General features: G+C 68.1%; 55 protein-coding genes (2 of these 55 cut by a window edge). 31 read left to right on the top strand and 24 right to left on the bottom strand.

Annotation, left to right across the window (positions count from 1 at the left end; all coding sequences use genetic code 11):
* On the top strand, positions 1-114 hold the 3' portion of the coding sequence (locus tag ON22_RS04865; RefSeq protein WP_033244386.1) for a Type 1 glutamine amidotransferase-like domain-containing protein. The gene continues 528 nt to the left of window position 1, outside the view; the window shows 114 of its 642 coding nt (coding positions 529-642); its start codon lies off the left edge, out of view; the stop codon is at positions 112-114.
* 92 nt (positions 115-206) lie between these two features.
* Here ON22_RS04865 and ON22_RS04860 read toward each other — a convergent pair whose 3' ends face one another.
* Positions 207-680, bottom strand: coding sequence for a GtrA family protein (locus ON22_RS04860; protein ID WP_033244385.1), 474 nt, complete (start codon positions 678-680; stop codon positions 207-209).
* A 160-nt stretch (positions 681-840) separates the two neighbouring features.
* Here ON22_RS04860 and ON22_RS04855 point away from each other — a divergent pair, with 160 nt between their 5' ends.
* The 3 genes from ON22_RS04855 to ON22_RS04845 all read left to right on the top strand — a co-directional run bounded on the left by ON22_RS04855 (position 841) and on the right by ON22_RS04845 (position 3,625).
* Entirely contained in the window at positions 841-1,824 is a 984-nt protein-coding gene (locus ON22_RS04855) for an NAD(P)/FAD-dependent oxidoreductase (RefSeq protein ID WP_081595347.1), read from the top strand.
* Between the two features lie 4 nt (positions 1,825-1,828).
* Complete coding sequence (locus tag ON22_RS04850) at positions 1,829-3,187, top strand: FAD-binding oxidoreductase (protein WP_033244384.1); 1,359 nt, start codon at positions 1,829-1,831, stop codon at positions 3,185-3,187.
* A 150-nt stretch (positions 3,188-3,337) separates the two neighbouring features.
* Entirely contained in the window at positions 3,338-3,625 is a 288-nt protein-coding gene (locus ON22_RS04845) for a GNAT family N-acetyltransferase (protein ID WP_033244383.1), read from the top strand.
* A gap of 50 nt (positions 3,626-3,675) precedes the next feature.
* Here the strand turns inward: ON22_RS04845 and cutA are convergent, their stop codons facing one another.
* The gene (cutA, locus tag ON22_RS04840) at positions 3,676-3,999 is read right to left on the bottom strand and encodes a divalent-cation tolerance protein CutA (RefSeq protein WP_033244668.1); all 324 of its coding nucleotides are present in this window, start codon (positions 3,997-3,999) and stop codon (positions 3,676-3,678) included.
* Between the two features lie 86 nt (positions 4,000-4,085).
* Complete coding sequence (locus ON22_RS04835) at positions 4,086-4,904, bottom strand: sigma factor-like helix-turn-helix DNA-binding protein (RefSeq protein ID WP_033244382.1); 819 nt, start codon at positions 4,902-4,904, stop codon at positions 4,086-4,088.
* Positions 4,905-5,346: 442 nt separating this feature from the next.
* Between ON22_RS04835 and ON22_RS04830 the strand changes: the two genes are divergently transcribed.
* Positions 5,347-5,814 (top strand): hypothetical protein, encoded by a 468-nt coding sequence (locus ON22_RS04830; RefSeq protein ID WP_156052305.1) that lies wholly within the window; start codon positions 5,347-5,349, stop codon positions 5,812-5,814.
* 103 nt (positions 5,815-5,917) lie between these two features.
* Here ON22_RS04830 and ON22_RS04825 read toward each other — a convergent pair whose 3' ends face one another.
* Complete coding sequence (locus ON22_RS04825; RefSeq protein WP_306306582.1) at positions 5,918-6,304, bottom strand: MerR family transcriptional regulator; 387 nt, start codon at positions 6,302-6,304, stop codon at positions 5,918-5,920.
* A gap of 86 nt (positions 6,305-6,390) precedes the next feature.
* Here ON22_RS04825 and ON22_RS04820 point away from each other — a divergent pair, with 86 nt between their 5' ends.
* A complete protein-coding gene (locus ON22_RS04820) occupies positions 6,391-7,464 on the top strand; it encodes an oxidoreductase (protein ID WP_033244380.1) in 1,074 nt (357 codons plus the stop codon).
* Positions 7,465-7,625: 161 nt separating this feature from the next.
* Here ON22_RS04820 and ON22_RS04815 read toward each other — a convergent pair whose 3' ends face one another.
* Complete coding sequence (locus tag ON22_RS04815) at positions 7,626-8,030, bottom strand: VOC family protein (RefSeq protein WP_033244379.1); 405 nt, start codon at positions 8,028-8,030, stop codon at positions 7,626-7,628.
* A gap of 90 nt (positions 8,031-8,120) precedes the next feature.
* Here ON22_RS04815 and ON22_RS04810 point away from each other — a divergent pair, with 90 nt between their 5' ends.
* Positions 8,121-8,711 carry a TetR/AcrR family transcriptional regulator gene (locus tag ON22_RS04810; protein WP_033244378.1) on the top strand — a complete coding sequence of 197 codons (591 nt, stop codon included), beginning with the start codon at positions 8,121-8,123 and terminating at the stop codon, positions 8,709-8,711.
* 115 nt (positions 8,712-8,826) lie between these two features.
* On the opposite strand, the gene ON22_RS04805 is transcribed toward ON22_RS04810, so the two are convergent.
* From ON22_RS04805 to ON22_RS04790, 4 genes are all read right to left on the bottom strand, one after another.
* Positions 8,827-9,987 carry an acyl-CoA dehydrogenase gene (locus tag ON22_RS04805; protein WP_033244377.1) on the bottom strand — a complete coding sequence of 387 codons (1,161 nt, stop codon included), beginning with the start codon at positions 9,985-9,987 and terminating at the stop codon, positions 8,827-8,829.
* Between the two features lie 114 nt (positions 9,988-10,101).
* Positions 10,102-10,806, bottom strand: a complete 705-nt coding sequence (locus ON22_RS04800; RefSeq protein ID WP_033244376.1) for a TetR family transcriptional regulator — start codon at positions 10,804-10,806, stop codon at positions 10,102-10,104.
* 58 nt (positions 10,807-10,864) lie between these two features.
* Positions 10,865-11,338, bottom strand: a complete 474-nt coding sequence (purE, locus tag ON22_RS04795; protein ID WP_033244666.1) for a 5-(carboxyamino)imidazole ribonucleotide mutase — start codon at positions 11,336-11,338, stop codon at positions 10,865-10,867.
* A 46-nt stretch (positions 11,339-11,384) separates the two neighbouring features.
* Positions 11,385-12,557, bottom strand: a complete 1,173-nt coding sequence (locus ON22_RS04790) for a 5-(carboxyamino)imidazole ribonucleotide synthase (RefSeq protein WP_081595329.1) — start codon at positions 12,555-12,557, stop codon at positions 11,385-11,387.
* 87 nt (positions 12,558-12,644) lie between these two features.
* On the opposite strand from ON22_RS04790, the gene ON22_RS04785 reads away from it, so the two are divergent.
* Complete coding sequence (locus tag ON22_RS04785) at positions 12,645-13,196, top strand: GtrA family protein (RefSeq protein WP_033244374.1); 552 nt, start codon at positions 12,645-12,647, stop codon at positions 13,194-13,196.
* An 18-nt stretch (positions 13,197-13,214) separates the two neighbouring features.
* Here ON22_RS04785 and ON22_RS04780 read toward each other — a convergent pair whose 3' ends face one another.
* The 4 genes from ON22_RS04780 to ON22_RS04765 all read right to left on the bottom strand — a co-directional run bounded on the left by ON22_RS04780 (position 13,215) and on the right by ON22_RS04765 (position 16,620).
* Entirely contained in the window at positions 13,215-14,525 is a 1,311-nt protein-coding gene (locus ON22_RS04780) for a sensor histidine kinase (RefSeq protein WP_033244373.1), read from the bottom strand.
* A gap of 1 nt (position 14,526) precedes the next feature.
* On the bottom strand, positions 14,527-15,204 hold the full coding sequence (locus tag ON22_RS04775; protein ID WP_033244372.1) for a response regulator transcription factor: 678 nt from the start codon (positions 15,202-15,204) through the stop codon (positions 14,527-14,529).
* Positions 15,205-15,244: 40 nt separating this feature from the next.
* Entirely contained in the window at positions 15,245-15,757 is a 513-nt protein-coding gene (locus ON22_RS04770; RefSeq protein ID WP_033244371.1) for a PH domain-containing protein, read from the bottom strand.
* 65 nt (positions 15,758-15,822) lie between these two features.
* Positions 15,823-16,620, bottom strand: coding sequence for a biotin--[acetyl-CoA-carboxylase] ligase (locus ON22_RS04765; protein WP_033244370.1), 798 nt, complete (start codon positions 16,618-16,620; stop codon positions 15,823-15,825).
* An 830-nt stretch (positions 16,621-17,450) separates the two neighbouring features.
* On the opposite strand from ON22_RS04765, the gene ON22_RS04755 reads away from it, so the two are divergent.
* The 3 genes from ON22_RS04755 to ON22_RS04745 all read left to right on the top strand — a co-directional run bounded on the left by ON22_RS04755 (position 17,451) and on the right by ON22_RS04745 (position 20,204).
* Positions 17,451-19,091 (top strand): acyl-CoA carboxylase subunit beta, encoded by a 1,641-nt coding sequence (locus ON22_RS04755; RefSeq protein WP_033244368.1) that lies wholly within the window; start codon positions 17,451-17,453, stop codon positions 19,089-19,091.
* 113 nt (positions 19,092-19,204) lie between these two features.
* Complete coding sequence (locus ON22_RS04750) at positions 19,205-19,531, top strand: acyl-CoA carboxylase subunit epsilon (protein WP_033244367.1); 327 nt, start codon at positions 19,205-19,207, stop codon at positions 19,529-19,531.
* Positions 19,532-19,556: 25 nt separating this feature from the next.
* On the top strand, positions 19,557-20,204 hold the full coding sequence (locus tag ON22_RS04745; protein WP_033244665.1) for a Maf family protein: 648 nt from the start codon (positions 19,557-19,559) through the stop codon (positions 20,202-20,204).
* Here ON22_RS04745 and ON22_RS38365 read toward each other — a convergent pair.
* Positions 20,130-21,098 (bottom strand): helix-turn-helix transcriptional regulator, encoded by a 969-nt coding sequence (locus ON22_RS38365; protein ID WP_231508580.1) that lies wholly within the window; start codon positions 21,096-21,098, stop codon positions 20,130-20,132. The two genes, ON22_RS04745 and ON22_RS38365, sit on opposite strands and share 75 nt — an antisense overlap.
* Positions 21,099-21,266: 168 nt before the next feature.
* Here ON22_RS38365 and ON22_RS04735 point away from each other — a divergent pair, with 168 nt between their 5' ends.
* The 3 genes from ON22_RS04735 to ON22_RS04725 all read left to right on the top strand — a co-directional run bounded on the left by ON22_RS04735 (position 21,267) and on the right by ON22_RS04725 (position 25,278).
* On the top strand, positions 21,267-22,127 hold the full coding sequence (locus ON22_RS04735; RefSeq protein ID WP_033244366.1) for a sulfurtransferase: 861 nt from the start codon (positions 21,267-21,269) through the stop codon (positions 22,125-22,127).
* Between the two features lie 274 nt (positions 22,128-22,401).
* The gene (locus ON22_RS04730) at positions 22,402-24,189 is read left to right on the top strand and encodes an acetyl/propionyl/methylcrotonyl-CoA carboxylase subunit alpha (RefSeq protein ID WP_033244365.1); all 1,788 of its coding nucleotides are present in this window, start codon (positions 22,402-22,404) and stop codon (positions 24,187-24,189) included.
* Positions 24,190-24,333: 144 nt separating this feature from the next.
* Positions 24,334-25,278 carry a patatin-like phospholipase family protein gene (locus ON22_RS04725; protein ID WP_033244663.1) on the top strand — a complete coding sequence of 315 codons (945 nt, stop codon included), beginning with the start codon at positions 24,334-24,336 and terminating at the stop codon, positions 25,276-25,278.
* A gap of 301 nt (positions 25,279-25,579) precedes the next feature.
* Here the strand turns inward: ON22_RS04725 and amaB are convergent, their stop codons facing one another.
* A complete protein-coding gene (amaB, locus tag ON22_RS04720; RefSeq protein WP_033244364.1) occupies positions 25,580-27,115 on the bottom strand; it encodes an L-piperidine-6-carboxylate dehydrogenase in 1,536 nt (511 codons plus the stop codon).
* A gap of 113 nt (positions 27,116-27,228) precedes the next feature.
* On the opposite strand from amaB, the gene ON22_RS04715 reads away from it, so the two are divergent.
* Positions 27,229-27,681 carry an Lrp/AsnC family transcriptional regulator gene (locus ON22_RS04715; protein WP_033244363.1) on the top strand — a complete coding sequence of 151 codons (453 nt, stop codon included), beginning with the start codon at positions 27,229-27,231 and terminating at the stop codon, positions 27,679-27,681.
* An 86-nt stretch (positions 27,682-27,767) separates the two neighbouring features.
* A complete protein-coding gene (lat, locus tag ON22_RS04710; RefSeq protein ID WP_033244362.1) occupies positions 27,768-29,120 on the top strand; it encodes an L-lysine 6-transaminase in 1,353 nt (450 codons plus the stop codon).
* Positions 29,121-29,170: 50 nt separating this feature from the next.
* Here lat and ON22_RS04705 read toward each other — a convergent pair whose 3' ends face one another.
* A complete protein-coding gene (locus ON22_RS04705; protein WP_231508579.1) occupies positions 29,171-29,575 on the bottom strand; it encodes a hypothetical protein in 405 nt (134 codons plus the stop codon).
* A gap of 368 nt (positions 29,576-29,943) precedes the next feature.
* Between ON22_RS04705 and ON22_RS34385 the strand changes: the two genes are divergently transcribed.
* The 4 genes from ON22_RS34385 (at position 29,944) to ON22_RS04685 (ending at position 37,946) form a co-directional block, all read left to right on the top strand.
* Complete coding sequence (locus tag ON22_RS34385) at positions 29,944-31,755, top strand: serine/threonine-protein kinase (RefSeq protein ID WP_051743118.1); 1,812 nt, start codon at positions 29,944-29,946, stop codon at positions 31,753-31,755.
* Between the two features lie 395 nt (positions 31,756-32,150).
* Complete coding sequence (gene vapB / locus ON22_RS04695; RefSeq protein WP_033244660.1) at positions 32,151-32,390, top strand: type II toxin-antitoxin system VapB family antitoxin; 240 nt, start codon at positions 32,151-32,153, stop codon at positions 32,388-32,390.
* Between the two features lie 51 nt (positions 32,391-32,441).
* Entirely contained in the window at positions 32,442-37,052 is a 4,611-nt protein-coding gene (locus tag ON22_RS04690) for an ATP-dependent helicase (protein WP_033244361.1), read from the top strand.
* A gap of 114 nt (positions 37,053-37,166) precedes the next feature.
* Positions 37,167-37,946: a DNA-formamidopyrimidine glycosylase family protein gene (locus ON22_RS04685; protein WP_033244360.1), complete on the top strand. Its 780-nt coding sequence runs from the start codon at positions 37,167-37,169 to the stop codon at positions 37,944-37,946.
* A gap of 629 nt (positions 37,947-38,575) precedes the next feature.
* Here the strand turns inward: ON22_RS04685 and ON22_RS04675 are convergent.
* Positions 38,576-40,309: a glycerol-3-phosphate dehydrogenase/oxidase gene (locus ON22_RS04675; protein WP_033244358.1), complete on the bottom strand. Its 1,734-nt coding sequence runs from the start codon at positions 40,307-40,309 to the stop codon at positions 38,576-38,578.
* 138 nt (positions 40,310-40,447) lie between these two features.
* Between ON22_RS04675 and glpK the strand changes: the two genes are divergently transcribed.
* A complete protein-coding gene (glpK, locus tag ON22_RS04670; RefSeq protein WP_033244357.1) occupies positions 40,448-41,944 on the top strand; it encodes a glycerol kinase GlpK in 1,497 nt (498 codons plus the stop codon).
* Here the strand turns inward: glpK and ON22_RS04665 are convergent.
* From ON22_RS04665 to ON22_RS04650, 4 genes are all read right to left on the bottom strand, one after another.
* Positions 41,926-43,137, bottom strand: a complete 1,212-nt coding sequence (locus ON22_RS04665) for an aminotransferase-like domain-containing protein (protein WP_033244356.1) — start codon at positions 43,135-43,137, stop codon at positions 41,926-41,928. The genes glpK and ON22_RS04665 overlap by 19 nt on opposite strands.
* Positions 43,138-43,219: 82 nt before the next feature.
* A complete protein-coding gene (locus tag ON22_RS04660) occupies positions 43,220-44,344 on the bottom strand; it encodes a DUF8176 domain-containing protein (RefSeq protein ID WP_033244355.1) in 1,125 nt (374 codons plus the stop codon).
* A 73-nt stretch (positions 44,345-44,417) separates the two neighbouring features.
* Positions 44,418-45,419: a hypothetical protein gene (locus ON22_RS04655; RefSeq protein ID WP_231508578.1), complete on the bottom strand. Its 1,002-nt coding sequence runs from the start codon at positions 45,417-45,419 to the stop codon at positions 44,418-44,420.
* 647 nt (positions 45,420-46,066) lie between these two features.
* The gene (locus tag ON22_RS04650; protein ID WP_033244353.1) at positions 46,067-47,470 is read right to left on the bottom strand and encodes an NAD(P)H-quinone dehydrogenase; all 1,404 of its coding nucleotides are present in this window, start codon (positions 47,468-47,470) and stop codon (positions 46,067-46,069) included.
* Positions 47,471-47,681: 211 nt separating this feature from the next.
* Here ON22_RS04650 and ON22_RS04645 point away from each other — a divergent pair, with 211 nt between their 5' ends.
* Positions 47,682-48,161, top strand: coding sequence for a gamma-glutamylcyclotransferase family protein (locus ON22_RS04645; RefSeq protein WP_033244352.1), 480 nt, complete (start codon positions 47,682-47,684; stop codon positions 48,159-48,161).
* A 12-nt stretch (positions 48,162-48,173) separates the two neighbouring features.
* Here ON22_RS04645 and ON22_RS04640 read toward each other — a convergent pair whose 3' ends face one another.
* Positions 48,174-49,352 carry a M20 family metallopeptidase gene (locus ON22_RS04640; protein WP_033244351.1) on the bottom strand — a complete coding sequence of 393 codons (1,179 nt, stop codon included), beginning with the start codon at positions 49,350-49,352 and terminating at the stop codon, positions 48,174-48,176.
* A 248-nt stretch (positions 49,353-49,600) separates the two neighbouring features.
* Positions 49,601-50,305, bottom strand: a complete 705-nt coding sequence (locus tag ON22_RS04635) for an enoyl-CoA hydratase-related protein (RefSeq protein WP_033244350.1) — start codon at positions 50,303-50,305, stop codon at positions 49,601-49,603.
* Between the two features lie 21 nt (positions 50,306-50,326).
* Here ON22_RS04635 and ON22_RS04630 point away from each other — a divergent pair, with 21 nt between their 5' ends.
* Both ON22_RS04630 and ON22_RS04625 read left to right on the top strand, forming a co-directional pair.
* A complete protein-coding gene (locus ON22_RS04630; protein ID WP_373280842.1) occupies positions 50,327-51,193 on the top strand; it encodes a purine-nucleoside phosphorylase in 867 nt (288 codons plus the stop codon).
* On the top strand, positions 51,193-52,692 hold the full coding sequence (locus tag ON22_RS04625; protein ID WP_033244348.1) for a phospho-sugar mutase: 1,500 nt from the start codon (positions 51,193-51,195) through the stop codon (positions 52,690-52,692). The genes ON22_RS04630 and ON22_RS04625 overlap by 1 nt, the downstream gene beginning before the upstream one ends.
* Positions 52,693-52,698: 6 nt before the next feature.
* On the opposite strand, the gene upp is transcribed toward ON22_RS04625, so the two are convergent.
* Positions 52,699-53,322: a uracil phosphoribosyltransferase gene (gene upp, locus ON22_RS04620; protein ID WP_033244347.1), complete on the bottom strand. Its 624-nt coding sequence runs from the start codon at positions 53,320-53,322 to the stop codon at positions 52,699-52,701.
* 152 nt (positions 53,323-53,474) lie between these two features.
* On the opposite strand from upp, the gene ON22_RS04615 reads away from it, so the two are divergent.
* From ON22_RS04615 to ON22_RS04585, 7 genes are all read left to right on the top strand, one after another.
* Entirely contained in the window at positions 53,475-53,789 is a 315-nt protein-coding gene (locus ON22_RS04615; protein ID WP_033244659.1) for a type VII secretion target, read from the top strand.
* A gap of 3 nt (positions 53,790-53,792) precedes the next feature.
* Positions 53,793-54,887, top strand: coding sequence for a C40 family peptidase (locus ON22_RS04610; protein ID WP_033244346.1), 1,095 nt, complete (start codon positions 53,793-53,795; stop codon positions 54,885-54,887).
* Between the two features lie 64 nt (positions 54,888-54,951).
* A complete protein-coding gene (locus ON22_RS04605; protein ID WP_051157155.1) occupies positions 54,952-55,302 on the top strand; it encodes a hypothetical protein in 351 nt (116 codons plus the stop codon).
* A gap of 70 nt (positions 55,303-55,372) precedes the next feature.
* A complete protein-coding gene (locus tag ON22_RS04600) occupies positions 55,373-55,720 on the top strand; it encodes a YbaB/EbfC family nucleoid-associated protein (RefSeq protein WP_033244345.1) in 348 nt (115 codons plus the stop codon).
* A 174-nt stretch (positions 55,721-55,894) separates the two neighbouring features.
* A complete protein-coding gene (locus tag ON22_RS04595; protein WP_033244344.1) occupies positions 55,895-57,145 on the top strand; it encodes a SatS C-terminal domain-containing protein in 1,251 nt (416 codons plus the stop codon).
* 200 nt (positions 57,146-57,345) lie between these two features.
* Positions 57,346-57,543, top strand: a complete 198-nt coding sequence (locus ON22_RS04590) for a type II toxin-antitoxin system VapB family antitoxin (RefSeq protein WP_033244343.1) — start codon at positions 57,346-57,348, stop codon at positions 57,541-57,543.
* 61 nt (positions 57,544-57,604) lie between these two features.
* Positions 57,605-57,671, top strand: the 5' portion of a protein-coding gene (locus ON22_RS04585) for a JAB domain-containing protein (protein ID WP_081595326.1). It continues 617 nt past the right edge of the window; the window shows 67 of its 684 coding nt (coding positions 1-67); the start codon lies at positions 57,605-57,607; its stop codon lies beyond the right edge, outside the window.

Here is a 57,671-nt window from a genome sequence, read left to right as displayed (position 1 = left end):
ACGGGGAATGCCCTCGCGGCCCGCCTGCGTGCCGACCGCACCCCACACTGGGCGCTCACCGATGCCGATGCCGTCGTCCGAGACGGAACCGAAATACGTCTCTACACAAGCTGATCCGATCGTTCACTCGCCGGCACGCGTAACGCGGCTCTACGGCAGCAGAAAACCGAACACGATCGACACGGGATGCGCGTGCGATGCCGGATTCAGTTGCGGCGGAATACGATCCAGCGCATGGCCGAGTACATGTACACGGCTTCGCACGCGCCCGCCAGTAGGCGCGCGACGTGGTACTGCACACCCAGCGCCGCGAGACCCGCTCCCACACCCAGGATGAACGCCAGGTAGTTGATCACCACCACGACGGTGTAGACGACCGCTTGCCGCCCGGCCGGTGCGTGGGACCGGAAGTTCAGGGTGCGATTGAGGTAGAACGCCAGCGCGAAAGCGCAGACATAGCCGACCGTCACCGACAACCAGCCCGGGAGGCCGAGCCCGCTGCGCATCCCCGTCAGGATCAGCAGGTCGACGCCGAAGGTGAAGCTGTTGATCAACGCGAAGCCGAGGAAGGTCGGCGGGACGATCCGGTCGAGCCCCCAGGGCAGTCGCGCGACCACCCCCGTACACCACCGGGCGAACCGGCTCGCCCACGTTTCCGCTTCCGTCGCCGCCTCCTGCACGCGGCCAGCGTCGCAGGGACAGGTGACGGAGAGGTGAGCACGCGGCAAACCACGAACTCCCGACCGTTCGAATGCACTCGACCCCAACATCGGCAGTTTGTCGTTTCGGCAAATTTCCTTGCCAGTATTGCCGAAGTTCTGGATAGTCGGCAGCAAGGAGGTGGTCGAGGTGACCGAACAACTGGCGAACGATTCGCTGGACAACGACTACGACGTGGTGGTGGCCGGTGGCGGAGCGGCCGGGCTGAACGGAGCACTGATGCTGGCGCGCTCGAGGCGCACAGTAGCAGTGATCGACGCGGGCGAACCCCGCAACGCGCCCGCCGACGGAGTGCACGGACTACTGGCCCGCGACGGCATGCCGCCCGCGGAACTGCTGGCGCGCGGCCGGGCGGAAGTACGCAGCTACGGCGGGCACGTGGTGTCCGGAGAAATCACCGGGGCCACCCGAACGGAACACGGATTCACGATCGGCCTGGCCGACGGGCGCAGCGTCCGGGCCCGGCGCCTGCTGGTCACCACGGGGTTGACCGACGAACTCCCGGATATCACCGGCCTCCGCGAACGCTGGGGTCGCGATGTCGTGCACTGCCCCTACTGCCACGGCTGGGAGGTCCGCGACCGCGCCATCGGCCTGCTGGCGACCGGCCCGATGGCAATGCACCAGGTGCAATTGTTCCGCCAGCTCAGCGACGATGTCGTGTTCTTCACCCACGACGGCCCCGAGCTCACCGCCGAGGACGCCGAACGGCTGGCGGCACGGGATATTCGCGTAGTGACCGGGAAAGTCACCGCCGTCGAGACGGGCGGCGACGGGATCACCGGGCTGCGTCTCGCCGATGGCACGATCGTCGCCCGCGATGTGGTCGCTATCGGAACACGGATGGTCGCGCGGGCGGGTTTCCTCGACGATCTGGGTTTGCCCGCGATCGATCACCCGACCGGCATGGGCCGCTACATTCCGGCCGACCCGACCGGCCGCACCGAGGTCCCCGGAGTATGGGCGGCAGGCAATGTCACCGATATCTCCGCACAGGTCGGCGCCGCCGCCGCAGCGGGCGCGATGGCCGGGGCACAGATAAATGCGGACCTGGTCGAAGAGGAGATCCGCACGGCAGTCGACGCCCGGGCGGCGCTACCGTGACATCGTGGACCTGCGCGCTTTGACCGACCGGCTGCCCGCCGGTGCCGTGATCACCGACCCCGATATCGTCGCCGGATACCGGCAGGACCGCGCCCTGGACCCCGGCGCCGGCACACCGGCCGCCGTGGTCCGCGCAACCGGGACCGCCGATGTGCGCGAAACCCTGCTCTGGGCCGATGAGCACCGGGTTGCGGTGGTTCCGCGCGGCGCCGGTTCAGGCCTCTCCGGCGGGGCGACCGCGCTCGACGGCGGGATCGTGCTGAGCACGGAGCGGATGCGCGATATCCGGATCGACCCGGTCACCCGGACCGCCGTGGTCCAGCCCGGGCTCCTCAACGCCGAGGTGAAGCGGGCGGTGGCGGAGCACGGGTTGTGGTATCCGCCGGACCCTTCCTCGTTCGAGATCTGTTCCATCGGCGGTAATGCCGCCACCAACGCGGGCGGACTGTGCTGTGTGAAATACGGCGTGACCACCGACTACATACTCGGGATGGAAGTCGTACTGGCCGACGGCAGCGTGGTGCGGCTGGGCGGACCACGGTTGAAGGATTCGGCCGGGCTGTCGCTGACGAAGATGTTCGTCGGCAGCGAGGGCACGCTCGGTGTGATCACCGAACTCACCCTGCGCCTACTGCCCGCCCAACCCGCGCAATGCACCGTCGTCGCCTCGTTCGCGACGCTCACCGCCGCCACCGAGGCCATTCTCGCCATCACCGGCGCACTACGGCCCGCCATGCTGGAATTCATGGACTCCGTCGCGATCAACGCGGTGGAGGACGAAATGCGGATGGGTCTCGATCGCGAGGCTGCGGCGCTGCTGGTCGCCCGGTCCGACGCCCCGGGCGAGCACGCCGCCCAGGAGGCCCGGGTGATGCTGGAGGCCTGCCGGGCCGCGGGCGCGACCGAGGTCTTCGAAACCGCCGACGCCGAGGAGGGCGAGGCGTTCACCGCGGCCCGCCGCTTCGCGATCCCGGCGGTCGAGCGGATCGGGCGGCTACTGCTCGAGGATGTCGGGGTGCCGCTCCCCCGGCTCGGTGATCTGGTCACCGGTGTCGCCGAGATCGCCCGGCGCAACGACGTCACGGTGTCGGTGATCGCGCATGCCGGCGACGGCAACACCCACCCGCTGATCGTCCACAACCCCGACGACCCCGACGAAACCGAACGTGCGCACCGCGCGTTCGGCGAGATCATGGACCTGGCCATCACGCTCGACGGCACCATCACCGGCGAGCACGGAGTCGGACGGTTGAAAAAAGACTGGCTGCCCGATCAACTCGGCCCCGACGTGATGGCGCTGACCCGCCGGATCAAGGATGCGCTCGACCCGCACGGCATCCTCAACCCCGGCGCCATCCTCTGACAGCGCGCCCGGTAACTCGTTCGAACTCCTCTTGGGTCGAGGGGGTGCACCTCTGCCGTCCGGACGTTCTGCGCACCGGGCACACCAGGCGCATCAGGCCCGGGTGCGGCGTCCGGAACAAACCGGGTGCAGGCGGCCGTTCCAACAGACGTGAGCACCGAACTCCGACACAATGCCGCCGATACCCGTTTCGAGATCTATCTCGACGGTTCCCTGGCCGGCTATGCCGACTACGCGGAAACCGAGAGCCCGAAGGTCCGCAACTTCCACCACACGATCACCTTCCCCGAGTTCCGGGGACACGGGGTGGCCGCGCAGGTGGTGAAGTACGCCCTCGACGAGAGCCGGGCGGCAGGCTTTTCGGTCACCGCCACCTGCTGGTACGTGGACGAATACATCGGCAAACATCCGGAGTACGCCGATCTCGTCCACCGCTGAGGCGGCACCGGCCGGTAGCTCCGCTCCGCACAGCCGGCGGCGACAGCTGATCAGCTGGTCTCGGCCAGTATCCATTCCCCATATGCCGGGTTCACACCGGTCACCGGCACCGCGACGACCTGCGGCACCTCGTCGGGATGCTCGGAATTGGCGCGCTCGATGATCGCGTCGACGTGCGATGCCCGGGTGTGCAGCACCACCACGGCTTCGGACGCGTCCTCCACCTCTCCTTCCCACCGGTAGATGGACCGGACCTCCGGGTGGATGTTCCCGCATGCCGCCAACCGGTCGGACACAAGCCGCCGGGTGAACTCCGCCAGCCATTCTTCGTCGGGTCCGCTGATGGTGACGTCCACAAGATCGCTATCGCTCACGGCGTACATGATCCACCAGCGCCGCGCGTCGCGCGCGGGAAGGATGCGGTGCGGCAGGACAGCGAACGTAACTCTCGAAGCGCCCGTCACTCTCTGGTGGTGTACGGCCCCGCGACCGCCCGGCTGTCGGTGACCCCCAGATCGGCATCGACATCGCTTTCGACGACCGCGCTCACCGATCGCGCCGCCGGCTCGTAGAGCTCGGACACATTGCCGTCCAGCCAATGCGCGACCCCGTGCGATCCGGCGCTCGTCACGCCCGCGATCTGGACGATAACGCGGCCGTCCTCCTCGCGGCGGCCGAGGAAACCGATATCTGCTCCCGGGTCCCCAGTTGCCGGGGCGGTGTACCGGCGGCCGGTGGCCTTGTCTACGAGACACCATTCGCCGTCGGCTTTTTCGAGGCTCAACGCCTCGTCGGCGGCGAGCAGTTCCTGCGCCACCGGAGCAGAGCCGGGGTCGCAGATCACCACCGTGTCACCGGCCGGTACGTCCGCCGCGTCGGGGTCGATTTCGAATCGTGACGAGGCGAGAGACAGGCGGGCCAAGACTTTTTCGACTAGTTGCCGGGCCGCTCGGTCGCTCGCGTCGACGGCAGTATCGTCCGCCTCTGCGTCACGCCGCGGAATCCCGATGGCCACCGGTCCGACACCGAAGAAGGCCCGTTCGGCCGGTGGTGCACCCGATTTGATCTGACTGATCCGGCCTTTGGTGATACCGAGCAGTTCCGCGATCTCGGTGTAGTTCAGGCCTTTTCGGTGGGCCTCTTCGATCGCCTCTTTGCGCAGGCGCGCCAGTTCGGCGGCTCGCTGCTGGTAGAGCGTGATCAGTTCGGTCGCCCGCCGCCCGCGCTGTATCGGATCGGGCTCGGAACGGACATGCTCGAACTCGCTTGTGCCACCCACGCCCTGAGTCTAGAGATTCCGGCTTGACCGCATCGGCGGGTCGACGTAACATCTCGGTTTATCCCCCCTAAATGTTCCGCGGCTCCACTTTGATCCACCGGTTTAGGAAGCATAAATCACGGCATGATCGCCCGCACACCGATTCGCGGTAGGCGGGCTCCGGCGAACCCATGAACATACGAGGTCCCCCGATGAACCATGATCGTCCCCGCTTGCCCTCGAGAACCCCTGCCCACCGCGCCACAGCGGAGACACTCCGACTGTGGCGGCTCGGCGAATGCACCGACGCGGCAATCCTGACCCGCGTCGCTGCCGAATTACGCGCACTACCCGGTCCACCTCTCGCAACTCCCGGCAACACGGTGTCACCGCACGAAACGGCAAGCAGCGCCACCTACTTGCCCACCCCATCCGAGCACCCACTGACCGCACAGGACAACCGATGACATACGTGGAAGAACCGGTGTGCCACTGCGGAAACGAACCCTGGATTCACCGCGGAATGCTGCGCCCGGCAGCCGGCCCCGGGCGTTTCCGGTGTCCGGAAACCCTTCATTGCCTGCACGGCACCACCATCGAAGACGGGCGGATAGCCGACCACTGGCGAAACGTACCCGGCGAATGCCCCTGGGCCGGAACGAAAGTCACCGAACACCCCCGCTGCGCCTGCGGGCGGGGCCCGTGGATCAAACTGCGCCACCTACGCCTGTTCACCCGCAAACACCTCACCGGCCCAGTGGTTTCCCTCGCCTGCCCAGGCCTGTGTCCCGGACCCCACGTCGCCGTCCACGATCACCACATCTGCGACCACCCCCGCGATAGCGACACCCGATGCCCGTGGTCGGGCACCCGGATCGCGCCCGTGGGCATCGCGCCACCGTTGTTCGTTTCCGATCCGCGGACGGGCTGAAGCCGAACGACTCACCGGAAGGACGACGAGCGAAGCGGGCTTCGCTCGTCACGTCCAGTCAGCGTGAGGCGGCGCAATGAGGCCGCAAAGATGTGTCACGGGTCTACAGGGTCGCGCGATGCGCCCTGTTCACGATCATGAGCTCATCGAGCGCATCCCGCGTCCGGATCAGCTCATCGATATGCGCCGACAGGCGGTCGCGTTCCTGCACCAGCCGCCCCAGCGCCGCATCGGAGGTCTCCTCGCTCGGCGATTCGACGCACGGCAGGACTTCGGCGACAGTGCGGCTGGACAGGCCCGCGGCGTACATGCGCTGGATGAATTCGACCCGCGCCACATGGTCGGGCGTGTAGTGCCGCTGCCCACTGGGGCTGCGTGCACTGACCAGCAGCCCCTGCTCTTCGTAGTAGCGCAGCGACCGGATACTGACCCCGGTTCGTGCCGCCAGCTCACCGATCCGCATCTCGACCTCCCGCGTGACTCGCACCACTCGTCTTGCCTCTCACATAGATGTGAGGTTTTACGGTAGCCCACGCGTCCTGGATGCGACGCGACAGACCACGAAGGAGCCCCGAAGTGACGACACTTTTCGACAGCTACCGGCTCGGCGACCTGCCCCTGCCCAATCGCGTGGTGATGGCCCCGATGTCCCGGGTCCGCGCCGCCGCGGGCGGTCTGGCAACAGCCGCGATGGCCACGTACTACGCCCAGCGCGCGACCGCCGGGTTGATCGTCACCGAAGGGGTGCAACCCAACCTGGTCGGCCAATCCAATCCGGGAACACCGGGCCTGTACACGGACGAACAGGTCGCTTCATGGCGTCCGGTCACCGCGGCCGTCCACACCAACGGCGGACGGATCTTCGCGCAGATCATGCACGGCGGACGCGTCTCCCACCCCGACACCACCGGTATGCAGCCGGTCGGCCCCTCGGCCGTACCGGCCGTCGGCGAGGTCTTCGCACCGTCCGGCCGGCTCCCCGCCCCGGTCCCCCGCGCCCTGGACACCGCCGAAATTCCGGAGCAGGCCGAATCGTATGCCGCAGCGGCCCGCCGCGCGGTCGAGGCCGGATTCGACGGTGTGGAATTGCACGGCGCGAACGGCTATCTGATCTCGCAATTCCTCTCGTCGAACGCCAACCTGCGTACCGATCGCTACGGCGGTTCGATCCTGAACCGCATCCGATTCGCCGTCGAATCGGCCGCCGCAACCGTTGCGGCCGTCGGCGGCGCACGAACCGGTATCCGCCTCTCTCCGGGCGGCGGGCTCTGGGGCGTCGAGGAAACCGATACGGCCGAGCTGTACCGCGCACTACTGAGCGAGCTGGCCCCGCTCGGCCTCGCCTACATCCATCTGGAGGCCACGATCGACGACGAAATACTGCTCGACCTCCGCCGGGCGTGGCCGGGCACGCTCATCATGAACCCGGTACACCCCTCGAACCCGAACCCCACAGGTCCAGCCGATGCCGACCGCTGGCTCCAAGCGGGCGCCGACCTGATCAGTTTCGGCCGCGCGTTCCTCGCCAACCCCGACCTCGTCGAGCGGCTGCGCAACGCGCTCCCCCTCGCCCCCGCCGACGAGGAAACCTACTTCCAGGGCGGCGACGCGGGCTACCTCACCTACCCCGCATACCGATACACAGCCTGACGGACAGTTCCGCGGACCGCGGGCACGAATCGACCCTGGATGTGCCGAACCCATCGAAATATCTGCAGAATCCGGAGCTGCCCGGCGACCGAAACGCAGGTGCCCCGAGCCACCGGCTCGGGGCACCGCGGCAACTCCGCCGGTCAGGTCTGCGGACCGAACTACTCGGCGTACTCACCGACAGGCGGTATTTCGGTGATGACATCCACCAGTACCCCATCGGGGGCGGCCAGGATGAAGTGCCGCTGACCGAAATCCTCCGAACGGATCTCGAGTTCGGGTGACAGTCCCCCCTGAACCACGAGTCGCTCCCACTCCGCATCGACATCGTCGACCTCGAAGTTCAGCAGCAGGCCCTGAACCGGCTTGCGGTACCCGGCGGGGAGGGTGGGGTGTTCCGGGTCGAGCAGCGCGAGTTCGTAGAAACGCTCACCTTCGGTGCGCCGCAGGCTGACGTACCAGTCCGCTTCGAAAACGACCTCGAATCCGAACCAGCGCGTGTAGAAATCGCGTGCCGCCGCGATCCGGGGCGTGGCCAGTACGGGATAGCAGCTGCTGAGTGTCATATTTCCTCCACGCCCAATCGTTTCACATACCGCTGGTATGCGAACTAAGCTAGATCGCATACCAGCGGTATGTCAACAAGAAGGGCAGGGATGGCCGGTTCAGTACGAGCCCAGCAACGCGAAGAGACACGCCGCACCCTGCTACGGGAGGGCAGGCGGCTCTTCGCCGACAACGGCTACGCCGCTGTGACCATCGCCGATATAGTCACTGCGGCCGGAGTCACCAAGGGGGCGCTCTACCACCAGTTCGCGGGCAAACCCGAGGTGTTCCGCGCAGTCCTCGCCGACGTTCAGTCCGAGGTCGCCGACCGGGTCGCCGCCGCGGCGGACGCCCGCCCCACCCCGTGGGATCAACTCGTCGCCGGATGCGAAGCATTCCTCACCACCTGCGCCACCCCCGAGATCCAGCGGATCATGTTGGTCGACGGCCCCGCCGTACTCGGCTGGCAGGAATGGCGCGCGATGGACGAGGCCACCTCCGCCCGACACCTCGCCGACGCATTGACGTCGCTGATCGACGAGGGCGTCATCGCGCCGCAACCCGTCCAGCCGCTCACCCACCTACTATCCGGGGCCATGAACGAGGCAGCTCTGTGGCTCGCCTCCGGCACCGGACCAGAAGCACTCGCCGACACCCTCACTGCGCTGCGCCGGCTCCTCGACGCACTCCCGGTCCGGTAACCGCCCCGGCCGGCCGCCCGACACCGCACCATCACCGGCGTCGAACTGCCGCAGAAACGCCACCGGCGGCCGGGGAGCAATTCCCGGCCGCCGGCCTTGCCAGAACTTTCTGGATCTATCCCTTGAGCAGGGCGCGGGACATGACGACCCGCTGGATCTGGTTGGTGCCCTCATAGATCTGGGTGATCTTCGCGTCGCGCATCATCCGCTCCACCGGGAAATCGGTGGTGTAGCCGGCGCCGCCGAACAGCTGGACCGCGTTGGTGGTGACCTCCATCGCCACATCCGAGGCGAAGCATTTGGCGGCCGCCGAGATGAAGCCCAGGTTCTTCTCGCCGCGTTCGGCGCGGGCGGCGGAGGTGTAGACCATCAAGCGTGCGGCTTCGATCTTCATGGCCATATCGGCGAGCATGAACTGCGTGTTCTGGAAGTCGGCGATCGCCGTGCCGAACTGCTTGCGGTCCTTGGTGTAGGCCAGGGCCGCGTCCAGGGCGCCCTGCGCCAGGCCGACGGCCTGCGCGCCGATGGTGGGACGGGTGTGGTCGAGGGTCTGCAGGGCGGTTTTGAAACCGGTGCCGGGTTCGCCGACGATGCGGTCGCCGGGGATCCGGCAGTTCTCGAAGTACAGTTCGGCGGTGGGGGAACCCTTGATGCCGAGTTTGTGCTCGAGCGGGCCGACCACGAAACCTTCGTCGTCCTTGTGCACCAGGAACGCCGAGATACCGTTGGCACCCTTGTCCGGGTCGGTCACGGCCATGACCGTGTACCAGGACGATTTGCCGCCGTTGGTGATCCAGCATTTGGATCCGTTGAGGATCCAGTCGTCACCCTCCTGCCGGGCGCGGGTGCGCATTCCGGCGGCGTCCGAACCGGCTTCCCGCTCGGAGAGGGCGTAGGAGGCCATCTCGCCGTTGACGATATCCGGCAGCACCTTCTGCTTGAGCTCCTCGGAACCGTTGAGGATCATGCCCATGGTGCCGAGCTTGTTCACGGCCGGGATCAGCGACGACGAACCGCAGACCCGGGCGACTTCCTCGATGACGATGCAGGTCGCCACGGAATCGGCGCCCTGGCCGCCGTAGGCCTCCGGGACGTGGACGGCGTTGAAGCCCGCGGCATTGAGTGCCGTCAGCGCCTCTTCGGGGAAGCGTGCGTGCCCGTCGACATCCTTGGCGTACGGAGCGATCTCCTTCTCACAGAGGGCGCGGATGGCAGACCGCAGCTCGTCGTGGAAATCCTCCAGCTTGAACAGATCGAAATCCGGGTTTCCCGCCATTGGGTTCACTCCTGTTTGCCGGTGCGGTGCCACTCGTCGGCACTCGGTGTCAGATCCTCCGCCACTATACCGCCTGCAAATCCCTACTTCCCGGGCGAGCTATGGCACTCAGTGTCAATCGCTCGCGGTTTCCGCCAAACCACCGAGCCGCTGATGCAGCAGATCGGCCACATGCCTGGCCGGCAGATCACGCCGGAACACCGCGAGCACGAGTTCGTCCTCGCCGGACGTGCGCCGGTCACCCCGCGGAATCGTACTGAGCTCGGCCCGCAGATCCGCGGGCCCGGCAGCCGACTCCCCGCGGACCATCCGGCGCAACAGATAGTTGTGGGTCGCGGTCACCGCGGCCGTGAACTGCACCCGCGCCAGATCCGGGGAATCGGGTAGGCGCTCCCGCAGATAATCGGTGAACAACCGCTCGTAGCGGAACACCGTCACGATCTCGCGGTCACGAAGCGCCGGTACCCGGCGCACCACGTGGTAGCGGCGCTCGGCGATATCGCGCCAGCGGGTGAATCGCTCGAAAACCTGCACCACCGCCTCACACACCGCCTCCCACGGGTCTCCTTGCGCCTGCTGCAGGAACTCCCGCGCCGCGGCCAGTTGAGCTTCGTGATCGGCGAAGATCACGTCCTCCTTGGACCGGAACTGGCGGAAGAAGGTGCGCCGTGAGATACCGGCCGCCTCGGCGATCTCATCGACCGAGGTCGCCTCGTAACCCTGGTCCGCGAACAGCCGTAGCGCCTCGTCGACCACGCCGAGCCGGAAACGTACCAACTCGCCCCCGCCGGACCGGCGGACGGTTTCCTCGTTTTCCATACGCCAACCGTATCGAGCGCCGTCCCGAGATCCGCGGAGTTATCGGTCGACGGCAGCCTCAGCCCAGCAGACGCGTGCGCAGCGCTTCGTCTTTCTCCATGACCATGGCCTCGAGGCCGGCCTGGAACTGTTCCATACGTTCCCGCAGCGCGGGGTCGGCGGCGCCGAGAATGCGCGCGGCGAGCAGGCCGGCGTTGCGGGCACCGCCGATGGAGACGGTGGCCACCGGAACCCCGGCGGGCATCTGCACGATCGACAGCAGCGAATCCATACCGTCGAGGTACTTCAGCGGGACCGGCACACCGATTACCGGCAGCGGAGTGGCCGCAGCCACCATACCGGGCAGATGGGCGGCACCACCGGCACCCGCGATGAGGACCTTCAGTCCCCGCCCCGCGGCGTCCCGCGCATAGTCGAGCATGCGCTGCGGGGTGCGGTGCGCGGAGACCACGCCGACCTCGAACCGGATCCCGAACTCAGCCAGCGCCTCGGCGGCGGCCTCCATCGTGGGCCAGTCCGAATCACTGCCCATGATCAGCCCGACCGCGGGAGAACCCGGGATACTGCCTGCCACCACGTCACTCATGCGGATCCCATCCGTCGGTCCATACCGCGTGCGACATCCAGTGCGCCGCACGCTCGGCTCGTTCCCGCACCGCGGCCACCTCGTCGCCCAGCACGTTCACATGCCCGATCTTGCGGTCCGGGCGTTCACCCTTGCCGTACAGATGCACCTTCGCGTCGGGCATCCGGGCGAACAGATGATGCAACCGCTCATCCATCGACATTTCCGGCGCCTCGGGCGCACCGAGAATATTCGCCATCACGGTCACCGGGGCCAGCGGGCTCGTATCACCGAGCGGGTAGTCCAGTACGGCGCGCAGATGCTGTTCGAACTGTCCGGTACGGGCGCCGTCCATGCCCCAGTGCCCGGAGTTGTGCGGGCGCATGGCCAGTTCGTTGATCAGGATTTCCCCGGATTCGGTCTCGAACAGTTCGACCGCCATCGCCCCGACCACGCCGAGATCGCGGGCCAGCCGCAACGCGAGTTCCTCGGCCTCGGCCGCCAGTTCCTCGGAAAGGTCCGGGGCCGGCGCGATCACCACGGCGCATTGGCCGTTGCGCTGCACGGTTTCCACCACGGGCCAGGTGGCCGCCTGACCGTACGGCGAGCGGGCCACCATCGCCGACAATTCCCGCTTCAGCGCGACCCGGACCTCGGCCATCAGCGATACCCCGGCACCGAGTTGATCGGCGACTATCTTCGCCGCCTCGTCCGCGCCGGCGGGCATCCACACGCCGCGCCCGTCGTATCCGCCGCGGATCGCCTTGAGGACGACGGGCCAGCCGTATTCGTCACCGAAGCGGATCGCGTCGGCCTCGGTCTCGACCACGGTGAACGGCGGGACCGGCAGGCCGCGCGCGGACAGCTCGGTACGCATGGCCAGTTTGTCCTGGGCGTAGCGCAGCGCCTGCGGCGGCGGCAGCACGGCGACCCCCTCGGCGACCAGTGCCTCGAGATGTTCGGTGGGCACGTGTTCGTGGTCGAAGGTCAGCGCGTGCGAACCGGTGGCGGCGCGGCGCAGGGCGTCCAGATCGGTATGGCTGCCCAGGACGACATCGGGGCTGACCTGGGCGGCCGGATCGTCGGGCCGCTCGGCGAGGACCCGGAGCCGCTGCCCCAGTGCGATGGCCGCCTGATGCGTCATCCGCGCCAGCTGGCCGCCGCCGACCATGGTGACGGTCGGCATTGCCGCGGGATCGAATCTACGAGCATTCACGTCGGTAAATACTGTCACGTCCTGCGCGAACAGTGCCTAGCGGTATGCTCTGGCCTTGTGTCAATCGTCGACGACGTGGTCCGCGTCCTTCCGCAGCCCCTGCAGGATATTGCGTTCCGGAATCGTGAGCTGATCAAGTTCGCGATCGTCGGCGCCACCACGTTCGTCATCGACAGCGGGATCTTCTACTCCCTGAAGTGGACGGTTCTGGAGGAGAAGCCTGTCACGGCCAAGATCATCGCCGGTGTTATCGCGGTGATCGCCTCCTACATCCTCAACCGCGAATGGTCGTTCAAGAACCGCGGCGGGCGGGAGCGCCATCACGAGGCGCTGCTGTTCTTCGCGGTCAGCGGCGTGGGCGTCGTGCTCAGTATGCTGCCCCTCTATATCTCCCGCTACGCCTTCCAGCTGCACCAGCCCACGGTCAGCTTCATGGTGGAGAACATCGCCGATTTCGTCAGCGCCTACATCATCGGCAACCTGTTGCAGATGGCGTTCCGGTTCTGGGCGATGCGGCGCTGGGTCTTCCCGGACGAGGTCGATCAGATGCTGGAAGATCTCGAGGATTACGTGGAAGAGGAACACCACCGGCGACCGCTCGGCCGCTGACCCCGGGTCCGAACGCCCTCAGCGAGGTTCACCGACCCGCCGGCCCTCCGGCCGCGCCGCCAGTGGTTTACCGAGGAATACCGCGAACAGCGCGGGTCGGCGGCGCTGCAACTCCAGCCGGCCCCCGTCGGCCTCGATCAACGCCCGCGCCAGCGCCAGCCCGACGCCCGTGGACCCGGCACCGGAGAACCCGCGATCGAAGATATGCGGCGCCAGTTCGTCGCTGACGCCGTCTCCCTCGTCGGCCACCTGGACGCACACCAGTGGATCGCGATCCCGGCCCGGCCGGACGGTACGCACCGAGACGATGCAGGTCCCGCCGCCGTGCATCAACGCATTGTCGACCAATACCGTCACCGCCTCCCGCAACCGCGAACCGGTGATCGGGGCACGCAGTGATTCGTCCCCGGCCAGCGAGAGCGTGCGCCCCGCTTCCCGGAACGGATGGGTCCATTCGGCGACGATGCCGCGTAGTTCGTCCATCACCGGAACCGGATCGCGGTCGGTGGCATCCTCGTGCCGGGAGGCCCGGACCAGATCGTCGATGGCCTCGGTGAGCCGGTCGACCTGCGCCATTGCCTCGTCGGCCTCGTGCACCACCGCCGGATCGGAATGCGCGGACAGTTCGTCGAGCCGCAACCGCACCGCGGTGAGCCGGCTGCGCAGCTGATGCGATACATCGGCCACCAGCGCATGCTCGCGTTGTAACCGGCCGGCGATCTCCACGGTGGCCGAATCCAGCACATCGGAGACACGGTCCAGCTCCTCGATACCGTGCCGGCGCGGGTCCGCACGGAAATCGCCCATGGTGAGCCGGGCGGCCCGGGCGGCCACATCGCGGATCGGGTCGGCGACCCGCCGCGCGGTGACGATGGCGACGGTGATCGCCGCACCGAGGGACAGCGCCACCGCCAGCCCCACTCCGGCCACCGCCTGCCGCTGCCGGGCTTTCATCGGCGTGGCGGGAACTTCGAGTCGCAGTGACCCATCGGTGCCCATGGACAGCGATTCCACCAGCGGGTCGTCGACGGCGACCGCACCTATCTCCACCTTCGCAGCTTTGTCCTCCGGCGACGGATACACGATCGTCAGCCGACCGCCTTCCGGGACCAGCGGCCCGACGGTGCGCAGATCCAGGCCGCCGCGCACCACACCGGTGCCGCGTTCCTGACCGATGACCTCGGTGGAGATCTGTTCCAGCCGGCCGCGCAGATCGTTGCGGGTGATGTCCTCGACCCACAGCCAGGCGGTATAGGTGAGCGGAATCCCGAGCACCACCGTGGTCAGCATCAGCACGGTCAGCATCGACCGCAGGATCCGGCGCCGCACGTCAGTCGGTGTTCAACCGGAAGCCGACACCGCGCACGGTGACGATCCGCCGTTCCGCCATCGGGCCCTCGTCCCCGATCTTGCGCCGTAACCAGGACATATGCATATCCAGGGTTTTGGAACCCCGCAGTTCGGCGTCTCCCCACACCTCACGCAGGATGGTTTCGCGCGACACCACCTGGCCGGCCCGGTCGATCAGCACCTTGAGCAGCTCGTACTCCTTGTTCGCCAACCCGATTTCCACTCCGTTGACCAGTACCCGCCGAGCCGCCGGTTCGAGCCGGATCCCGCCGACCTCCACGGTGTCGTCGCCGATCCCACTGCGCCGTAACAGGGCCCGCACCCGGGCGAGCAGTTCGGCCAGGCGGAACGGTTTACCGACGTAATCGTCGGCGCCGGCATCGAGGCCGACGACGAAATCGACCTCGTCGGTGCGGGCGGTGAGCATCAGTACCGCCATTTCGGCGCCGCGGGCGCGGACCTGGCGGCAGACCTCCAGCCCATCCATTCCCGGTAGCCCGAGATCGAGAATCAGCAGATCATGGTGGCCTTCCAGCGCCCGGTCCAGTACCGCGGGACCGAAACTCTCCACGGTCACCGAATATCCTTCGCGGCCCAGCGCCCGCGACAGTGGCGCGGCGATCGCCTCGTCGTCTTCGCCCAGCAATACGGCGGTCATGCGGACAAGGTTACGGTCCGCCGATCTCGGGACTGCGTACTCAGTAGCCGCCGTGCCGCGGCGAGGCCTCGAAAACCTGGTGGTACAGCAGTGCGTGCACCTGTTCCACATTCGGTATATCGGAATATTCCAGCGGTTCCTCCGAGGACGAACCGATGATCAACTCGCCGGTCCGGAACATCCGGTCCACCAGACCGTGCCGGAACTGGACACTGGAAATACGGCTCATCGGAATATCGAGACCGCTGTGGGTGAGTACGCCTTCGCGCACCAGTACCCGGCGGTCGGTGACGATGAAATGCGTCGAACGCCAGTCCAGGATCGGCCCCACACTCCGCCAGGCCAGCACTGCCAGCCAGATCGCCAGGATCAGCAGCAGCAGCACCGAGCGCGTCGTCGACTCGGTGGTCCGCGACACCAGACCACCCAGGAAACCCGCCAGCGCCGTAGCGACGATGAGCGTGGCGACGGGCCACAACAGCATCTTCCAATGGGGGTGGGTGTGCAGGATCAGCTCCTCGTCGGGCGCCAGCGCATCCTCCGGATATCCCATGACCGCACATTACCGCCGAAATCCCGGGTCGCTTCCGGCGACGCGGGTTTTCAGGCCACTCCGCGTCAACTCGGGCGCAGATGGGTGATATCTCCGGCGGAGACCGCTTCCTCACCGATCAGCAACCGGCCCGAAGAGTCGATATCGCGGGCGATTCCGGTGAGCAGCCCGCCGCCCGGAAGTTCCGCGCGCACCGGGGTACCGAGCGTCGCACAGCGTTCCCGATAGGCGGCGGCGAGATCGCCGGTATCCCAGTCCGCGTCGTGCCAGGCGGTATAGCGATTCGCGAATTCCGTCAGCAGCGCCAGGACCAGGGCCGTGCGGTCCGGATCGGGCACATCGCAGAGGGTGAGCGAAGTCGCGTGCGGTACAGGCAGTTCGTCGGCATCGAGGCTCACATTGAGACCGACCCCCATCACCACGGCCGGTCGCGGACCGCCGGCAGCGGCCTCGGTGAGAATGCCTGCGATCTTGCGTCCCTCGATCAGGACATCGTTGGGCCATTTCAGCGCCGCCGGTACACCGGTCGCCGAGCGCAGTGCATCGACCACCGCAATACCGGTGAGCAGCGGGAGCCAGCCGAGCAGTTCGGGATCGAGCCCGTCGGTCCGGACGAGCAGCGAAAGCGAGATCTGCGCGCGCGGAGGGCTGGTCCAGGGCCGGGCGAGCCGGCCGCGGCCCTGCTCCTGAGCCTCTGCCACCAACACCACGCGATCGACTTCCGGGTCCTCGGCCCGCGCGAGTAGATCCGCGTTGGTGGAGCCGGTCGATTCGACCACCTCTATCCCGGTGAAGAACTTCAGTTCCGGGGTTTCGGTGAGCGCGTGCCGCAAACGTTCGGTATCCAACGGAGGCCTGTCCACCAGGGGCAGGGTACTGCGTCCTGCCGCCGCCTCCGGAGTCGCGGGGTTCGGGTACTTGTTGACGTGCTTTCGGGGTGGACCTTCGGTGAAAGGGCCGGGGATTGTTTTGAGACGTGCCGGGGTCGAGGCCGGGGACCTGGTCACCCTGCTGTCGGGGTGAACCATCGGTGAAAGGGCGGGCTGTAATTTTGGAGCCGCTCCGCGGCTCGAGGGCGGGGCCCTGTTGGGCCCCACCCATGGACAGGTGAGGTGGTGGTGGGGTGGACCGGGCGGGAGAGTTATCGGGCGAGGTCGAAGCCGCGGGTGGATACCGGGGGCCGAATCGCTTCGGGTTCAGCTTCTTCTGGTTCGGTTTCGGGTTCGGGAACCTGTTCGGTGAACGTCGGTTCCGGCTCGGTCACCCGCCGCGTGAATGCCACGGCTTCGGGGTATTGTCCGGTGCGAGTTGTCCAGTGCCACATAACGATCCACCTCCCCTCGGGGTCGAAAATCGGCCTGTTACAAGGGTATTGCCTCGGGTAGGTGCCGGGAAAGCGATTTAATTTCCCCTCTGCGGACCTGCGATGGCCGAGAGATCACCGGTGTCGACGCCGAGCCGTTCCCGCTGAGACCGGTCAGCGCACACACTCCCGGGTGTCCTGAGCGGCGGTCCGGGATGCGGTGATCGCGGGGAAGTCCATCGTGTGTCGTCACCACTGTTCGCGGCGATTTGCGGTACACATAACGACCAGCGGCGACCGACCCACCTGGGGTTTTCATCACCGCGCTCTACTCGCGAGTAGCGAGATCTGGGTTAACAGCGCGGTACCGCTCTGGTTACACTCCGAGCCATGACGAGTGTCCAGCAGCAGCCCACGCCGGATTCGGCAGGTGCGCCCGATATCCACACCACCGCCGGCAAACTGGCTGACCTGCGGAATCGGCTGGAAGAGGCCCAGCATCCGATGGGTGAAGCCGCAGTCGACAAGGTCCACGCCAAGGGCAAGTTGACCGCCCGGGAACGTATTCTCGCCCTGGTCGACGAGGGTTCCTTCGTCGAACTCGATGCCCTGGCCCGGCACCGCAGCGTCAATTTCGGTCTCGACAAGCAGCGCCCGCTCGGCGACGGCGTGGTGACCGGTTACGGCACCATCGACGGCCGCGAGGTATGCCTGTTCAGCCAGGACTCCACCGTCTTCGGCGGCAGCCTCGGCGAGGTGTACGGCGAGAAGATCGTGAAGGTCATGGACCTGGCGATCAAGACCGGCCGTCCGCTGATCGGTATCAACGACGGCGCCGGCGCCCGTATCCAGGAGGGCGTCGTCTCGCTCGGCCTCTACGGCGAGATCTTCCACCGCAATATCCAGGCCTCCGGCGTGATCCCGCAGATCTCGCTGATCCTGGGTGCCGCCGCGGGTGGGCACGTGTACTCCCCCGCGCTCACCGACTTCGTCGTCATGGTCGATCAGACCAGCCAGATGTTCATCACCGGACCCGACGTCATCAAGACGGTCACCGGTGAAGAGGTCACCATGGAGGAGCTGGGCGGCGCCCACACCCATATGGCCAAGTCGGGAACGGCGCACTATGTGGCCTCCGGCGAACAGGACGCCCTCGACTACGTCAAGGATCTGCTGTCCTACCTGCCCAGCAACAACCGCGCCGAAGCCCCGCGCTTCCCGGCGTCGGATCCGATCACCGGCGCGATCGAGGATTCGCTCACCGAAGAGGACCTCGAACTCGACACCCTGATCCCGGATTCGCCGAACCAGCCCTATGACATGCACGAGGTCATCCGCCGGCTGCTCGACGACGACGAATTCCTGGAGATCCAGGCCGAGCGGGCCATGAACATCATCGTGGGCTTCGGCCGGGTCGACGGCCGCAGCGTCGGCATCGTCGCCAACCAGCCCACCCAGTTCGCCGGTTGCCTCGATATCGACGCCTCGGAGAAGGCCGCCCGCTTCGTACGCACCTGCGACGCCTTCAACGTCCCGATCATCACCCTGGTGGACGTGCCCGGCTTCCTGCCCGGCACCGACCAGGAATACAACGGCATCATCCGGCGCGGCGCCAAGCTGCTCTACGCCTACGGTGAGGCCACTGTGGGCAAAATCACGATCATTACCCGTAAGGCCTACGGCGGCGCCTACGACGTCATGGGTTCCAAGCATATGGGTGCCGATGTGAACCTGGCCTGGCCCACCGCGCAGATCGCGGTGATGGGTGCCTCCGGCGCGGTCGGATTCGTCTATCGCAAACGGCTCGCCGAGGCTGCCAAAGAAGGCGCTGACGTGGAGAAACTGCGCCTGGAGCTGCAGAACGAGTACGAGGACACGTTGGTCAATCCCTACGTCGCCGCCGAACGCGGTTACGTGGACGCCGTGATCCCGCCGTCGCATACGCGCGGCCAGATCGTGTCCGCGCTGCGGCTGCTCGAGCGCAAGATGGTGACCCTTCCGCCGAAGAAACACGGCAACATCCCGCTGTGATCCAGCGATACGCTCAATAAGCCGCACACTGATCGGTGGAAACAAGATCGGTGGAAGGTGATCGGGCCGAAACTACGCGCGCCCGATCGAGGCAAGAGAGAGGATCTGGCACTGTGACGATTGTGGCAGAAGAAGAAGTATTGGCCGCAGCCGAACTGGACCTCGCCACCGGGGATCTGGCGGTCGATACCGCAAGCGTTGCCGATGCGAGCCCTGCTGCCGAGGCCGACGGCCGGCAGCCGTTGCTGGTCATCGAAAAGGGCGCGCCCAGCGACGCCGATATCGCCGCACTGGTCTGTGTTTTCACCGCCGCCGCGGCGGCCGCGGCGCCCGCCGACAACGGGCCACAGGATCTGTGGGGCCGGCCGACCATGCTGCACCGCGGTAGCTCGCCGTTCTCGCCGTACTCCTACCCGCAGCTGTCGAACCTGCGTTTCTGATATCGAAAACAGGAGAATGCCGGACGTGACCCGCCTGGTTCTCGCTTCCGCGTCCCCGGCCCGCCGGTCGGTTCTACGTGCCGCCGGTATCGAACCGATCGTCCGGGTGTCGGACGTGGACGAGGACGCCGTAGCGGCGGCGTTGCCCGCCGGAACCGGCCCTCGCGACATCGTCGTGGAATTGGCCCGGGCAAAAGCTCGAGCGGTGGCCGCCACTCTCGCCGTGGACGGGTCCAGTCCGGATGAGGATCTCGTCGTCGTCGGTTGCGATTCGATGCTGCTGATCGACGGCGAACTCCAGGGCAAACCGCATACGGCAGAGGTGGCCCAGGCTCGCTGGCAGGCCATGGCCGGGAACAACGCCGACCTGCTGACCGGGCATTGCGTACTCCGGCTCCGTTCCGGCTCGGTGGCCGCCGAAGCCCTCGACTGCAGCGCGACCACCGTGCACTTCGGAAAACCGGATCCGGCCGAACTGGACGCCTATATCGCCACCGGCGAACCATTGCAGGTGGCGGGTGCGTTCACACTGGACGGTCTGGGCGGCTGGTTCGTCGACCGGATCGACGGCGATCCGTCCAGCGTGGTCGGTATCGGGTTACCACTGTTGCGCCGACTGCTGCAGGAAGTGGGCGTCGGTATCGAACGTTTGTGGGCCGACGGGCGGCCCTGAACCCGGCGCGGTACGAAACACCCGCCCGCCCTGCTGTCGCGCCGCGGGCGTGAGGGGGCCGGACGAGGCCGGTAGGACGCCGGTGCCCGGCGCCGCCGAAGCCGGTGGCAGCTGACTCGCCGGCCGTACCGCCTGCCCCGCCATTCTCGCCACCCGTGCTGCTTGACCGGCGGCCGCGTCGATCACACCCGATTCAGCCGGACCTCGCGGCGATGCGGAAACCGGGTTCTGTTCCTGGCCGGGGGGAGGCTCCGCCGGCTCGATCCGCCGCAAACGCACCTCACAGACCTCGTCGGCCACGAACGGGACGAGTTCGGCGTCCACCGTGCCGGCTGCGCCGGATCTCTCCAGCAGCTCCGCGAGCAGGCCGCGGTGCACACCGCACACCACATCGGTGTGCGTACGCGCCAGATCGCGCAACGGGCAGGCCGTCAGCCGGACCACCGCGGTGTCCTCGGCGTCGCGTGCCGCGCTATCGCGTTCCGGGGCGAAACCCAGTTCCGACATGAGCGAAACGGTCCGGTCCTTCGCGTCCTGCACCGATTCGATCGGTTCGCCGGACGTCTCGAGTTTGCCGCCCCAGGCCCGGCCCGCGGCGATACCGGCCGCCGCTTGGCGTTCGGGATCGGGGCCGAGCTGATCGGCGAGCGCTTGGGCCAGGTCCTGATACCCGATACTGCGCTGGACAGCGCGGTAGCCGATACGCGGGCGGCCCCGCCCGCGGGGCGGCTGCTGGAACTGCCGGACCAGCGACTCGCGGGTGAGAATGTCCAGGTGGAAACGCACAGTGGTGACATGCTGGCCGGTGATCTGGGCCAGTTGCTGGGCGTCGAGGGGTTCGCTCGCGCTGCGGAGGATCGCGAGCAGGCGCCGCCGCGGCCAAGAATCAGACATAGCTCACCCCTCCTTCGGGGAGACTTTATCGGAGCCGTATGCGACTAAATCGCCCATTGCACCGACTTTGTGCTCTGCAACAAGTTCACGTCAAGTCACACTTACTATCCACAGTGCGGCTCGAACCTGTCGTCAGCACTGCCCGCCTCCTGTGAAGGATCCTTGAACGTGCCCGTCGCCCCGGACCCATATCCTGCCTTCGGCTCGTATGCTTGCCCACACCGTTTGGTAACCACGCAATGGTTGTCGGCAAACCTCGGCACCCCCGGTCTCAAGATCATCGAATGTAATGCCGATGTCCTCCTCTACGGCATCGGCCATGTTCCGGGCGCAGGCAAGCTCGACTGGCGCAGCGATCTCGACGACCCCGTGACCCGTGACTATATCGACGGTGAGCGATTCACCGAACTCATGTGGTCCCAGGGCATCGAACACGACGACACCATCGTGCTGTACGGCAACGACGGTAACTCGCACGCCGCGCACGCGCTGTGGGTTTTCACCATGTTCGGCCACGCCGATGTCCGGTTGCTCGACGGCGGCCGCGACGCCTGGATCGCCGAGGGCCGCGATACCGTCTTCGAAACCCCCGAGCCTGCCCGCAGCCACTATCCCCGGGTCCACCGCGACGACAACACCGTGCGCGCATTCCGGGAGGACGTCCTCGAACAGCTCGGCACCGCCCTCGTCGACGTCCGCTCACCACAGGAGTACGCGGGTTTCTCCGGCGACTCCGGCCCCGGCGGCCCCCTGCGCGGCGGACATATACCGACCGCCGTCAACATCCCCTGGACCAGCGCCCTGGGCCCCGACGGCCGGTTCCGGTCGCGCACCGAACTCGATGCCGTCTACGGCCATCTCACGACCGCCGATCCACTCACCGTCTACAGCGGAGTCGGCGAACGCTCCAGCCACACCTGGTTCGTGCTGAAGTACCTCCTCGGCTGCGATCCGGTCCGTAACTACGACGGTTCCTGGAGCGAATGGGGCAACTCGGTACGCATGCCCATCGCCACCGGTGCCGGGTAGTCGAAACGCCCGCGCCGCGGGCACTGTGATCTACCCCCCTACTACTCAGTAGGGCTATCCGAGTTCCCGCATTGTTGGCAGACTGCCTACACTCGCCCGGAGACATACATGTCGACCGGGCGCGGAGCCCGCGTAGCGGATCCGAACCCACGGAAGCGGAGCCCACGAAGCGATCCGACCCGATTTGCGGACCGGCGGACCCCGATCCGCGGGAGCGGAGCCGAGGCGCGGCCCATCCCGCACAGCGACCAAAGAGATTGCAACAGGAGGCTCAGTGCCCAGCCATGCCAGCGCGCGGATCACGAAGGTACTCGTAGCTAACCGAGGCGAGATTGCCGTGCGCGTTATCCGGGCGGCCAAGGACGCCGGTCTCGGCAGTGTCGCGGTTTACGCAGAACCCGATGCCGACGCGCCCTTCGTCAAGCTCGCCGACGAAGCGTTCGCCCTGGGCGGGCAGACCTCGGCCGAGTCGTATCTGGTCTTCGACAAGATCCTCGATGCCGCGGCCAAGTCCGGCGCGGATGCCATCCACCCCGGTTACGGCTTCCTCTCCGAGAATGCCGACTTCGCCCAGGCCGTCCTCGACGCCGGGCTGATCTGGATCGGGCCTTCCCCGCAGTCCATCCGCGACCTCGGCGACAAGGTCACCGCCCGGCATATCGCCGAGCGCGCGAAGGCGCCGATGGCGGCGGGCACCAAGGATCCGGTCAAGGATGCGACCGAGGTCGTGGAGTTCGCGAAGAAGTACGGCGTACCGGTCGCGATCAAGGCCGCGTTCGGTGGTGGCGGTCGCGGTATGAAGGTCGCGCACACCATCGAGGAGATTCCCGAACTGTTCGAATCGGCCACCCGTGAAGCGGTCGCTGCGTTCGGCCGCGGGGAATGCTTCGTCGAGCAGTACCTGGACAAGGCCCGCCACGTCGAGGCGCAGGTGATCGCCGATAAGCACGGCAATGTGATCGTCGCCGGTACCCGCGACTGCTCGCTGCAGCGCCGCTTCCAGAAGCTGGTCGAAGAGGCCCCCGCCCCGTTCCTGAGCGATGAGGTGCGCGCCGAGATCCACGCCTCCGCCAAGCGGATCTGCAAGGAAGCCGGTTACTACGGCGCCGGCACCGTCGAATACCTGGTGCAGGGCGATACCGTCTCGTTCCTCGAGGTGAACACCCGCCTGCAGGTCGAGCACCCGGTCACCGAGGAGACCTCCGGCCTGGACCTGGTCCGCCAGCAGTTCCGGATCGCCAACGGCGAGAAGCTGGAACTCACCGAGGATCCGGCCCCGCGCGGGCACTCCTTCGAATTCCGGATCAACGGCGAGGACGCGGGCCGCGGCTTCCTGCCCGCCCCCGGCCCCGTCACCGCGTACTCCGAGCCGACCGGCCCGGGTGTGCGCGTGGACTCCGGCGTGGTGGCCGGCAGCGTGATCGGCGGCCAGTTCGATTCCATGCTGGCCAAGCTCGTCGTCACCGGTGAGAACCGGACCCAGGCGCTGGAGCGGGCGCGGCGCGCACTGGCCGAATTCCATGTGGAGGGCCTGGCCACGGTGATCCCGTTCCACCGGGCGATCGTGGAGGATCCCGCCTTCGTCGGCAATGGCGAATCGTTCGACGTCTACACCAAGTGGATCGAGACGGAGTGGAAGAACACCGTCGAGCCGTTCACCGGCGGCGCCCCCGCCGACGAGGACGACGAACCGCGGCAGAAGGTCGTGGTCGAGGTCGGCGGCCGCCGCGTCGAGGTCTCGCTGCCGGGCCAGTTCTCGATCGGTTCGGGTGCCCCCGCGGCCGGCGGTGCGGTACGTAAGAAGCCGAAGCCGCGTAAGCGTGGCGGCGCGGGCGGCGGTGCCGCCTCCGGTGACGCGGTCACCGCGCCGATGCAGGGCACCGTCGTGAAGGTCGCCGTCGAGGAAGGGCAGTCGGTCGAGGCCGGCGATCTGATCGCGGTACTCGAGGCCATGAAGATGGAGAATCCGGTGAACGCGCACAAGGCCGGTGTGGTCACCGGCCTGAATGTGGCGGCCGGCGCCGCGATCACCCAGGGCACGGTGCTCGCCGAGATCAAGTAGGCCGGACGCCGTCGTCGCCCCCGCGGGTTCACCGCGAACGGGTGAGCGACGGTACGCCGACAGCCGGGCCAACACTGGATGCACAGTGTCGCGGAGCGGGTGCGTGGTCGAGATCACGCACCCGCTCCGGCGTATGGTGACCTGGTGAGCGCAGCATTACCGACGGTCGCGGAGGTGATCCGCGGCCGTTTCGCATCCTCGAGCCGATCCGACGGCCATCGGCTGGTGCTCGTGGTCGAGGGCGGCGGCAGCCGCGGCGTGTACTCCAGCGGGATGGTGCACGCCCTGGAGGATCTCGGGCTCGCCCGGATATTCGATGCCGTCTACGGCACTTCGGCGGGCGCCATCAACGCGGCCTGGCTGCTGTGCGGGCGAGCGGGTCGCGGGTTGCAGGCCTGGACCGACGCCGCGATCATGCGCCGGGCGATCGACCCGGCGCGGATGCTGCGGGGCCGGCCCGCCTTCGACCTGAACTATCTCGTGCACAAGGTCTACGACGGCCTGCATCCGATGGATTTCCCGGCGATCCTGGCGAACGAGACCACCTTCCATCCCATCGCCACCGATATCCAGACGGGGCTGCCGGTGGATCTGCACCCCTACATCGTCGACAAGACGACGTTGAAGACGGCGCTACGCGCATCCTCGGGTCTGCCGCTGCTGGCGGGTCCCCCGGTCGCGCTGGGCGGACACCGATACTTCGACGGCGGGCTCTCGGAAACCGTTCCGCTGCGCAGTGCCTTGAAGGCCGGGGCGACCCACGCGTTGATTCTGCGGACCCGCCGCGCCGACGAACACCGCCCACCCCCGCCGCGGCTGCACGACCTCGTCGGCGGCACCTATATGCGGTTCATCGCGCCCGGCGCCTACCGGGCCTGGAAACAACGTCCCGGCCAGCAGGCGCTCGAAGACGGGGTCATCGCGGGCATGGGCACCGCGGCGCATCAGATCCACCCGCCCGCCGGGTCACCGGATATCAGCAGCGTCGAAACCGACCCGGGAGTGCTCGCCCGCGGAATGGAGATCGGCCGCCGCGCCGTCGCCGACTTCTTCGCTGCTCTGAGCCCCCTCGCCGCCGAGCCCAGCTGACGACCACCGTATCCGGCAGGCGCCGATGCGGTCCGGGCGATCGTCCGGACCACGCGCCATGGCCGTGGTGCTGCCGGAGGCCCCGACACCACCGGTGGGCCGTTCGGTCCGTGCCCCGTTCCCTTGCCCGGACACCCCGGGGCTCAGCTCTGGGAGCGGCGTGACCGCAGCGGGCAGCTCCCGGCTGACCTGATCGGGCCCACGGACTGCCGGCGGTCCGCGGCGTGAACCGGCCGCCGGGGTGCTCTTCGATGCGGATGCCCGCGTCGAACGGCGGTTCCTGCCGGACCCCGATACATGGTCAGTCGAAGCGGATACCCTGGGCCAGCGGTAGATCGCTGGAGTAGTTGATCGTGTTGGTGGCCCGGCGCATATAGGCCTTCCATGCGTCCGAACCGGATTCGCGGCCGCCACCGGTGTGTTTTTCGCCGCCGAACGCACCGCCGATCTCGGCGCCGGAGGTGCCGATATTGACGTTGGCGATACCGCAGTCCGACCCGTCGGCGGCCAGGAAGCGTTCGGCCTCGCGCTGATCGGTGGTGAATATCGCCGACGACAGCCCCTGCGGCACCCCGTTGTGCAATGCCAGGGCGGTATCGAAATCGTCGTAGGTGAGCACGTAGAGGATCGGGGCGAAGGTTTCCTCGCGCACGATTTCGGTCTGGTCCGGCATCCGGACGATCGCCGGATGCGCGTAGCGGGCCGCGGGCCCGGCCCCGTCGACCGTGACCTCGTGCCCGCCGCAGACCAGTTCGCCGCCGTCGGCGCGGGCCAGGTCTATCGCGTTGCGCATCCGTTCCCAGGCTTCAGGGCCGCTGAGCGGGCCCACCTGGACACCGGCGTCGAGCGGATTACCGATACGCAGTTGCCGATAGGCGCCGGCCAGCCGGTTGATGAGTTCGTCCGCGATATCGGTGTGCACGATCAGCCGGCGCAAGGTCGTACAGCGCTGGCCCGCGGTACCGACCGCCGCGAAAACGATCCCGCGCACCGCCAGGTCCAGATCGGCCGAAGGGGTGACGACGGCCGCGTTGTTTCCGCCCAGCTCGAGCAGGCACCGGCCGAATCGCGCGGCCACCCGCGGCCCCACCTGGCGGCCCATCGCGACCGAACCCGTGGCACTGACCAGCGCTACCCGTTCGTCGTCGACCAGTTGTGCCCCGGCCGAACCGGTGCCGAGTACGAGCTGATGGATTCGCGGATCGGCCCCCGTGGCGTGGGCGGCCCGGCGTAACAGGGCATGACAGGCCAGTGCCGTCAACGGCGTCCGATCCGACGGTTTCCACACCACCGTGTCGCCACAGACGAGGGCGACCGCGGTATTCCACGACCAGACCGCGACGGGGAAGTTGAACGCCGAGATCACCCCTGCCACGCCCAGCGGATGCCAGGTCTCCATGAGCCGGTGGCCGGGCCGTTCCGAGGCCATCGTGTAGCCGTAGAGCTGCCGGGACAACCCCACCGCGAATTCGCAGATATCGATCATCTCCTGGACCTCGCCCCGCGCCTCGGCCGGGATCTTCCCCACCTCGAGAGTGACCAGTTCGGCGAGTTCGTCCTGGTAGCGCCGCAGGAGAACGGCCAGTTCCCGGACCACCGCCGCGCGTTGCGGCGCCGGAACGGTGCGCCAATCGCGGAATGCCGCGGCGGACTCCTCGATCGCGGTGTCGATCTCGGCGGGGCTCGCGGGCCGCAGTTCGACGAGCACTTCGCCGGTGATCGGGCTGTGTACCGCCATCTCACCGGCGGGTGGTGGTTCGATGCCCAGAGCATTCAGCAGAGTGGGTACCCGGTGGGCAAGCCGGACGGTTCGGGTCTCGCTGTCGATCTCGGTCATCGCGAACTCCTCGGGTTCGGCCGGACGAAATACGCTGTGCGAATGGCACGGCCGGAGAATGAACGTTCACAACTCCAGTTCCGGCGGTGTGCCCGCTACGTTAGCCTTCGCTGATGGCGGAAACACCGGCAAAACCGACCCTGGATGAGATCGATCGCCTGCTGATCCGGGAACTGATGGCCGACGGCCGGGCGACACTGTCGAATCTGGCCGAGAAGGCGAGCCTTTCGGTATCCGCCGTGCAGTCGCGAGTACGCAGGCTCGAGGCGCGCGGTGTGATCCGGGGCTACACGGCCGATGTGGATCCCGAGGCGCTGGGGCAGTTGTTGTCGGCATTCGTCGCGATCACTCCTCTCGATCCGTCTCAGCCCGATGACGCGCCTGCGCTGCTGCAGCATGTGCCGGGTATCGAGGCCTGTCATTCGGTGGCGGGCGAGGAGAGTTATGTGCTGTTGGTCCGGGTGGCCTCCCCGCGGCATCTGGAGCAGTTGCTGCAACAGATCCGAGCGACGGCCAATGTCCGCACCCGAAGCACGATCATCCTGCAGACGTTCTATGAGAAGTAGTTGATAACGTAACAAATCCTTCTTGTTATGGTTCCGTCAGGAAAATTTCCCGGCATATCGATTCGGGCTCCCGTACCGTCGAGACTGTGACCATCGAACTGGAACGATCCGGCTCCGGCGGTGACACCGACCGCATCCCCGCGACCCGCGTCCACGAGACGCTGTCGGCACATATGCTCGCCGACGGATTCGATCTGGTACTGGATATACCCGCTTCCTACGGCCGCCACCTGGTGGACGCCCGCGACGGCACCGACTACCTCGATATGTTCGGGTTCTTCGCCTCCAGCGCCCTCGGGATGAACCATCCGGCGCTCGCCGGGGACGCCGCCTTCCGGAACGAACTGATCACGGCCGCGGTCAACAAACCGAGCAACTCCGATATCTACACCGTCGAGATGGCCCGGTTCGTGGACACCTTCGCCCGGGTACTCGGCGACCCTCGGCTACCGCATCTGTTCTTCGTCGACGGTGGTGCACTCGCGGTCGAGAACGCGCTCAAAACCGCGTTCGACTGGAAGAGCCGGCACAACGAATTACACGGCCGCACAGCACTGCCCGGCCGCGAGTCCGGTGTCCTGCACCTGACCGGCGCGTTCCACGGCCGCAGCGGATACACACTGTCGCTCACCAACACCGACCCGGTGAAGACCGAACGTTTCCCGGCCTTCGACTGGCCACGGATCGAAACCCCGTGGCTCGGCGGACCCGGCGATATCGACCGCGCCGAACAGCATGCGCTGGAACAGGCCGCGCACGCCTTCGCGGAACGTCCGAACGGAATCGCCTGCTTCCTGGCCGAACCCATCCAGGGCGAAGGCGGCGACCGGCATATGCGGCCGCAGTTCCTGCAGGCGATGCAGCGGATGTGCCACGCCAACGATGCACTGTTCATCCTCGACGAGGTACAAACCGGGGCCGGCGCGACCGGAACCGCCTGGGCCTATCAGCAGTTGGGGCTACAACCCGATGTGGTCGCGTTCGGGAAGAAAACCCAGGTCTGCGGCATCATGGCCGGCGGCCGGGTGGACGAGGTGAGCGATAACGTCTTCACCGTCTCGTCCCGGCTCAACTCCACCTGGGGCGGCAACCTGGCCGATATGGTCCGGGCGGGGCGGATCCTCGAGGTCGTCGAACGCGACGGGCTGATCGAACGCGCCGCGGCGCTCGGCGAACATCTCCAGGCGCAACTGCGTGAACTCGCTCAGCGGCATCCGGCGGTCACCCACCCCCGCGGCCGGGGGCTGATATGCGCGATAACCCTGCCCGATCCCGGTTTCCGCGATGCGGTGCTCACCGCGTTGCGCGAACGGGAACACGTCTTGATGGTCGGCACCGGAGCGTGCGGCATCCGCTTTCGGCCACCGCTGACCGTGGAACCTGCGGAGTTGGAAGCGGCGGTCGCCGCGCTGGACAGGGTGCTGCGGGACCCGGCCTGAGCGGTCCGGTCGGCTGATACCGGTCGCCGGTTCGGTCACAGTGGCGGCGATCAGTTCGGCGGGCCACCGGCGGCAGGGGCGCCGGATGCGAATTTCGTGCCCACCGGCTCCTCGGCCGGTTCGAGCCGTAACCCGAGTGCGCCCTGCACGAACCGATGTACCGCACCCATCCCGGCCTCCAGAGCAGCACTCCGGCCGGGCCTGGACCAGCCGGATATACGCGCGCTGCCACCCGATCCCGGCGCAACCACGATCTCCGCGACCAATTCCGCCGTGACCGGATCACACACGGCCCAGGAAAAGTTCGACTCGTCCGCCCATTGGGCACTCCGCCTCGCCACGTACTCCGGATCCGTTATCCCGCCCTCCAGCAGCGCGGGCCGATCATCTATCCGTTCGTCGGCCCGCAGCGCACGCAGATACCACGCTCCCGCATTGATCTCGATCGGCTCCATGCGCTCACCCTGGCACACGGTCCGCTACGCCGCGGCGGGCCCCGGGAACAAGGCACCTGGGCCACCGGTACTGCCCTGCTCGACCTGGATCGCCAGGGCAGGATGCTTCCGGATCCAGTCGCTGCCGCACACACGTGAGCCCCGCCGTACTCGCCGAGAGCGCAACCCGGGCGGCACCGGACCACGCATGCAGGTTCTCCCGCTGTTCGGGCACAGCGCATATGCGGCACGGCGCTCTCGGGGCCGCCGGTCACTCTGTGCGGGGTGGGGGCCACCATTAGGGTCGGAGTACAGTCCGGGCGCCGTAGGTCCCCGGGTCCACCGCGCCCGCCGGGATCCGCGGCGCGACGGTGAGAGGAAGGATGGGCATGGCTGGGCAGCGACTGGGCCCCTACCGGCTCGAACGCCTGCTCGGGCAGGGCGGTATGGGCCAGGTGTGGCTGGCGCACGCCGATCCCGTAGGCGGACGGCCCGGGCGGAAGGTCGCGCTGAAATTGCTGCCCGCCGAACTCGCGGCGGACCCGACCTACCGGAGCCGGTTCGAGCGGGAAGCCGAACTCGCCGCCCGCCTGGACGACCGGCATCTCGTATCGATCCACGCGCACGGCGAGCTGGACGGCCGGCTGTTCATCGAGATGGAGTACGTCGAGGGTGAGGATCTGTCCCGGATCCTGCACCGGGGCGCGCTGACACCGGAGCGGGCCGTCGATATCGTCACGCAGACAGCGGCCGCGCTGGATGCCGCGCACCGGGCCGGTTTGGTGCACCGGGATGTGAAACCGTCCAATATCGTCGTCCGGCGCGACGGCTTGGTGTACCTGATCGATTTCGGTATCGCACACGGCGCCGGCAGTACGGCGTTGACCGCATCGGGTCTGGCGGTGGGCACCTGGGCGTATATGGCACCGGAACGGTTCACCGGCGATACCGACGCCCGGGCGGATATCTATTCGTTGGGCTGTGTGCTGTTCGAATGCCTCGCCGGTATCCGGCCGTTCGGTGATACCGATCCGGCGCGGCAGATGCACGACCATCTCACCAGCGCCCCACCCAGTGTGCGGGCACTGGTGCCGGGTATCCCCGACCGGCTGGACGCGGTGATCGCCCGCGCTCTGGCAAAACAGCCCGGGGACCGCTTCGCATCGGCCGGGGACTTCGCGCGGGCCGCCGCGGCGGCACTGGGCCACCCGAGCCCGTCCGCCACGCCCGCGCCTGCCGAACACCCGGGCCTGCATCGCTACGAACTCGACGCGGGCCCGGCGGGCACCCGCCGATACGAAGCGCCGGACCGGCCCGCCACCCGCCGATACGAGACCGCGGCGCCTGCGGGGACTCCCGGCCCGAGCACCCGCCGATACGAGCCCGGTGCGGAACCGGCGGGCACGCGCCGGTACGAGGCGGCCGCTCCGCCCGCGGGGACCCGTCCCTACACCGGTCTCGCCGCGGCCGGTGCCGCCCACGGAGCCGCCGGGCCCGGCCATCCACCGACCCGCGCGTACACCCGGCTGGAAACGGGCCATGCCCCCGGCGGAGCGCCGCGCGGTGGCGATACAGCCCATGCAGTCCGGCCGGTCGTCCCGGCCCGCCCGGCACCCCGCCCCCCTGCACCGCCCGCGCGGCGTACGCCCCGGGCCCGGCCGGCTACCCGGCCCCGGCGACGGAAGAGCCGCTTGCGCAGGCTGGTGCTGTGGTTGATCGTGCTGGTCGTGATACCGCTGCTCCTGATCGGCGGCTGTATGGCGGCGCTGGTGAAAGGCGTGGGATCGATCGAATTCTTCTCCGGCGACGACCGGCCCACCGCGTCCGCGGGGACCGAGGTCCGCGACGGCAGCTTCGAGTTCGTTGTGCGGAATGTGGAATCCGATGTGCCCACCATCGGTTTCGATCGTGCCCAGGGCATGTTCGTGGTGGTGAGTTTCACCGTCCGCAATATCGCGCGCGAGCCCAAGACCTACACCCCGCTGGGTCAGGAACTGCACGATACGGCCGGCGGCAAGTTCGGCCCGGACGTGACGGCCACGGCGCAGCGTGCCGCCACCGCCGCCGCCCCGCGCACGCTGCAACCGGGGGAATCGCTGGGGACACATCTGGTGTACGAGGTGCCTGCCGGATCGGTGCCGGCGAGTATGACCTTCCGCGATTTCCCGTTCTCGCTCGGCACCTCGGTCGCGCTGGGCTGATACTGCCGGCACCTCGTTACGCCAGAACGATTCGGTCGCGATACCGGGATCCGGCGTCAAGATCGCGTAATCTGGGCGGTGGCGCGGCATCCAGGCCGAGCAGTCGGGCAGTCTTTCTGGTTCGCCGCTCCGGGCCCACCAGTACCCGTGCGCCCACCGGTGGTTCGAACGCTCGGTCCGCCGGCTCCGCCCGTCCCGCCGGGGTGAGCGGTTCGCCGGCCAGGGAGAACGGACCACCTTCGGCGCCGCGGTGACATCGTGGGAGATCAACTCGAGTTTGCGAACACCAGGCACCGCCGCAGCATAGAAACATCGAACTGTCACCGGTCGCCGGCTCGGATCCAGCGTCGGCTCCCGGCCCGTCGTGCCCCCGCGAGCAGGAGGTGATCGAGGAAATGACAGATATTCTGATCCGTGCCGTGCCCGGCGCAATAGTCGACGAGATAGACCGGCAAGCCCATGCGCTCGGGATATCCCGAACAGCGTTCCTCCGTCGCCGGCTCGACCGGGAATTCCGGACAGTCGGTGGGGTGAGCACCGCGGACCTGGTTCTCCTGGCCGAACTGATCCGCGATTCCGGGACTCCCGATATCACCGACGAGGATCCCGAACTGGTCGACGGCAGCCTGCCCTGACGCCCGTGCGTCCACCGGCAACTGTCGGTGGCCGGGTGCAGACTGGAATCCATGACCGAGTTCTCCGCCGCCACCCAGCAGTGGTTCGACGGTGCGTTCCCCGCGCCCACGGACGCTCAGCTGGGTGCATGGCGGGCTATCGCGGCCGGTGAGCACACCTTGGTGATCGCGCCCACCGGCTCCGGTAAGACCCTCTCGGCGTTCCTGTGGGCCATCGACGAGCTCGCCCGTGCGGACCCGCCGGTGGCCGGAACTTCTGTGCTCTACATCTCCCCGTTGAAGGCGCTGGCAGTGGATGTGGAACGTAATCTGCGGGCGCCGCTGGTGGGTGTACGCCAGACGGCGCGGCGGCTCGGGCTGCCGGCGCCGGAGATCAGCGTGGGCGTCCGGTCCGGGGATACCCCGGCGCAGGAACGGCGGCGATTGCAGCGCACGCCCCCCAACATCCTGATCACGACCCCGGAATCGCTATTCCTGATGCTCACCTCCGCCGCCCGGGAAACGCTGCGCGGGGTCCGGACGGTGATCGTGGACGAGGTGCACGCGATCGCCGGGTCCAAACGCGGTTCGCATCTGGCGCTCTCGCTGGCCCGGCTGGATACGCTCACCGAACGGCCCGTCCAGCGGATCGGGTTGTCCGCGACGGTGCGCCCGCCGGCGGAAGTGGGAAAATTCCTGGTGGGGCCGGCACCCATCACCATCGTTTCGCCGCCCGCGCCGAAGACCTTCGATCTGTCGGTACGAGTGCCGGTCGCGGATATGACCGAACCGGGCGATTCCGAGCAGCCCGGTTCACTGTGGCCGCATGTGGACGCATCGATCGTCGAGCTCGTTCTCGCCCACCGATCGTCGATCGTGTTCGCGAATTCCCGGCGCCTGGCCGAACGGCTCACCGCCCGGTTGAACGAAACCTATGCGGGGCAGCTCGGGGAGGGCCCGGAAACCGCCCATGCCCCGCCCGCTCAGCTCGGCCCTTCCACCGAGGTCACCCACGGCGCCGAACCGCTACTCGCCCGCGCACACCACGGGTCGGTGAGCAAGGAGCAGCGGGCCCTCATCGAGGACGATCTGAAGAGTGGCCGGTTGCGCTGTGTAGTGGCCACCAGCAGCCTCGAACTCGGTATCGATATGGGTGCCGTGGATCTGGTCGTGCAGGTCGAGGCACCCCCCTCGGTGGCCAGCGGATTACAGCGGATCGGCCGCGCCGGGCATCAGGTGGGCGAGATCTCGCGCGGGGTGCTGTTCCCGAAACACCGCACCGACGTGATGCACTGCGCGGTGGCGGCGCAGCGGATGCTGGCCGGGCAGATCGAGGAACTGAAGATACCCGCACACCCGCTGGATATCCTCGCGCAGCAGACGGTGGCGGCCTGCGCCCTGGCACCACTGGACGTCGACACCTGGTTCGATACCGTCCGCGGCACCGGAAGCTATGCGGCACTGCCGCGGTCGTCCTACGAAGCCGTACTGGACCTGCTGGCCGGACGTTACCCCTCCGACGAGTTCGCCGAATTGCGTCCGCGGCTGGTCTGGGACCGCGACGCCGGTACCCTCACCGGCCGTCCCGGCGCCCAACGGCTGGCGGTGACCTCCGGCGGCGCCATCCCCGACCGCGGTATGTTCGCGGTCTACATGGTGGGCGAGAAAGCCTCCCGGGTGGGCGAACTCGACGAGGAGATGGTCTACGAATCACGCGTCGGCGATGTGTTCGCGCTCGGCGCCACCAGCTGGCGTATCGAGGACATCACCTACGACCGCGTCCTGGTCACCCCCGCCTTCGGTCATCCCGGCCGGTTACCGTTCTGGCACGGTGATTCGCTGGGCCGCCCGGCCGAACTGGGGGCCGCGCTGGGCGAATTCGTCCGCAAGGCCGGTTCCGATACCGCGTCCGGGGATTTCACCGCACGAACTACCGCCGCCGGGCTCGACGACAACGCCGTCGGCAATCTACGTGCGCTGCTGGACGATCAGCGCACCGCCACCGGCCGGCTCCCCACCGATCGCACCCTTGTGGTGGAACGATTCCGCGACGAACTCGGCGACTGGCGGCTGATCCTGCACTCCCCTTACGGGATGCCGGTGCACGCGGCATGGGCGCTGGCCGTCGGCGCCCGGCTGCGCGAACGGTTCGGGGTGGACGCCTCGCCCAATGCCTCCGACGACGGCATCGTCGTCCGGCTACCCGATACCACCGACGAACCCCCGGGCGCGGAGCTGTTCGTCTTCGAACCGGACGAGATCGACGAGATCGTGACCGAGCAGGTGGGCGGTTCGGCCCTGTTCGCCTCCCGGTTCCGCGAATGCTCCGCCCGCGCACTGCTATTACCCCGCCGGGATCCCGGTAAGCGGGCGCCGCTGTGGCAGCAGCGGCAGCGATCGGCCCAATTACTCGATGTCGCACGGAAATTCCCGGCCTTCCCGATCCTGCTCGAGACAGTGCGGGAATGCCTGCGCGATGTCTACGATCTGCCCGCGCTACGGGATCTGCTGGGCCGGGTGGCGCGGCGGCAGATCCGCCTGGTCGAAGTGGAGACCGCCACGCCGTCGCCGTTCGCCAACGCACTGCTGTTCGACTACATCGGCCAGTTCATGTACGACGGCGACAGCCCGCTCGCCGAACGCCGCGCGGCCGCACTGTCCCTGGATTCGAGCCTGCTGGCCGAACTACTGGGCCGGGTCGAACTGCGCGAACTGCTCGACGGCGAGATCCTCGCGCAGACCGAGCAGGAACTGCAGCGGCTCACCCCGGAACGCAAGGCACGCGATGCGGAGGGGCTCGCGGATCTGCTGCGCCTGCTCGGGCCGCTCACGGCGGACGAAGCCCGGCAACGCTGCCGGGAAGACCCGGCGGACTGGTTCGCCGAACTCGCCGGTGCCCGGCGGGCACTCGAAGTGACCTATGCAGGCCGGACATGGTGGGCCGCGATCGAGGACGCCGCCCGGCTCCGCGACGCCCTGGGTGTTCCGCTGCCGATCGGCACCCCGGCGGCCTTCATCGAGCCGGTACCCGATCCCCTGGGCGATCTGGTGGCCCGCTTCGCCCGCACCCACGGCCCCTTCGGAACGGAAGCGGTCGCGCGGCGCTTCGGACTGGGGACAGCCGTGGTCACCTCGGCACTGCATCAACTGGTGGCCGAGAAACGGGTGGTGGAAGGCGAGTTCACGCCCGAGACGGCCGGGACGGAATGGTGTGACACCCAGGTCCTGCGCCGGCTGCGCCGCCGTAGCCTGGCCGCCGCCCGGCACGAGATCGAACCGGTCTCCACCGCCGCCCTGGCACGTTTCCTCCCCGACTGGCAGCACATCGGCAGCGGGGAACTGCGCGGAATCGACGGGGTCGCCGCGGTGGTCGACCAGCTCGCCGGGGTGCCGGTACCGGCTTCGGCGTGGGAGTCGCTGGTACTGCCCGCCCGCGTCCGCGACTACACGCCCGGGATGCTCGACGAACTCATGGCCACCGGTGAGGCCCGGTGGTCCGGGCACGGAATGATCAACGCCAAGGACGGATGGATCGCCCTGCACCCGACCGACCAGGCCCCACTGACCCTGCCGCCCCCGGATGAACTCGAACTCGACGACCTCCACCTCGCCCTGCTCACCGCACTCGGCGCCGAGCCCGCCGCCTGGTCGGCGTCGGCCGGCGGTTCGGCCGCGGGTCGCAGTACGGCGGCCGAGCGCGAACAGCGGTCCTCGGCAGATTCGGCCACCAGACGCGATCCGGCGGGCGGCGGGCTCACGGCCCTGCGCGGTGGTGGAGGTGCATATTTCTTCCGTCAGCTCGCCGATGCGACCGGTGTTCTCGACGACACCCGGGTCGCGGCGGCGCTGTGGGATCTGGTGTGGGCGGGGCTGATCTCCGGCGATACCTTCGCCCCCGTACGCGCTCGCCTGTCCGGGGCTACCCGGACACCGGCCGCGCACCGCACTCCCCGGCGCGCGCCACGCGGACGCGCCTATCTGCCCCGGCCGGCCATGCCGACCCGTTCGGGTCCCCCCACTGTGGCCGGGCGGTGGTCGCTACTGCCCGAACGTGCCCTCGACAACACGGTTCGCGCCCACGCCACCGCAGATCTGCTGCTGGAACGCTACGGCGTGGTGACCAAGGGCGCGGTGCAGAACGAGGGAATGCCCGGCGGGTTCGCACTCGCCTACCGCGTACTCAGCGAATTCGAGGACCGCGGCCGCTGCCGGCGCGGCTACTTCGTGGATTCTCTCGGCGGCGCCCAGTTCTCCACCACCGATGTGGTGGACCGATTGCGCTCCTTCGAGGGCGACCGGCGCCCGGCCGCCCCGGCGCTGGTACTCGCGGCCTGCGATCCGGCCAACCCGTACGGTGCCGCCCTCGCCTGGCCCAAGACCGCCGGCGTGGCCGGCCACCGTCCGGGCCGCAAAGCAGGTGCGCTGGTCGTACTGGCCGACGGCGAACTCGTGCTGTACCTGGAGCGCGGTGGCCGGACCCTGCTCACCTGCACCGAGGACCCGACCGCCCGGCACGCGGCCGCCACCGCGCTGGCCGATCTGGTGCGGTCGGGGCAGGTGGATTCCCTGGTCATCGACCGGGTCGACGGCGAATCGGTACACGGCAACACCTTCGCCGGTTTCCTGACGGAAGCCGGTTTCAGCGATACCCCGCGCGGCCTGCGCCTGCGCGGAAGACGGTGACCGGCGCAGGTCGTCCGGCCCCTGCCCTTGTGCACGCGCCGGAACGGGCCGCCCGGGCAGAAGGTGACGTGACGTGCCGCGCCGGTGGAGCTACCCGCGAAGTGGAGGACGACTGTGCCGGAAGGTGATGTGGTGTTCCTGGCCGCCGGCCGGTTACGGGCGGCACTGGCCGGCGAAACGCTCACCCGCAGCGATTTCCGGGTCCCCCGCTACGCCACCGTCGATCTGCGCGGACAGGTCGTGGACAGCGTGGCCAGCTACGGGAAACACCTGTTCGTCCGCACCGAGACGGTCAGCATCCACACCCACCTGAAGATGGAGGGCAGCTGGCGGGTGTTCCACTACGGCCAGCGCTGGACCAAACCCCGGGTCACCGCCCGGCTCGTGCTCGGCACCGCAGAGGCGGAGGCGGTGGGGTTCGATCTGGGACTGGTGGAGGTGCTGCGGCGCACCGAAGAACACACCGCGATCGATCATCTCGGCCCCGACCTGCTGGGCCCCGGCTGGGATCCGGCCATTGCCGCCGACAGGCTGGCCCGGCAGCCCGACCTACCGATCGGCGTGGCGCTACTGGATCAGCGCAACCTCGCCGGAATCGGCAATATCTACCGCAGCGAGATCTGCTACCTGCGCAAGGTGCATCCGGCCCGGCCGGTGGCCGAGGTCGGCGATCTGCTCGCCCTCGTCAACGAAGCGCACCGTGTCCTGTCTCGGGCGGCCCATCAGCCGCCGTGGCGGCCGCTGGTCTACGGGCGGGCGCGCCGTCCTTGTCAGCGGTGCGGTACCGCGGTCCGGGTCGATCTGCTGGGTGAATCGGCGCCACGCGGTGATCAGGTGAGCCGCCGGGAACGCGGAATCTACTACTGTCCGAAATGCCAGGTCATACCGGAATGAGTACGTAATCTGTCGCATATCGGCCGTTGCCCCTTCTGTGACGGTCGCCATGGGCGTGGTAATGATCGGCATCTTCGCGACGACACACGGGTACCGCACCGGAAGCAGGTCCCATGTACACCCGAACCCTCCACCTGGCCGCCTTCGCCGGCAAATTGCTGTCGGCGATATTGGCTATCGTGGCGACCGCGGTGTTCTGTTATTTCCTGCTTCACCCGGCCTCGACGCCCTCGGGCACCACACCCACCCCCCTCGGCCCCGCCATCACCACAGCTCCTGCGGACAGCCCACCTGCGCCTCACTGAGCGCCCGCGCGGCCGGATACACCGGACACCATCCCGACCCCCGGCCACCGAGCCACAGTCCCCCACCCCGTGTTGCCGCGAGCAGCCTTCGATGACCAGCGAAACCGGGCGCAACCGCTGAAGAGGTGACCACAGTTTCCGGTCGGCCTGCGTCACGGCGCCTGCCCGTAGCAAGGCCACAACCATGTCCCGAGGCGGCGTCACCGCCCGGACGCCGACAGCCGGGGTCCGATCAGCGGAGACCGCCCGGCCCCGTGGCATACATACAACCCGATTGCAGGTCGCACGCTGCCGTGGGATTTGCGGCGAGCCACGATCCGCTTTTCAGCGTTCGATCGGCACCGGTTCCAAGATCTCCGGCCGGGGCTCGGGAGCGGCGACCCGTAGCGCGTCGGCGGAGGCGTCGTCGGGCTGGGTCTGCGAACGAATCTCGGCGTCCACCCGGGCCAGGTAGGTCCGGATCTCCCGGTCGGTTTCGGCCTCGTCCCAGCCGAGTACCCCGGCCATCAACTCCGCCACTTCCTCGGCGCAGTCGGCGCCGCGGTGCGGGTATTCGATGGAGATGCGGGTGCGGCGGGCGAGCACATCGTCGAGATGCAGTGCACCTTCCGCGGCGGCCGCGTACACCGCTTCCACCTTCAGGTACGACGGCGCGGCCGCGATCGGCTGCCGTAGTTCCGGGCGGTCCACGGCGAGCGCCATGACCTCGTCGATCAGCGAGCCGTAGCGGTCCAGCAGATGCTTCACCCGGTAGGGATGCAGACCGTACTCGTCGGCCAGTTGCAGCGTCTGATTGACCAGCGCGAAATACCCGTCGGCGCCGAGCAACGGAACTTTCTCGGTGATCGAGGGCGATACCCGGGCGGGAATATCCTGTGCGGCCTCGTCCACCGCGTCGTAGGCCATCACCCGGTAGGTGGTGTATTTCCCGCCGGCAATCGCGACCAGGCCCGGTGCGATCCGGGCGACCGCATGCTCGCGCGACAGTTTCGACGTGTCGTCGTTCTCCCCGGCCAGCAGCGGCCGCAGACCGGCGTACACACCGTCGATATCGTCGTGGGTCAGTGGGGTGACCAGCACCTGGTTCACCCGGTCGAGCAGGTAGTCGATATCGGCCTTGGTGGCGGCCGGATGGGCGAGGTCCAGATTCCAATCGGTATCGGTGGTGCCGACGATCCAGTGCGCCCCCCACGGGATGACGAACAGGACCGAGGTCGCGGTGCGCAGGATGATCGCGGCATCGCTGACGATCCGGTCCCGCGGGACCACGATATGCACGCCTTTCGATGCCCGCACATGGAACCGGCCGCGCTGCTGCGACAGTGCCTGCACCTCATCGGTCCACACCCCGGCCGCATTGATCACCACATGACCGCGGACCTCGGCGCTGCGCCCGTCCTCGCTGTCGCGTACCCGGACCCCGACCACCCGGTCCGCCTCGCGCAGGAACCCGACGACCTGGGTCGAGGTGCGGATCACCGCCCCGTAGTGGGCCGCGGTCCGGGCCACCGTCATGGTGTGCCGGGCATCGTCGACGACGGTGTCGTAGTAGCCGATACCGCCGATCAGCGAATTACGGCGCAACCCCGGCGCCAGCCGCAGCGCACCGTGCCGGGACAGATGCCGCTGTCCGGGAACCGATTTGGCGCCCCCCATGGTGTCGTAGAGGAACAGTCCCGCGGCCACGTACGGGCGTTCCCAGCCCCGGCGCGTGAGCGGATACAGGAAGCGCAGCGGTTTCACCAGATGTGGTGCGAGCCGCGCCATGGACAGTTCGCGCTCTTTCAGCGCCTCGCGCACCAGCCCGAATTCCAGCTGTTCCAGATACCGCAGACCACCGTGGAACATTTTCGACGAGCGGCTGGAGGTGCCCGACGCCAGATCCCGCGCTTCGACCAGCGCCACCCGCAGCCCGCGGGTCGCGGCGTCCAGCGCTATACCGGCTCCGACGACCCCGCCGCCCACCACGATCACATCGAAATGGTCCTTGCCGAGCCGGTCCCAGGCCGTGCTCCGCTGGTCCGGTCCTAGAAACTGTGATCCCGGCTGAATGGTCATGGGTTTCGACTCCTGGAGCGTTCGACGAGGTCGGCTGTGGTTCCGTGAGTTCGCCCTACAGCCTATGCGTACATCCGCGAGGATCGGGCGCAGCGAGACACCCGTCACCGACATGCCCGGTTACGCTAGCCTCCTGCCATGCGCTATGTGGCCGCCATCGACCAGGGCACGACCTCGAGCAGATGCATTCTCTTCGACCGTTCGGGCCGGATCGCGGGCCTGGCCCAGCGGGAACACGATCAGATCTTCCCGAAGCCGGGCTGGGTGGAGCACGATCCGGAAACGCTGTGGCGCAATACCGAATTCGTGCTCGGTGCGGCGCTGGACGAGGCCGGGGTCCGGGCGGCCGATATCGCGGCGGTCGGTGTCACCAATCAGCGCGAGACCACGGTCGTGTGGGAACGCGAAACGGGCCGGCCGATCCACAACGCCATCGTCTGGCAGGACACCCGCACCGACCGCCTGTGCACCGAACTCGCCGGTGATCAGGGCGCCGACCGCTACGCCGACCGCACCGGGCTACCACTGTCGACCTATTTCTCCGGTCCGAAGGTGCGCTGGATTCTGGATACCGTGCCCGGCGCCAGGCAGCGGGCCGAGGCCGGGGAACTGTGCTTCGGCACCGTGGACAGCTGGGTGCTGTGGAACCTGACCGGCCGGCACATCACCGATGTCACCAACGCGTCCCGAACGCTGCTGATGGATCTGCGGACTCTGCAGTGGGACAGCGAGATCTGCGCAGAGATCGGCGTACCGACGTCGATGCTCCCGGAGATCTGCAGTTCCTCGGAGGTCTACGCGGAGATCACCTCGGGGCCGCTGGCCGGGATACCGGTCGCCGGCATCCTCGGCGACCAGCAGGCCGCGACGTTCGGGCAGGCGTGCCTGTCCCCCGGCGAGGCCAAGAACACCTACGGCACCGGGAACTTCATGCTGCTGAATACCGGCACCACACCGGTGTTCAGCGAACACGGCCTGCTCACCACCGTCTGCTACCGGCTCGGTGAGCAGCCGCCGGTGTACGCACTGGAGGGGTCGATCGCCGTCACCGGTGCACTCGTGCAGTGGTTCCGCGACAACCTCGGCATCATCGACGCCGCACCGGAGATCGAGGATCTGGCCCGCACTGTGGACGATAACGGCGGCGCCTATATCGTGCCCGCTTTCTCCGGGCTGTTCGCCCCGCGCTGGCGCCCCGATGCCCGCGGTGTCATCGCGGGCCTGACCCGGTTCGTCACCAAGGCGCATCTGGCGCGGGCGATTCTCGAATCGACGGCATTCCAGACCCGTGAGGTGATGGACGCGATGCGTGCGGACGCCGAGGCCAACGACATGAACCTGGAATCGGTGGCGCTCAAGGTCGACGGCGGGATGGTCGCCAACGATCTGCTCATGCAGTTCCAGGCCGATATCCTCGACCTTCCGGTGGTTCGCCCGCTGGTCAACGAGACGACCGCCCTGGGCGCTGCGTACGCCGCGGGCCTGGCGGTCGGTTACTGGTCGGGTACCGACGATATCCGCGCCAACTGGACCGCCGAAACCACTTGGAACCCGGCCATGCCGGCCGCCGAACGCGAGTCCCGGCTGCGCGATTGGAACAAGGCTGTGGAACGCACCTACAACTGGGCGGACTGACCGGCCGCTGCAACCGGCTCCACCGCCCGCGCCAGCCGGGCGACGGCCTCTCCGAGGACGTCGGGGGCGGCGGTGGTGAAACACATCCGCATGGCATGCGAGTACGGGGTGGCGACCGCGAACGCCTGCCCCGGCACGAAGGCGACACCCGCCTCGAGCGCACGGGGTAGTAGCTGGGCGGTATCGGTGCCGTCGGTGAACTCCGCCCACACGAACATGCCGCCGGCGGCGGAACTGCAGCGCAGGCGATCACCGAACCGATCGGCCACGGCGTCCACCAGCGCGGTGGCGCGGGCGGCATAGACCCCGCGCACCGTATCGATATGGCCGCCGAGCCACTCGGTATCGGCCAGGAGTTCGGCGGCGATCTGCTGGGTCAGGGCGGAACCGCACAGGTCGGCGCCCTGTTTCAGCAGTTCGACCGCCCGGCAGACCCGTTCCGGGGCGACCATCCAGCCCACCCGCAGGGTCGGGGCGAGGATCTTGGAGGCCGAGGACAGCCGGATCACCGCCGGCGAATACGTCGCGACCGGTTCCGGTGCGGGCCGGTCGAACCACAGCTCCCCGTACGGATCGTCCTCGATCACCCAGAACCGGTGCTTCTCGGCAGCGGCGGCCAGCGCCCGGCGCCGGCGGGGGCTCATGGTGACACCACCCGGATTGTGGAAGTTGCTCACCGTGTGCACGACCGCGGGCCGCTGCCCGGCGGCGATCAGTTCTTCGAGCAGGTCGACCCGCATACCCTCGTTGTCCAGCGGCACCGCCACGATCCGGGCGCCGGCGGCCCGGAACACCTGGAGCGCGCCGACATAGGCCGGATCCTCGACCACGACCAGCGCGCCGGGGTCCAGCAGCACCTCCGCAAGCAGCGATAACGCCTGCTGGGAACCGTGCGTAACGAACACTTCCCCGATCCCGACCGGCCGGCCCAGTCGCGCGGATTCCCGTTCGGCGAGTACCTCGCGCAGCGGCCCCCAGCCCGGCGACTCGGTGTACTGGAGCACGGCGGGGCTGCGCAGCGCCGATTCCGCCGCGGCCGCGATCCGCGGACCGGGCATGAGCGCGGCATCGGGCAGCCCTCCGGCGAGGCTGATGACATCTGCCGCGGCGGTGAGTTTCAGCAGGTCGCGAATGGCGGAACTGGTCAGGCCTGCCAGTTTTCCGGCCAGTGGCGCAGCTTCTTCATCGGGCATGGGGGCCTCCGGGTATCACCTGGTCGATACCCAATCATCCCATGAAAACCAGAATATGAAACTGTGATCTCAGATCATGGGATCAACGGCGATCCTCGATAACCCACAACAGGGTCTTACCGTCGCGCTCCACCGTGGTGACCGTCTGCTTGTACACCGTCGTCACCCCGTTCGGCCGGCGTTCGGTGAGATCCACATCGAACGTATTCGCCGTTCGCTCGGTGATCCGCACACAATGCTGCGTACCGGCCGGGATCTGCTCGTCGATCCCCCCTTGGATGGTTTCGGCGGAGGAAATGGCCGGCGAATCCGACGCCACGAACTCCCGCGCAGCGCTACCGCTGCGCTGAACGTAGAAGGCGTTTTGGAATCCGAGCACGGCGTCCGGCCCGCTCGTCGTATCGCCCGCACCGTTACCCACCGTGACCGCGCCGTCCTGCGTCGCCGGGCAACTCAGCCCGTCGATCGCCTCCGCGGTGGGCCCGGTGCCCCCTTCGCCGCCGCCACCCCGGACCACGACGATCGCCACACCGACCGCGATGAACGCCACGATCACCGCCGCCACGGCGACAATCGTGCCGATGGGCAGATCGCGACGTTTCTTCTCGGCCAGTGCACTCGACACCGACTGCGGCGTCAGTTTCTGTGCGATCGGGTCGCTGTCCCAGGACAGGCCGCCCGAACGCGGCCGCACCGGCTCATCTCCCCGATCACTCGGTTCGGAGCCGGGCCAGCGCAGATCCGCGGCACCGTGCCGGACTGTCGCCTGTTCCGACTCGGAGGCCCGATCGGCACCCGGCCGGCGCGGCGACACCGGATCCGCAGGCAGAGAATGACGCACCGTCGCATCATCGGCACCCGGCCGCGGACGTGTCACCGGCGCGGAATCACCGGTCGCCGGGTAGGCCGGTGTGGAGCTGTCCGGCGCACGGTACTGCGGCGGCGGCGCAGGAACCGTCGGCGGCTCCGGCGCCGTGCCCGGGGCTCCGTCGGCCGGCCGCCACGCCAGCTCCGGATTCTCCGCGCCCGCCGGCTGCCAGCCCTGCACCGGTAGATCACCGGTCGGCGGACCGAACTCGGACACCGGGGGCCCGAACTCCGATACCGGCGGGCCGAATTCCGATACCGGCGGCCCGAAATCACCCGTGGGCGGACCGAAATCCGCCCGGTCGGATTCGCGCCCTTTATCTTCGCCCTCGCCGGTCACGGCCCATCCCTTTCGAGACACGCGGGTGGGGCGGCCGTACCCGACCGCCCCACCCGGCAAGATTTCACTCGTATCAGTACTGGAGCGAACCACCCCACTGGGTGTTGACACCAGCGACGTTGATCGACTGCTCCGGGTAGTTACCCGGCGGCAGCAGCGGCGGGGGCGGCGGAATCTCGGACGCGGCCTTCAGTGCGTCCGCGCCGCCCGGCTGCATGGCGATCCAGTGCTCGACAGCCGCCTTGGCATTGTTCACCGGAGTGGTGTCGATCGTATGATCGAGCCGGTTGTCCGGCAGCCCGTTCCCGCCGGTGAAGGTGGAGACGTTGATGGTGTTCTCGTCGACGAACTCCACCGAGATACCGGCCTCGCCGGTACCCGTGGGGGTACGGAAACCGGCCGTACCGACATACCCCGACTGGTTCGTGAAGTGATGCGTATTGGCGAAATGCCCGGGTGCGAGCGCACCACCGTCGACGGCGGCGCCGACCTCCATATGCGCGCCCTGCATCTCGACCACCGGCGCCACCGGTGCCGATTGCAGGCGCGGGGCCTCCCACTCGGGGGCCTGCGGCTGGACCAGGGTCTCGGTGCCCGGATCGGCGGCCTGCGCGTCACCCTCGGACTCGGCGTCGGCCGGCCGATCGCCCGGCTGCCCCGGCGCCGGGGGCTGCTCACCCTCGGGCTTGTCCGGCGCGATCGCCGGCTGCACCGGATCGTCCTGACCCGGTACGGGCAGCGGCGCCACACGCGGCGCGGTGACACCCGGCTGAGTCGGACCCGTAAGAGCCTGCTCGCCTTCCTCACCCGGCTTCGGCGTCGTCACACCGGGCTGACTCGGAGTGGGAGCGCTACCCGACTCCTCGTCGTTCCCGTCCTGACCCTGTTCGCCCTCGTTCTGCACACCCGGCTGGCTGGGCGTGGTCTCCGGCCCCTCTTGCTCCGGCGTGGCACCCGGCTGAGCAGGTGCCGGAGTGGTCGGCGTGGTCGGCTGATCACCCGGAACGGCCCCCGCCGGCGATGCGAAGATGGCCATGGCCGCTGCGGTCGCAAGCGGCAGCGAAGTGCTCGCCACCGCCCGAGTCGCCCGGCTCGGCTTACGATGTTTCACTATTCGCCCAATCCCTTTCCCGGATGCGGCGGCGTCTGTGCACCGCAACCAGTTCTGCCTCATCTGAGACACGACTCCAGCGGTGGCCTGAGTGGGCCGTTCGCTGTCCGAGTCCGAAAGGACGAACCCCCCGGCACCAAACCTCGCGACCGCCCGCCGATCGCAATCTCTGCCTCGGAAGTCAACCACACCCGAGCCCGTCCGGCAATCTGTGCTGTGTTTATTTGCGGCGCCTGCGGCGCCGCGGGTTTCGGCCCCCTGAGGTCCCTGCTGTCAGCACTCGACACTCGCGGCTGCGCCGCATCGCATCGAGCACTGACAGCAGGGACGGGCCGAAACCTTTCAGGGCCTCGTAAGACTCGGCACCGCCGTTGGTTACGTCCGAAGGGGCCGGCCCGGACCTATCTCGCTGGACTCGGCGCCGCCGTTGGTTACGTCCGGCCCGCAGGATGGCCGGGCCTGACGCACTGCACTGAACTCGGCACCGCCGGTGGGCACTTCGGGTTCGGTGGGCTGAATCCTGCGGACGGGCGGCGGGCGGAACAGTCCACCGGCGCACGAGGCCGTCGATCCTCGCCGAGTACGACAGCGACGGGGCGGCGCGACCCGGGTCAGCCCAGGTCGTCGTGGCGCATGAGCTGGCGGGCCGCTTCCATGACCGAACCGGTGAGCGAGGGATAGACCGAGAACGTCTGCGCCAGATCGTTGACCGTGAGATTGTTCTGCACCGCGAGCGCGATCGGCAGAATGAGTTCCGAGGCGATGGGCGCGACCACGACACCACCGATCACCACGCCCGTCGCCGGGCGGCAGAAGATCTTCACGAAACCGCGCCGCAATCCCGACATCTTGGCGCGTGGATTGGTGTTCAGTGGCAGCATCACCGTCCGGGCCGGTACCTCGCCGTTGTCGATGGCGGTCTGGCTCACCCCGACCGTCGCGATCTCGGGGCGGGTGAACACCGCCGAGGCCACCGTTTTCAGGCGGATCGGGCTCACACCCTCACCGAGCGCGTGGTACATCGCGATCCGGCCCTGCATGGCGGCCACCGAGGCGAGCGGCAACAGGCCGGTGCAGTCACCGGCCGCGTAGATGCCCGGAACCGGTGTGCGCGAGACCCGGTCGACCCGCAGGTATCCGCCGCGGTCGAGTTCGAGACCGGTCTCCTCCAGCCCCAGACCGGTGGTGTTCGGCGTCGAGCCGACGGTCATGAGGGCATGCGAGCCGGTGACCGTGCGGCCGTCGGAAAGAGTTACCAGCACACCGTCGGCCGTGCGTTCCACTTTGTCGGCGCGGGCGTGTTTCACCAGCTCCACACCACGCTCGGCGAAAGCGTCTTCGAGAACCAGTGCGGCATCGGCATCTTCACCCGGCAGCACCCGGTCGCGGCTGGAGACCAGGACCACCCGGACACCCATTTCGGTGTACGCGGAGACGAATTCCGCGCCCGTAACACCCGAACCGACCACCACCAGGGTTTCCGGCAGTTCGGCCAGATCGTAGAGCTGGCGCCAGTTCAGGATCCGCTCCCCGTCGGGCTCGGCCCCGGCCAGCACTCGCGGCGAGGCACCCGTCGCGATCAGCACCACCTCGGCCTCTACGGTCTCGTCGGCGGCATCCGGACAGGTCACCGCGACCCGGTGAGTCGCCCGGCCTGCCCCCGGGCCCGCCAGCCGGCCCCAGCCCGGCAGTACCCGGACACCCGCGGCTTGCAACTTGGACCGGATATCCGACGACTGCGCCAGCGCCAGCGCCTTCACGCGCTCGTTGACCTCCGGCAACCGCACTTCGGCCTGGCTCGGATCCAGCGTTATCCCCAGATTGCGGGCCCGCCGCAGATCGGTGCGGATCCCGGTGGACGCGATGAACGTTTTGGACGGGACACAATCCCAGAGCACACACGCCCCGCCGATACCGTCGGAATCGATCAGTACGACCTGCGCGCCGTGCTGTGCCGCGACCAGCGCTGCCTCGTAGCCTGCGGGTCCGCCACCGATGATTGCAATGCGGGTCATTAACTTCCCCTGTCCTGATCACCCGCGCCCGGCGCGCGGCAGCGTCGCGGCCCTCACTCGCCGAGACAAGCCTAGTCGGTGCTGTTCAGCGGATCTCATCGACAGTCCGGGCAGCGCCGGAGGCGCCCGTAACCGCCCTCGAAGCAGATCCCACAGCACCAATTACGACGCCCCGTACCGGTGCGGGCCGGAACACAACTAAGCTGCCGGTGTGCCGATCTACGCTGCCTACGGGTCCAATATGGATTCGACCCAGATGCTCGAGCGCTGTCCGCACTCCCCCATGTTCGGGACGGGCTGGCTGGAGGGCTGGCGCCTCACCTTCAGCGGGGACGACATCGGCTGGGAAGGCCCGCTGGCCACTGTCGTCGAAGAGCCGGGTTCCCGGGTCTTCGTGGTGCTCTACGACGTCTCGCCGGAAGACGAGCAGTTATTGGACCGGTGGGAGGGTTCGGATTTCGGGATCCACCGCAAGATCCGCCTCCGGGTGACCCCGAGCCCCGGTAGCGGCACCGACCCCATCCTGGCGTGGCTGTACGTTCTCGACGCCTACGAGGGCGGACTACCCTCGGCCCGCTATCTGGGTGTGATGGCCGACGCCGCCGAAAAGGCCGGTGCCCCAGCGGACTACGTACACGCCCTGCGCACCCGCAACAGCCGAAACGTCGGCCCGGGCAATAACTTCAGCTGAGGTCCGCGCAGGTCAGACGGCGAGTTCCCGGCCGGCCTGGAGGACGAGGTTGGTGAAGGTCCGAACGCCGATCTCCAGGGCGCGTTCGTCGATATCGAAGGTGGACTGGTGCAGGTCCAGCTGGGGGCCTGTGCCGGACCAGACGCCGAGCCGGGCCATGGCTCCCGGGACTTCTTCCAGGTACCAGGAGAAATCCTCACCGCCGCCGGACTGCGGCGTATCGGCGAGCGCGTCCGGGCCGATCCCGCGGACCGCGTCGCTGAGCATCCGCACCGACAGTTCGTCGTTCACGACCGGCGGTACGCCGCGCCGGTAGTCGAGCTGGTATCGCACGCCGGTCGGCGCGAGGAGGCCGTCGACTATCTCCCGCACCAGCGGCTCCAGCAGTGACCAGGTGGTGTGGTCGCCGGTGCGGACGGTGCCGGTGAGCATCCCCGTCTGCGGTATGGCGTTGGGCGCTTTCCCGGCGCTCACCGCACCCCAGACCATGACCGTGCTGGTGCGGGGGTCGATCCGCCGGCTGAGCAGGCCGGGCAGGCCGGTGATGACCGTGCCGATGGCGTAGACGAGATCACTGGTCAGGTGGGGCCGGGAGGTATGCCCGCCGGGCGAGTCCAGAACCAGTTCGACGGTATCGGCCGCGGAGGTGATCGCACCGACCCGGATACCCACGCGACCCACCTCGAGCCGGGGGTCGCAGTGCAGGGCGAAAACGCGATCGACCCCGGTCATCGCGCCTTCGGCGACCATATCCAGGGCACCGCCGGGCATCACTTCCTCGGCATGCTGGAAGATCAACCGGACCCCGACCGGCAGATCCGCGTCGGCCAGGGCGAGCGCGGTCCCGAGCAGGACGGCGGTGTGCGCATCGTGGCCGCAGGCATGCGATACGCCGGGAACGGTGGAGGCGAAATCCCGGCCGGTGAACTCCTGGAGCGGCAGCGCGTCCATATCGGCGCGCAAGGCGATCCGGGGGGCATTCTCCGGGCCGATATCGCAGATCAGGCCCGTACCGCTGGGCAGCACCCGGAACGACAGGCCGGCCTTGGTCAGCCAGGTGCCGACGAATTCGGTGGTGGCGAATTCGGTGCGGGAAAGCTCGGGGTTCGCGTGCAGATGCCGTCGCCATTGCACGAGATCGACCGTGTGCTCGGCCAGCCACGCCGTGACCGCGTCCTGTCCGTCGCGCACCGAACGGCCGGATGTGCTCACCGAATATCCTCCTGTCGTAGAACGAGCAGCTGCGAACCATCTCCGCGTGCCGGGATCGGCCCGTAACACATATCGCCCGCGACCTGGGTCGCGGTACAGGCGGCGGTTCCACTCGTCCCCCCGGAGAACGGCCGTCACCTCCAGTTTCCCACCACGGCCGGATCCGCGCCCGGCGACGTCCCGGGTGTGACCACCGGAACAGTGACAACGAAACGGATACCCGGATGCTAACTCTTGGCGAATTCCAGGTTGTCCGGGGTGGTCGGGACCGCCAGCGCGGCCAGCGTCGCCGCGTGCAGCGAACGTTTGATCACCGGAAGGCTGGCATTCCGGTTGGCTGCCAGGGCATCGGCCCGGGTGATCGCGGTATCGCGCAGGGCGGCGGCGTCGGCGGTCTCGTCGACGATTCCGGCGGCGTAAGCCTCCGGGCCGCCGTACCGATGGCCCGTGGTCATCGCGGTGAGCGCGACCTGATTGGTCAGCCGCCCCGTGACCAGCGCGTTCATCCCGACCGTGAACGGCATCCCGAGATGCACCTCGGGCAGGCACCAGAACCCGCGATCGGCGCGCATGATCCGGAAATCGTGCGAACTCGCGAGCATGGCGCCGGCACCGAACGCATGCCCGTTCACCGCAGCCAGGGTGGGCAGCGGGAAGGCCAGGATCCGGCTGAACAGGCCGTGGACGAGATCGAGATAACCGTGCATACGGTCGAGGTTGGCGAACAGCCAGTCGGTGTCGAGGCCGTTGCTGAAAAATTTGCCGGTGGCCGTTGTGACCAGGGCCGCGGGCCCCGGACTCGCCTCCACGGTATCCAGCAGGGCGTGCGTCTCGTCGAGCCATTCGTGGCCGAAGCGGTTCTCGCTGTCGGTCTGGCCCTCGTTGCCCAGCGACAATACGAAAACGTTCCCCACGCGTTCCAGGTACGGCATCTGTGCAGCGTATCCGCAGGACTGCCGGACTCCCACAGCGGTCGGCGGCGGTCACCACATCCGGTATCACACCGGTCCGCGGCGTCCGGAGGCCATAGACTGACCGCCATGCTTGCCGACGAGGCTGCCCAGGAAATCGCCGCCCGGACCTCCGTGGCCCGGCACCGGGTCGCGATAGTGCTCGGTTCGGGGTGGCAGGACGCCGCCACCGAACTCGGCGTCCCCACCGCCGAAATCCCCATGCCGGAGTTACCGGGATTCGCCGCGCCCACCGCACAGGGCCATATCGGCCGGGTGCTGTCGGTACCGGTCGGCGATATCGACGCCCTGGTCCTCATGGGCCGCCAGCACCTCTACGAGGGATATTCCCCCGCCGAAGTGGTGCATCCGGTGCGGACCGCGGTGGCGGCAGGCGCCGAAACGGTGATCCTGACCAACGCCGCCGGCGGTATCGGGCCCGGCCTGCGTGTCGGGGAGGCGGTGCTGGTGCGCGACCACATCAACCTCACCGGCGCGACCGCCCTCACCGGGCCCACATTCGTCGACATGGTGGATGCCTGGGATCCGGAACTACGGCACCTCGCCCGCCGGATCGACCCGGATCTCACCGACGGCGTATACGCCGGGCTCACCGGACCGCAGTACGAGACCCCCGCGGAAATCCGCATGCTGGCCACCATCGGAGCCGACCTGGTCGGCATGTCCACGGTGCTCGAGGCCATCGCGGCGCGCGCACTGGGTGCCCGGCTGCTCGGGATCTCGCTGGTCACCAATCTGGCGGCCGGTGTCACCGGGGCGCCGCTGGCGCACGCCGAGGTGCTGGCCGAAGGACAGGCCGCCGCGCCCCGGCTGGGCAAACTGCTGCGCGGGCTGCTGGAGCAGCTGTAGTGCTCACGTTCGGCACCGCGGGTCTGCGGGGCCCGCTGGGTCCGGGGCCGGACCGGATGAACGAGACCACCGTCGCCCACGCGACCGCGGGCCTGGCGGCATGGTTGCGGGACCGCTGCCTGGGCGGTGGACGGGTGGTGGTCGGCCGCGACGCCCGGCACGGGTCGGCGGAGTTCGCCGAAGTCACCGCCGAGGTGCTGGCCGCGGCCGGTTTCCCGGTGGTCCGGCTACCCGAACCGTGGCCGACGCCGGTGACCGCGTTCGCCGTCCGTGCGCTCGGCGCGGTGGCCGGTGTCCAGATCACCGCTTCGCACAACCCGCCCGCCGACAACGGCTACAAGGTGTACGTCGAGGGCGGCGCACAGTTGCTCGCTCCCGCCGATACCGAGATCGAGCAGCGGATCGCGGCGGTGACCGAACCGATCCCGCGTACCCCGGTGGAGACCTCGGACAGCGACCTGTACTCCCGCTACCTCGCCCGGGTCGCCCAGCTGCCGCAGCTGATCGGTGGTCCGGGCGAACGCGCGCGGATCCGGATCGCGCTCACACCGCTGCACGGGGTGGGCGGCGCCACGGTGGTGCAGGCGCTCACCGCGGCCGGGTTCACCGATATCCACACGGTGGCCGAACAGTTCACCCCGGACCCGGATTTCCCTACGGTCGCATTCCCGAATCCCGAGGAACCCGGCGCCGCCGACCTGCTGTTGCGGCTGGCCGAACGGGTGGATGCCGATCTGGCCCTCGCCCTCGATCCCGACGCGGACCGCTGCGCGCTCGGCGTGCCCACTCCCGAGGGCTGGCGCATGCTGCGCGGCGACGAGACCGGTGTATTGCTGGCCGATGCTGTGCTGCGAACCGCCGCACCGGATGCGCTGGTGGCGACCACGATCGTCTCGTCGCGGTTGCTCTCCCGGCTGGCCGCCGAGCGCGGCGCCCGTTACGCCGAAACTCTCACCGGCTTCAAATGGCTGGCCCGGGCGGGTGAGGGCCTGGTGTACGCGTACGAGGAGGCGCTCGGTCACTGTGTGGACCCGGCGGCCGTGCGTGACAAGGACGGTATCTCCGCCGCAGTGCTGGCCGCCGATCTGGTGGCGCGGCTGCGTGCACGGGGCCGCACCCTGCTCGACGAGCTCGACGATTACGCGCTGCGCTTCGGTGTGCATGCCGGCGATCAGGTCGCGCTGCGTCTGCCGGATCAGCAGGCCGCGGCGGCGGTGGTGAACACTTTGCGTACGACGCCACCGCGGGAACTCGCCGGTACCGCAGTCGATTACACCGATATGGCGCAGTTGCGCGGCCGGATGCGCACGGACGCGCTGCTGTTCACCGGTGACGGCCTGCGACTGGTGGTGCGCCCCTCGGGTACCGAACCGAAGCTCAAATGCTACCTGGAGGTGGTGCAGCCGGTTTCCCGCCGGGACGAGCTACCGGCCGCGAAAGAATCTGCCCGGCAACGCCTTTCGGCAGCAGCCGCGTACTGCCGGGCACTGGCGGCTTGAACGTGCTCACCGCGGGCCGAACTGCCGGTCACCGGCGTCACCCAGCCCGGGCACGATGAACGCGTCGTCGTCGAGCCGGTCATCGATCACCGCGGTCACCAACCGGACGGGCAGTCCCGAACCGGCCAGCGCCGCGATCCCCTCCGGCGCCGAGACCACGCATACCGCGGTGATATCCGTGGCCCCGCGCCCGGCCAGCAGCTTCAACGTGTGCACCATGGAGCCGCCGGTCGCCAGCATCGGATCCAGCACCATGACCGGTGTCGTGGACAGATCCTCGGGCAGCGATTCCAGATAGGGCACGGGCCGGTGCGTCTGTTCGTCCCGGGCGAGCCCGACGAACCCCACTCTCGATTGCGGGATCATATTCGTGGCCGCCTCCACCATGCCCAGCCCGGCCCGCAGAACCGGTACCAGCAGCGGCGGGTGTGCCAGGCGCACACCGCGGGTGGCGATGACCGGTGTGTCGATGTCGTAGTACTCGACCCGCGCATCGCGTAGCGCCTCGTAGACCAGTAGTCCGGACAGGTCGCGCAATGCGGCCCGGAACGCGGGATCGGGGGTGCGTTCGTCGCGGAGTGTGGTCAGCAGGCTCGCCACGAGCGGATGGTCCAGGGTGTGCGTGCGCATGGGGAAACGATAAGGTCGAACCCGCGCGCGCCGCCGTCGCGCCGGGGATTTCCGGATTTCGATTTTCGGTGGAACCGAGCGGGAAGCCGGTGCGTCGAATCCGGTAGATGACATACTCTGCCCGTTAAACGAAGTCGATGGGGGAACCTCTGATGGTGAACATCTCAGCCGATGCCGAAGGCATCGCGGCCTACGGCACCACTGCCGGGGTGATGGCCTCCGAGCTCGCGGCGGCAGGGGCCGGGACCTCGGGTGCCGCGCCCGCGATTCTCGGGCCGATCTTCGGTCTGGTCGGTGGCGATTTCCTGGCTGCCTATGCCGCCGCGCATGCGGGTCATACCGCGACGATCGGCCAATTGTCCGCCGTACTGGGCACCATGAGCGGAGCGGCGGGGGTGGCCGCCGTGAGTTACGCCGAGGCCGATACCAGCAATGCGGCCGCCCTGCGCGGTGCCGCCGGGGAGTGACCGGTGATCGACATCAGCGCACTGGCCAAACCGATTCTCGACCTGCTCGCCAGTTTCGGTACCGGCGTGCTCGGGACCGGCGGCCCGGGTGATTCGTTGCGGGCGGCGTCCACCGCGATCGATCAGGTGCATTTACTCGGCCGTACGGGCATCAATCTGATGAACACCGCCTGGGACGGTACCGGCGCCGACGCCGCGACCTCCAAGGCCTTGCGGGTGCAGACCTCCGCCGCGAGTATCTCCGACCGCGGCAACGAGATGGCCACGGTGATGGGGCAGGCGGCGGCCCATGTCGAAACCGGCAACAAGGATCTCACCGTCATCGCGCAATCGTTCGTGAACAACGCCACCGCGATGGCCCCCACCCTGGGTACTCCGGCCGGGTTGACGGTGCTGGTCGGGTCCGCGATCGATCATCTGGGGCAGGCGCTTGGTGTTGTGGGGCGGGTGCAGAACGAACTGCAGACCCATACGGCTTCCATGAACGAACTCGCCCCACCGCCGCCCACCCCGTCGGCCGCGAGCGCCGCGCCGGTGGCCGGCCAGGCGATCTCCACGGTGACCTCGGGCCTCAGCAGCGTCGCCGGGGTCGCCGGCACGATGATGAGCACCGCGATGTCGAGCCCCAGCGGCAGCACCACCACGACGAGCGCCGGAACACCGGGTAAGACGACCAGTTCCACCGGCACCACCTCCGGCGAGGGGGTCAAGATCACCCTGCCCGACGGCAGTGTCGTGGAGGCACCGAACGAGAAGGCGGCCACCGCGGTGAAATCCGCCCTCGGTTGTGTCGGCACCCCGTACGTCTGGGGCGGTAACACGCCGGGCGCCGGTCTGGACTGCAGCGGCCTGACGAAATACGCCTACGGCGAAGCCGGGGTCGAGATCCCACGCCTCGCCCACGAGCAGGCCAACGGCGCCACCCCCGTCTCCGCGGGCGATCTCATGCCCGGAGATCTGGCGATCTGGGACGGCCACGTGGCCATGGTGATCGGCAACGGCCAGATCGTCGAGGCCGGCGATCCGGTACAGGTCGGTTCCGTGCGCACCGAAAACAGCGGGATGGAGTTCTACGGGTTCTACCGGCCGACGGAATGAGTCGGCCATATGCCAGGCTGCCCCGCGATGGGCGGATATCCGATCATGACGACTGGACAGAAGTATGAGTGAGCAGCAGGTTCCCGAGATACCGAACGTCACCGTGGCCGGGAGCAGGAATCGCTCCGGCACACTGTCGGTACGGGCCACCGATCAGGGCATGCCGGTGGAGATCAAATTCGAGCGCAGCGAATACCGTTACGGCGCACAGGCACTCGCCGATGAGATCCTGCGGCTGACCAAACGTTCGACGATCGCAGCGCAGGCGAAACGCCGGGAACTACTGGCCGAGAACGGAATGCCGGCGGAGATCCTGGACCAGCTGGGGTTGCCGACCCGGCAGCAGGCGGTCGACGAACTGGATCGGATGGACGACGCCGACACCGGGCCGACGAGCTGGATGCGGCCGGTATGAGCCGCTGCGAATTGCCGGTCGCGCGGTATCAGCACGGCGCGCAACCACGGGGATCCAGGAGGGATGCAGCATGAGCGCGGAAATGGACGCCCTGGTCGCGGGGGCCACTCAGAAACTGGAGGCGCTCGAAGCGGCGCTGTACGGTCTGAAACAGATCCGGGGCCGGTTCACCACCGAGGACGGACTGGTGAGCGCGGAGATCGACAGCGAAGGGGCGCTGGTGGCTTTGCAACTCGCCGAGGGGGTCACCTCGCTCCCGCCCGCCGAAGCCGCACAGCTGATCCTCTCGGCGTGCCGCCAGGCCGCCGAGGAGGCCGGGGGCCGGCGCTCGGAGGTCGTTGCCGCACTGAACGAATCGTTCGCACCGGCGGCGCAAGCGGACGCACAACCGGCCGGAGGTTATCCCGGCAACGCCTGATCACGGCCGGTCGCGGGCCCGTTTCACAGGCGCCGCGGCGAGCAGACAGTGCTATCGGCACCACCTCGGCGTATGCTCCGGTCGTGCACCGCACGGGGTACGTCCATCGTCCGCTCCGGCTGTGGTCGGCCCAGGGGTGGGCTCGGCCCTGCTCTACCTATTAGGCTTCCGCGTATGGCTTCTGGAGACATCGTCCCGATCGAGCTCGGACTGACCGACGGCGATCTCGTCACCCTCTGGGCACCGCGCTGGCGTGACGGGGATGACGAGTGGGAAGCGTTCCTAGGACACGAGGACTCCCTGTACGGCTTCGAATCCGTGGCCGAACTGGCGGCCTTCATCCGGACCGATTCCGATAACGACCTGGTCGATCATCCCGCCTGGAAAGTTGTCGCCGGGCTATCGGCCGCGGAACTGGAGCCCGAGGACAACTACTCGTTCGACCTGGTCGGTGTCCCGGAGCTGGCCGCGGGTGATCCCGATGGCGATACCGTCGCCGAGCTCGAGGACACGCTGACCATGGTCCGCAATATCGGCGAGGTCTGCGAACTCGAGACGGTGACAAAGTTCTTCGCCACGCATCCGGCCCTCGGTGCGCTGGCCGGTGGTACCGGCATGTTCGTGGGCCGCGAGGGCCTGGAACTGTGGGATCAGATCGGCGCCGCGGTGGCCAAGAGCTGGGACGATGTGCTGGATTCGATCGATTCGGTGGTGCGTGTCCCGTCCGTGGACGCCGAAGCGGTGGCCCTGGCCGAGGCGGAATTGCTGGCCGCCGAGGAGAACGAGGTCGATGCCGACGATGTCGCCGATACCGACGACGACACCGATATCGAACCCGTCGATCTGACCGCCGACGACGAGGACGAAGACGAGGACCTCACGTTCTGGGAGGAAGTCGGGATCGACCCCGTCAAGATCGTCACCTCGGATTCGGAATATTTCACGTTGCGCTGCTATCTCGACGACGAGCCGATTTTCCTCGGGGCCAAGAAGTCCATTTCCGTATTCGGTAGCGAACGCGCCCTGGCCCGCTACCTCGCCGATGATCACGAACACGATCTGGCCCGGGTGAGTACCTTCGCCGAGGTGCAGACGGCCGCGGTGGACGGCTCGCTCGAGGTCGAGGTCACCGACGAGAACGTTTACGTGCTGCCCGGGCTGGCCGACGATCTGGCCGAGGGCCCCGAGGCGGTGGACACCGAGCAACTGGATCTGGTGCTGGAGTTGTTCACCGACGCCGCCGATTACGCCGAGGACGACGCGGTGGAACAGGCTCTGGCGAAATCGACTCCACTCGGCTGGTACGTCTCCTATCTGCTGAACCCGGACCCGACCCGGATGGCACCCAATCCGCCGTTCGACACCGAGGCCCGGGGCTGGCGTGAGCTGGAACGCAATTTCGAATCCCGGCTGACTCCGCGCTGAACCGGCCCGGTCGGCGCCCGGTTCGCGCAGCGGTAGGTCTCGATGTGGACACACGCAAGCCCATTCGGTCGATAAACCGGCACGAACTGGGCAAACTGTCTGGCCAGCGGTGTTTTGCCGTCGCGCAGCCTCGGCCGGTGCCCTCCGGGTGGGGACGGCAGCACACTGCGGTAGCAGGGCAGATGTACGAAGGAGGACGCATGCCGACAGTGCGGATCGATCTGGATCAGGATCTGCTGGCGGCCGCCGGCGCAATCATGGGAACGGGGACCGACAAGGCCACGATCCACGAGGCGCTGCGCCGGATCGTGGTCCACGAACGACAGCTCCGGCATTTCGAGCGGCTGGCTGCGTCGGCACTGAACCGGTCACCGCAGCCCGCAATCGTGGACAGCTGACAGCGCGAACTGTCGGTACCCGTTGGCATGATCCGGGCATACGGAGTCCGGAGGGGGAATCATGTCGGTACCGATCACCGATCTGCCCGTCACTCAGCGTCCACGTGAGCGGCTGTATGCACTGGGCC

It is taken from the genome of Nocardia carnea NBRC 14403 (assembly GCF_000308515.1).
GTDB lineage: Bacteria > Actinomycetota > Actinomycetes > Mycobacteriales > Mycobacteriaceae > Nocardia > Nocardia carnea.
Note: the sequence above shows the minus strand (reverse complement) of the source record. Positions and strands in the feature narration are given on the sequence as shown.

Excerpts from the sequence above, each read along its gene's own strand:
- ON22_RS04775 (WP_033244372.1), bottom strand. The coding sequence starts at position 15,204 with ATGACCGCCGTATTGCTGGGCGAAGACGACGAGGCGATCGCCGCGCCA.
- ON22_RS04605 (WP_051157155.1), top strand. The coding sequence starts at position 54,952 with ATGAGTGAGCAGCAGGTTCCCGAGATACCGAACGTCACCGTGGCCGGG.
- purE (WP_033244666.1), bottom strand. The coding sequence starts at position 11,338 with ATGGGCAGTGATTCGGACTGGCCCACGATGGAGGCCGCCGCCGAGGCG.
- ON22_RS04600 (WP_033244345.1), top strand. The coding sequence starts at position 55,373 with ATGAGCGCGGAAATGGACGCCCTGGTCGCGGGGGCCACTCAGAAACTG.
- ON22_RS04590 (WP_033244343.1), top strand. The coding sequence starts at position 57,346 with ATGCCGACAGTGCGGATCGATCTGGATCAGGATCTGCTGGCGGCCGCC.
- ON22_RS04595 (WP_033244344.1), top strand. The coding sequence starts at position 55,895 with ATGGCTTCTGGAGACATCGTCCCGATCGAGCTCGGACTGACCGACGGC.
- glpK (WP_033244357.1), top strand. The coding sequence starts at position 40,448 with ATGCGCTATGTGGCCGCCATCGACCAGGGCACGACCTCGAGCAGATGC.
- ON22_RS04800 (WP_033244376.1), bottom strand. The coding sequence starts at position 10,806 with ATGGAAAACGAGGAAACCGTCCGCCGGTCCGGCGGGGGCGAGTTGGTA.
- ON22_RS04615 (WP_033244659.1), top strand. The coding sequence starts at position 53,475 with ATGGTGAACATCTCAGCCGATGCCGAAGGCATCGCGGCCTACGGCACC.
- ON22_RS04690 (WP_033244361.1), top strand. The coding sequence starts at position 32,442 with ATGACCGAGTTCTCCGCCGCCACCCAGCAGTGGTTCGACGGTGCGTTC.
- ON22_RS04815 (WP_033244379.1), bottom strand. The coding sequence starts at position 8,030 with ATGACACTCAGCAGCTGCTATCCCGTACTGGCCACGCCCCGGATCGCG.
- ON22_RS04715 (WP_033244363.1), top strand. The coding sequence starts at position 27,229 with ATGGCGGAAACACCGGCAAAACCGACCCTGGATGAGATCGATCGCCTG.
- ON22_RS04805 (WP_033244377.1), bottom strand. The coding sequence starts at position 9,987 with ATGGCGGGAAACCCGGATTTCGATCTGTTCAAGCTGGAGGATTTCCAC.
- amaB (WP_033244364.1), bottom strand. The coding sequence starts at position 27,115 with ATGACCGAGATCGACAGCGAGACCCGAACCGTCCGGCTTGCCCACCGG.
- ON22_RS04675 (WP_033244358.1), bottom strand. The coding sequence starts at position 40,309 with ATGACCATTCAGCCGGGATCACAGTTTCTAGGACCGGACCAGCGGAGC.
- upp (WP_033244347.1), bottom strand. The coding sequence starts at position 53,322 with ATGCGCACGCACACCCTGGACCATCCGCTCGTGGCGAGCCTGCTGACC.
- ON22_RS04650 (WP_033244353.1), bottom strand. The coding sequence starts at position 47,470 with ATGACCCGCATTGCAATCATCGGTGGCGGACCCGCAGGCTACGAGGCA.
- ON22_RS04755 (WP_033244368.1), top strand. The coding sequence starts at position 17,451 with ATGACGAGTGTCCAGCAGCAGCCCACGCCGGATTCGGCAGGTGCGCCC.
- ON22_RS04635 (WP_033244350.1), bottom strand. The coding sequence starts at position 50,305 with ATGCCGTACCTGGAACGCGTGGGGAACGTTTTCGTATTGTCGCTGGGC.
- ON22_RS04830 (WP_156052305.1), top strand. The coding sequence starts at position 5,347 with ATGACATACGTGGAAGAACCGGTGTGCCACTGCGGAAACGAACCCTGG.
- ON22_RS04705 (WP_231508579.1), bottom strand. The coding sequence starts at position 29,575 with ATGGAGCCGATCGAGATCAATGCGGGAGCGTGGTATCTGCGTGCGCTG.
- ON22_RS34385 (WP_051743118.1), top strand. The coding sequence starts at position 29,944 with ATGGCTGGGCAGCGACTGGGCCCCTACCGGCTCGAACGCCTGCTCGGG.
- ON22_RS04770 (WP_033244371.1), bottom strand. The coding sequence starts at position 15,757 with ATGGGATATCCGGAGGATGCGCTGGCGCCCGACGAGGAGCTGATCCTG.
- ON22_RS04790 (WP_081595329.1), bottom strand. The coding sequence starts at position 12,557 with ATGCCGACCGTCACCATGGTCGGCGGCGGCCAGCTGGCGCGGATGACG.
- ON22_RS04665 (WP_033244356.1), bottom strand. The coding sequence starts at position 43,137 with ATGCCCGATGAAGAAGCTGCGCCACTGGCCGGAAAACTGGCAGGCCTG.
- ON22_RS04810 (WP_033244378.1), top strand. The coding sequence starts at position 8,121 with ATGGCCGGTTCAGTACGAGCCCAGCAACGCGAAGAGACACGCCGCACC.
- ON22_RS38365 (WP_231508580.1), bottom strand. The coding sequence starts at position 21,098 with ATGTCTGATTCTTGGCCGCGGCGGCGCCTGCTCGCGATCCTCCGCAGC.
- vapB (WP_033244660.1), top strand. The coding sequence starts at position 32,151 with ATGACAGATATTCTGATCCGTGCCGTGCCCGGCGCAATAGTCGACGAG.